At 73.9% G+C, this 56,452-nt stretch carries 53 protein-coding genes and 1 pseudogene (2 of these 54 running past the window's edge); 25 read left to right on the forward strand and 29 right to left on the reverse strand.

Annotation, left to right across the window (positions count from 1 at the left end):
* On the forward strand, positions 1-35 hold the final stretch of the coding sequence (locus ACQEVB_RS31305; protein WP_432979223.1) for a DUF222 domain-containing protein. Its footprint begins 1,192 nt before the window's first position; 35 of the gene's 1,227 nt are visible here — the last part of the coding sequence; its start codon lies beyond the left edge, outside the window; the stop codon is at positions 33-35.
* 167 nt (positions 36-202) lie between these two features.
* On the opposite strand, the gene ACQEVB_RS31310 is transcribed toward ACQEVB_RS31305, so the two are convergent.
* The 5 genes from ACQEVB_RS31310 to ACQEVB_RS31330 are packed head-to-tail and all read right to left on the reverse strand — an operon-like array spanning position 203 to position 4,063.
* Positions 203-811 (reverse strand): histidine phosphatase family protein, encoded by a 609-nt coding sequence (locus tag ACQEVB_RS31310; RefSeq protein WP_432979226.1) that lies wholly within the window; start codon positions 809-811, stop codon positions 203-205.
* Positions 805-1,620, reverse strand: a complete 816-nt coding sequence (locus ACQEVB_RS31315; RefSeq protein WP_432980674.1) for a class I SAM-dependent methyltransferase — start codon at positions 1,618-1,620, stop codon at positions 805-807. The genes ACQEVB_RS31310 and ACQEVB_RS31315 overlap by 7 nt, the downstream gene beginning before the upstream one ends.
* Complete coding sequence (locus tag ACQEVB_RS31320) at positions 1,617-2,669, reverse strand: glycosyltransferase family 4 protein (protein WP_432980677.1); 1,053 nt, start codon at positions 2,667-2,669, stop codon at positions 1,617-1,619. The genes ACQEVB_RS31315 and ACQEVB_RS31320 overlap by 4 nt, the downstream gene beginning before the upstream one ends.
* The gene (locus ACQEVB_RS31325; protein WP_432979229.1) at positions 2,669-3,061 is read right to left on the reverse strand and encodes a 6-pyruvoyl trahydropterin synthase family protein; all 393 of its coding nucleotides are present in this window, start codon (positions 3,059-3,061) and stop codon (positions 2,669-2,671) included. The genes ACQEVB_RS31320 and ACQEVB_RS31325 overlap by 1 nt, the downstream gene beginning before the upstream one ends.
* A gap of 12 nt (positions 3,062-3,073) precedes the next feature.
* Positions 3,074-4,063, reverse strand: a complete 990-nt coding sequence (locus ACQEVB_RS31330; RefSeq protein ID WP_432979232.1) for a zinc-dependent alcohol dehydrogenase — start codon at positions 4,061-4,063, stop codon at positions 3,074-3,076.
* Between the two features lie 45 nt (positions 4,064-4,108).
* Between ACQEVB_RS31330 and ACQEVB_RS31335 the strand changes: the two genes are divergently transcribed.
* The 3 genes from ACQEVB_RS31335 to ACQEVB_RS31345 all read left to right on the forward strand — a co-directional run bounded on the left by ACQEVB_RS31335 (position 4,109) and on the right by ACQEVB_RS31345 (position 7,815).
* On the forward strand, positions 4,109-4,876 hold the full coding sequence (locus tag ACQEVB_RS31335; protein ID WP_432979235.1) for a CDP-alcohol phosphatidyltransferase family protein: 768 nt from the start codon (positions 4,109-4,111) through the stop codon (positions 4,874-4,876).
* The gene (locus ACQEVB_RS31340) at positions 4,873-6,474 is read left to right on the forward strand and encodes a sulfatase (protein WP_432979238.1); all 1,602 of its coding nucleotides are present in this window, start codon (positions 4,873-4,875) and stop codon (positions 6,472-6,474) included. The genes ACQEVB_RS31335 and ACQEVB_RS31340 overlap by 4 nt, the downstream gene beginning before the upstream one ends.
* A gap of 114 nt (positions 6,475-6,588) precedes the next feature.
* Complete coding sequence (locus ACQEVB_RS31345; protein ID WP_432979241.1) at positions 6,589-7,815, forward strand: methyltransferase; 1,227 nt, start codon at positions 6,589-6,591, stop codon at positions 7,813-7,815.
* Here the strand turns inward: ACQEVB_RS31345 and ACQEVB_RS31350 are convergent.
* The 3 genes from ACQEVB_RS31350 to ACQEVB_RS31360 are packed head-to-tail and all read right to left on the reverse strand — an operon-like array spanning position 7,773 to position 10,729.
* Complete coding sequence (locus tag ACQEVB_RS31350) at positions 7,773-8,759, reverse strand: aldo/keto reductase (RefSeq protein ID WP_432979244.1); 987 nt, start codon at positions 8,757-8,759, stop codon at positions 7,773-7,775. The genes ACQEVB_RS31345 and ACQEVB_RS31350 overlap by 43 nt on opposite strands.
* A gap of 9 nt (positions 8,760-8,768) precedes the next feature.
* Complete coding sequence (locus ACQEVB_RS31355) at positions 8,769-10,049, reverse strand: sensor histidine kinase (protein ID WP_432979247.1); 1,281 nt, start codon at positions 10,047-10,049, stop codon at positions 8,769-8,771.
* Positions 10,046-10,729, reverse strand: coding sequence for a response regulator transcription factor (locus ACQEVB_RS31360; RefSeq protein ID WP_432979250.1), 684 nt, complete (start codon positions 10,727-10,729; stop codon positions 10,046-10,048). The genes ACQEVB_RS31355 and ACQEVB_RS31360 overlap by 4 nt, the downstream gene beginning before the upstream one ends.
* A 137-nt stretch (positions 10,730-10,866) precedes the next feature.
* On the opposite strand from ACQEVB_RS31360, the gene ACQEVB_RS31365 reads away from it, so the two are divergent.
* The 3 genes from ACQEVB_RS31365 to ACQEVB_RS31375 all read left to right on the forward strand — a co-directional run bounded on the left by ACQEVB_RS31365 (position 10,867) and on the right by ACQEVB_RS31375 (position 14,108).
* Positions 10,867-12,012, forward strand: a complete 1,146-nt coding sequence (locus ACQEVB_RS31365) for a hypothetical protein (RefSeq protein ID WP_432979253.1) — start codon at positions 10,867-10,869, stop codon at positions 12,010-12,012.
* A 78-nt stretch (positions 12,013-12,090) separates the two neighbouring features.
* Positions 12,091-13,260 (forward strand): hypothetical protein, encoded by a 1,170-nt coding sequence (locus ACQEVB_RS31370; protein ID WP_432979256.1) that lies wholly within the window; start codon positions 12,091-12,093, stop codon positions 13,258-13,260.
* A gap of 77 nt (positions 13,261-13,337) precedes the next feature.
* Positions 13,338-14,108 (forward strand): SGNH/GDSL hydrolase family protein, encoded by a 771-nt coding sequence (locus ACQEVB_RS31375; RefSeq protein WP_432979259.1) that lies wholly within the window; start codon positions 13,338-13,340, stop codon positions 14,106-14,108.
* Positions 14,109-14,118: 10 nt separating this feature from the next.
* Here the strand turns inward: ACQEVB_RS31375 and ACQEVB_RS31380 are convergent, their stop codons facing one another.
* The 3 genes from ACQEVB_RS31380 to ACQEVB_RS31390 are packed head-to-tail and all read right to left on the reverse strand — an operon-like array spanning position 14,119 to position 16,292.
* Positions 14,119-14,871 carry an amino acid ABC transporter ATP-binding protein gene (locus ACQEVB_RS31380; protein WP_432979262.1) on the reverse strand — a complete coding sequence of 251 codons (753 nt, stop codon included), beginning with the start codon at positions 14,869-14,871 and terminating at the stop codon, positions 14,119-14,121.
* A complete protein-coding gene (locus ACQEVB_RS31385; protein ID WP_432979265.1) occupies positions 14,868-15,536 on the reverse strand; it encodes an amino acid ABC transporter permease in 669 nt (222 codons plus the stop codon). Before ACQEVB_RS31385 ends, ACQEVB_RS31380 begins: the two co-directional genes overlap by 4 nt.
* Positions 15,537-16,292 (reverse strand): amino acid ABC transporter substrate-binding protein, encoded by a 756-nt coding sequence (locus ACQEVB_RS31390; protein ID WP_432979268.1) that lies wholly within the window; start codon positions 16,290-16,292, stop codon positions 15,537-15,539. It lies immediately after the preceding gene.
* 317 nt (positions 16,293-16,609) lie between these two features.
* Between ACQEVB_RS31390 and ACQEVB_RS31395 the strand changes: the two genes are divergently transcribed.
* Positions 16,610-17,206, forward strand: coding sequence for a cyclodeaminase/cyclohydrolase family protein (locus ACQEVB_RS31395; RefSeq protein WP_432979271.1), 597 nt, complete (start codon positions 16,610-16,612; stop codon positions 17,204-17,206).
* A gap of 4 nt (positions 17,207-17,210) precedes the next feature.
* On the opposite strand, the gene ACQEVB_RS31400 is transcribed toward ACQEVB_RS31395, so the two are convergent.
* Genes ACQEVB_RS31400 through ACQEVB_RS31420 form a run of 5 tightly spaced genes read right to left on the reverse strand, consistent with a single transcriptional unit; the run spans position 17,211 to position 22,296 of the window.
* On the reverse strand, positions 17,211-18,317 hold the full coding sequence (locus tag ACQEVB_RS31400) for an acyl-CoA dehydrogenase family protein (RefSeq protein WP_432979274.1): 1,107 nt from the start codon (positions 18,315-18,317) through the stop codon (positions 17,211-17,213).
* Positions 18,314-19,507, reverse strand: coding sequence for an acyl-CoA dehydrogenase family protein (locus tag ACQEVB_RS31405; RefSeq protein WP_432979277.1), 1,194 nt, complete (start codon positions 19,505-19,507; stop codon positions 18,314-18,316). Before ACQEVB_RS31405 ends, ACQEVB_RS31400 begins: the two co-directional genes overlap by 4 nt.
* Positions 19,500-20,729, reverse strand: coding sequence for an acyl-CoA dehydrogenase family protein (locus ACQEVB_RS31410; RefSeq protein ID WP_432979280.1), 1,230 nt, complete (start codon positions 20,727-20,729; stop codon positions 19,500-19,502). Before ACQEVB_RS31410 ends, ACQEVB_RS31405 begins: the two co-directional genes overlap by 8 nt.
* A gap of 2 nt (positions 20,730-20,731) precedes the next feature.
* Complete coding sequence (locus ACQEVB_RS31415; RefSeq protein ID WP_432979283.1) at positions 20,732-21,523, reverse strand: SDR family oxidoreductase; 792 nt, start codon at positions 21,521-21,523, stop codon at positions 20,732-20,734.
* Positions 21,523-22,296, reverse strand: coding sequence for an SDR family oxidoreductase (locus tag ACQEVB_RS31420; protein ID WP_432979286.1), 774 nt, complete (start codon positions 22,294-22,296; stop codon positions 21,523-21,525). The genes ACQEVB_RS31415 and ACQEVB_RS31420 overlap by 1 nt, the downstream gene beginning before the upstream one ends.
* A 123-nt stretch (positions 22,297-22,419) precedes the next feature.
* On the opposite strand from ACQEVB_RS31420, the gene ACQEVB_RS31425 reads away from it, so the two are divergent.
* Entirely contained in the window at positions 22,420-23,010 is a 591-nt protein-coding gene (locus ACQEVB_RS31425; RefSeq protein ID WP_432979289.1) for a TetR/AcrR family transcriptional regulator, read from the forward strand.
* On the opposite strand, the gene ACQEVB_RS31430 is transcribed toward ACQEVB_RS31425, so the two are convergent.
* The gene (locus ACQEVB_RS31430; RefSeq protein ID WP_432979292.1) at positions 23,007-23,315 is read right to left on the reverse strand and encodes an ArsR/SmtB family transcription factor; all 309 of its coding nucleotides are present in this window, start codon (positions 23,313-23,315) and stop codon (positions 23,007-23,009) included. The two genes, ACQEVB_RS31425 and ACQEVB_RS31430, sit on opposite strands and share 4 nt — an antisense overlap.
* Positions 23,316-23,394: 79 nt before the next feature.
* Between ACQEVB_RS31430 and ACQEVB_RS31435 the strand changes: the two genes are divergently transcribed.
* Complete coding sequence (locus ACQEVB_RS31435) at positions 23,395-24,537, forward strand: MFS transporter (protein WP_432979295.1); 1,143 nt, start codon at positions 23,395-23,397, stop codon at positions 24,535-24,537.
* On the opposite strand, the gene ACQEVB_RS31440 is transcribed toward ACQEVB_RS31435, so the two are convergent.
* Positions 24,527-25,153, reverse strand: a complete 627-nt coding sequence (locus tag ACQEVB_RS31440; RefSeq protein ID WP_432979298.1) for a TetR family transcriptional regulator — start codon at positions 25,151-25,153, stop codon at positions 24,527-24,529. The two genes, ACQEVB_RS31435 and ACQEVB_RS31440, sit on opposite strands and share 11 nt — an antisense overlap.
* A 95-nt stretch (positions 25,154-25,248) precedes the next feature.
* On the opposite strand from ACQEVB_RS31440, the gene ACQEVB_RS31445 reads away from it, so the two are divergent.
* Complete coding sequence (locus ACQEVB_RS31445; protein WP_432979301.1) at positions 25,249-26,241, forward strand: oxygenase MpaB family protein; 993 nt, start codon at positions 25,249-25,251, stop codon at positions 26,239-26,241.
* Here ACQEVB_RS31445 and ACQEVB_RS31450 read toward each other — a convergent pair.
* Positions 26,152-26,865 carry a DUF1345 domain-containing protein gene (locus ACQEVB_RS31450; protein WP_432979304.1) on the reverse strand — a complete coding sequence of 238 codons (714 nt, stop codon included), beginning with the start codon at positions 26,863-26,865 and terminating at the stop codon, positions 26,152-26,154. The two genes, ACQEVB_RS31445 and ACQEVB_RS31450, sit on opposite strands and share 90 nt — an antisense overlap.
* 90 nt (positions 26,866-26,955) lie before the next feature.
* Here ACQEVB_RS31450 and ACQEVB_RS31455 point away from each other — a divergent pair, with 90 nt between their 5' ends.
* Positions 26,956-27,900 (forward strand): phosphotransferase, encoded by a 945-nt coding sequence (locus ACQEVB_RS31455; RefSeq protein ID WP_432979307.1) that lies wholly within the window; start codon positions 26,956-26,958, stop codon positions 27,898-27,900.
* On the opposite strand, the gene ACQEVB_RS31460 is transcribed toward ACQEVB_RS31455, so the two are convergent.
* Together ACQEVB_RS31460 and ACQEVB_RS31465 are read right to left on the reverse strand one after the other, a co-directional pair.
* Positions 27,895-29,286, reverse strand: coding sequence for an MFS transporter (locus tag ACQEVB_RS31460; protein WP_432979310.1), 1,392 nt, complete (start codon positions 29,284-29,286; stop codon positions 27,895-27,897). The genes ACQEVB_RS31455 and ACQEVB_RS31460 overlap by 6 nt on opposite strands.
* A gap of 52 nt (positions 29,287-29,338) precedes the next feature.
* Positions 29,339-29,608, reverse strand: a complete 270-nt coding sequence (locus tag ACQEVB_RS31465) for a hypothetical protein (RefSeq protein WP_432979313.1) — start codon at positions 29,606-29,608, stop codon at positions 29,339-29,341.
* Between the two features lie 328 nt (positions 29,609-29,936).
* Here ACQEVB_RS31465 and ACQEVB_RS31470 point away from each other — a divergent pair, with 328 nt between their 5' ends.
* The 4 genes from ACQEVB_RS31470 (at position 29,937) to ACQEVB_RS31485 (ending at position 34,595) form a co-directional block, all read left to right on the forward strand.
* On the forward strand, positions 29,937-30,341 hold the full coding sequence (locus ACQEVB_RS31470; protein ID WP_432979316.1) for a VOC family protein: 405 nt from the start codon (positions 29,937-29,939) through the stop codon (positions 30,339-30,341).
* A 17-nt stretch (positions 30,342-30,358) separates the two neighbouring features.
* Positions 30,359-30,685: a DUF1905 domain-containing protein gene (locus ACQEVB_RS31475; RefSeq protein WP_432979319.1), complete on the forward strand. Its 327-nt coding sequence runs from the start codon at positions 30,359-30,361 to the stop codon at positions 30,683-30,685.
* A gap of 56 nt (positions 30,686-30,741) precedes the next feature.
* Positions 30,742-31,713: a LacI family DNA-binding transcriptional regulator gene (locus ACQEVB_RS31480; RefSeq protein WP_432979322.1), complete on the forward strand. Its 972-nt coding sequence runs from the start codon at positions 30,742-30,744 to the stop codon at positions 31,711-31,713.
* Positions 31,714-31,811: 98 nt separating this feature from the next.
* The gene (locus ACQEVB_RS31485; RefSeq protein ID WP_432979325.1) at positions 31,812-34,595 is read left to right on the forward strand and encodes a glycoside hydrolase family 2 TIM barrel-domain containing protein; all 2,784 of its coding nucleotides are present in this window, start codon (positions 31,812-31,814) and stop codon (positions 34,593-34,595) included.
* Positions 34,596-34,821: 226 nt separating this feature from the next.
* On the opposite strand, the gene ACQEVB_RS31490 is transcribed toward ACQEVB_RS31485, so the two are convergent.
* On the reverse strand, positions 34,822-36,021 hold the full coding sequence (locus ACQEVB_RS31490) for a DUF222 domain-containing protein (RefSeq protein ID WP_432979328.1): 1,200 nt from the start codon (positions 36,019-36,021) through the stop codon (positions 34,822-34,824).
* Positions 36,022-36,422: 401 nt separating this feature from the next.
* Here ACQEVB_RS31490 and ACQEVB_RS31495 point away from each other — a divergent pair, with 401 nt between their 5' ends.
* Complete coding sequence (locus tag ACQEVB_RS31495; protein ID WP_432979331.1) at positions 36,423-37,040, forward strand: DUF2625 family protein; 618 nt, start codon at positions 36,423-36,425, stop codon at positions 37,038-37,040.
* 5 nt (positions 37,041-37,045) lie between these two features.
* Here the strand turns inward: ACQEVB_RS31495 and ACQEVB_RS31500 are convergent, their stop codons facing one another.
* On the reverse strand, positions 37,046-38,041 hold the full coding sequence (locus tag ACQEVB_RS31500; RefSeq protein ID WP_432980680.1) for a LacI family DNA-binding transcriptional regulator: 996 nt from the start codon (positions 38,039-38,041) through the stop codon (positions 37,046-37,048).
* Positions 38,042-38,177: 136 nt separating this feature from the next.
* On the opposite strand from ACQEVB_RS31500, the gene ACQEVB_RS31505 reads away from it, so the two are divergent.
* Positions 38,178-40,895 (forward strand): family 78 glycoside hydrolase catalytic domain, encoded by a 2,718-nt coding sequence (locus ACQEVB_RS31505; RefSeq protein ID WP_432979334.1) that lies wholly within the window; start codon positions 38,178-38,180, stop codon positions 40,893-40,895.
* On the opposite strand, the gene ACQEVB_RS31510 is transcribed toward ACQEVB_RS31505, so the two are convergent.
* Positions 40,865-41,107 carry a hypothetical protein gene (locus ACQEVB_RS31510; protein ID WP_432979337.1) on the reverse strand — a complete coding sequence of 81 codons (243 nt, stop codon included), beginning with the start codon at positions 41,105-41,107 and terminating at the stop codon, positions 40,865-40,867. The genes ACQEVB_RS31505 and ACQEVB_RS31510 overlap by 31 nt on opposite strands.
* Positions 41,108-41,153: 46 nt before the next feature.
* On the opposite strand from ACQEVB_RS31510, the gene ACQEVB_RS31515 reads away from it, so the two are divergent.
* Positions 41,154-42,560, forward strand: coding sequence for a PLP-dependent aminotransferase family protein (locus ACQEVB_RS31515; protein WP_432979340.1), 1,407 nt, complete (start codon positions 41,154-41,156; stop codon positions 42,558-42,560).
* On the opposite strand, the gene ACQEVB_RS31520 is transcribed toward ACQEVB_RS31515, so the two are convergent.
* From ACQEVB_RS31520 to ACQEVB_RS31530, 3 genes are read right to left on the reverse strand one after another with little or no spacing between them, the layout of a single operon-like run.
* Positions 42,554-42,994 (reverse strand): GNAT family N-acetyltransferase, encoded by a 441-nt coding sequence (locus ACQEVB_RS31520; protein WP_432979343.1) that lies wholly within the window; start codon positions 42,992-42,994, stop codon positions 42,554-42,556. The genes ACQEVB_RS31515 and ACQEVB_RS31520 overlap by 7 nt on opposite strands.
* A gap of 14 nt (positions 42,995-43,008) precedes the next feature.
* Positions 43,009-46,761 carry a hypothetical protein gene (locus ACQEVB_RS31525; protein ID WP_432979346.1) on the reverse strand — a complete coding sequence of 1,251 codons (3,753 nt, stop codon included), beginning with the start codon at positions 46,759-46,761 and terminating at the stop codon, positions 43,009-43,011.
* Between the two features lie 5 nt (positions 46,762-46,766).
* On the reverse strand, positions 46,767-48,053 hold the full coding sequence (locus tag ACQEVB_RS31530) for an MFS transporter (protein ID WP_432979349.1): 1,287 nt from the start codon (positions 48,051-48,053) through the stop codon (positions 46,767-46,769).
* A 170-nt stretch (positions 48,054-48,223) separates the two neighbouring features.
* On the opposite strand from ACQEVB_RS31530, the gene ACQEVB_RS31535 reads away from it, so the two are divergent.
* From ACQEVB_RS31535 to ACQEVB_RS31555, 5 genes are read left to right on the forward strand one after another with little or no spacing between them, the layout of a single operon-like run.
* Complete coding sequence (locus ACQEVB_RS31535; protein ID WP_432979352.1) at positions 48,224-48,553, forward strand: L-rhamnose mutarotase; 330 nt, start codon at positions 48,224-48,226, stop codon at positions 48,551-48,553.
* On the forward strand, positions 48,550-49,710 hold the full coding sequence (rhaI, locus tag ACQEVB_RS31540; protein WP_432979355.1) for an L-rhamnose isomerase: 1,161 nt from the start codon (positions 48,550-48,552) through the stop codon (positions 49,708-49,710). Before ACQEVB_RS31535 ends, rhaI begins: the two co-directional genes overlap by 4 nt.
* Positions 49,707-51,767 (forward strand): bifunctional aldolase/short-chain dehydrogenase, encoded by a 2,061-nt coding sequence (locus ACQEVB_RS31545; RefSeq protein ID WP_432979358.1) that lies wholly within the window; start codon positions 49,707-49,709, stop codon positions 51,765-51,767. The genes rhaI and ACQEVB_RS31545 overlap by 4 nt, the downstream gene beginning before the upstream one ends.
* A 13-nt stretch (positions 51,768-51,780) precedes the next feature.
* The gene (locus tag ACQEVB_RS31550) at positions 51,781-53,229 is read left to right on the forward strand and encodes an arabinose isomerase (RefSeq protein WP_432979361.1); all 1,449 of its coding nucleotides are present in this window, start codon (positions 51,781-51,783) and stop codon (positions 53,227-53,229) included.
* A gap of 44 nt (positions 53,230-53,273) precedes the next feature.
* Entirely contained in the window at positions 53,274-54,623 is a 1,350-nt protein-coding gene (locus ACQEVB_RS31555) for a rhamnulokinase (protein WP_432980683.1), read from the forward strand.
* 56 nt (positions 54,624-54,679) lie between these two features.
* Here ACQEVB_RS31555 and ACQEVB_RS31560 read toward each other — a convergent pair whose 3' ends face one another.
* Both ACQEVB_RS31560 and ACQEVB_RS31565 read right to left on the reverse strand, forming a co-directional pair.
* Entirely contained in the window at positions 54,680-55,396 is a 717-nt protein-coding gene (locus tag ACQEVB_RS31560) for a RecQ family zinc-binding domain-containing protein (protein WP_432979364.1), read from the reverse strand.
* 64 nt (positions 55,397-55,460) lie between these two features.
* Positions 55,461-56,198: pseudogene (locus ACQEVB_RS31565) on the reverse strand (DEAD/DEAH box helicase); the annotation flags it as partial.
* Positions 56,199-56,354: 156 nt separating this feature from the next.
* On the opposite strand from ACQEVB_RS31565, the gene ACQEVB_RS31570 reads away from it, so the two are divergent.
* Positions 56,355-56,452, forward strand: partial view of a YihY/virulence factor BrkB family protein gene (locus tag ACQEVB_RS31570; protein ID WP_432979367.1) — the 5' portion only. It continues 850 nt past the right edge of the window; the window shows 98 of its 948 coding nt (coding positions 1-98); the start codon lies at positions 56,355-56,357; its stop codon lies beyond the right edge, outside the window.

The following is a 56,452-nucleotide window of genomic DNA, read 5'->3' on the forward strand; positions in this document are numbered from 1 at the left end:
CACCCTGGATGACCGATCTGTGGGCACAACCGTGACCGGGGCAGCACTGTGCCCGCAGGCAGGTGTGAGGCTCCACCGTCGATCGGGCGTGCGCAGCAACGCCGCAGCATCCCGACAGGGCGACCGAGCGACGGCGGAGCCGACCCGCTCGTTCCCGCTCCACCAGAGGAGGGCCGGGGTTCGGGGCGGAGCCCCGAGAACGTCAGCGGTGTGGCGTGGGTGCGGCCGCTACCTGTCCTGCCGCGGTCGTGTCGCTGAAGCCCAGGAGCAGGGGGTGTTTGCCGCTCGTGTCGATGCGGCTGATCGCGGCGTCGCCGAGGAACATGCGCCACGCCACGCAGTCGTCGACGCCCAGGGCCCAGGTGACGGCGGCCTTGATCGGCGAGACGTGGCTGACCACGACGACGTCGCGGTGGGCGGCGTCGGGGGCCAGGTCGGCGCACGCCGACCGCACGCGGCGGCACAGGGAGGCGAGGGATTCGCCGCCCGGGGGCACGAAGTTCGGGTCGGTGCGGAACTCGTGCCAGTCGCTCTCACCCAGCGCGGTCGGTGGTTGGCCGTCCAGGTCGCCGTAGTCCAGCTCCACCCACCGCGGATCGACCTCGACGGCCGTGGCGTCGCCGGCGAGCACCGCCGCGGTCTCCCGTGCCCTGGTCAGCGGGCTGGAGACGACGCGAGCGGGGTGCGGCAGCAGCTCCGCGAGCGCGGCGGCCTGCCGGCGGCCCGTCTCCGTGAGGGGTGGGTCGGCGCGGCCCAGGAGCAGCCCCTCGGCGTTCGCGGCCACCTCCCCGTGCCGGACGAGGATCAGCATGGCGGCCTCCCGGGGGTCGCGAGCACGTCGAGGTGGTCCACGAGCACGTGCAGCCGGCCGGCGGCCAGCTCGTCCAGTCGCCGACCCAGGTACCCGCCGGCGCTGATCCTCAACTCTGGTACCTGCGCGCACGCCGCGCCGATCCAGCCGCGCAACCACTCCTCGACGAGCGCCGCGTCCGCCGGCCCGAGCCGCCACGGACTCGACCGCTGCTCCACGGTCGCGCCCAGCTCCGCGAACGCAGCCGCGACTGCGGCGCCGGCGTCGGGACCCGTCAGCCGGCGGCCGTCGACGGGACGGCGCTGGTGGGCGTCGAACGCCGCCGCGAACACGGCGTCGAGCTCGTCGGCCGGGTCGAACACCACCCGGCCGGCCACGCTCAGCGTGAACAGCGCCAGGCACCCCGCCTCGACGCACGCCGCGGCGACCCCCGCGACCTCCTCCGCCGTGAGCAGGTCGAGGAGCGCGGAGCACGTCACCAGCGAGGTGCCGGCGAGGTCCGCCGCGCCCAGCCCCGTCAGATCCCCGAGCACGGTCTCCACCGGCACCGACCCGGCCCTCGCCGCAGCCACCGCCAGCAGCTCCGGGTCACGGTCGTGCAGGTACCACCGCTGGTCGGCCGGCAGGTGTGGCGCGAGCCAGCGCAGCATCGAGCCGGTGCCGCAACCGAGGTCGCGCACCGTCACCGGTCCTCGACCCAGGCCCGCAGCGGCCGCCGTGGCGAGCTCGGTCGCCCGGGCCGCCGCGTCGGCGGGCTCCCGCAGCGCCAGCCAGTCCGGCGCGCACACCGGCGAGCCGGGCTCGCTCAGGCGGGCGTCCCAGGGCGCGCGCTCGCCATCACCTGTGCCAGGCACCGTGCCGTCACCTCCCACCCGTCCAACGTGGGACGTCGCAGCGCCGCGGCCTGTCGCAGCTCCGCCTGCAGACCGGGCTCGTCCAACCAGCGACGCAGCGCCGCCGCCAGTGCATCCACGTCGCCGGGCGGCACCAGTATCCCCGGAACGTCCTGGTCGCCCAGGATCTCCGGCATCCCACCGACGTCTGCGGCGAGCACCGGGATGCCGCGGGCCAGCGCCTCCGTGACGACCATCCCGTACGCCTCCACGCGCGACGGCTGCACCAGCAGGTCGGCCGCCGCGAACGTCGCCTCCAGCGCGTCGCCGACGAGCGGGCCGGTGATCTCGACCCGGCCGTCGAGGCCATGCGCGGAGATCGCGCCCCGCACCGCGGCGACGTACTCCGGGTCGCGCCCCACTGCACCCACGAGTCCGCAGGTCCACGACCGGTCGGCGACCGCCGCCAGCGCGTCCACCAGCAGGTCCTGCCCCTTCGTCGGGGTCAGCGAACCGAGGCACAGCAGCCCCGCCCCGCCGGAGCCGGGCGCGAGCGGCGCCGGATCGACCCCCGGCGTCGCCACGTGCACCCGCCCCGCGGGTAAGCCGTGCGCGGCGACGAGCCGCCGTGCCGTCCACGGGCTCGTCGCCACCACCGCGTCGACGGCGTGCAGCACTTCTCGCTCGAACGACGCGAGCGTCGCGTCCTCCTCACCCAACGGCAGGTGCACCAGCGCGACCAGCACCAATCGCCCCGCCTCCGGGACGATCACGTCGGGCACCCCGCACGCGACGAGCCCGTCGAGCAGCACGGCGGCACCGTCGGGCAGCGCGGCCAGCGCCCGTGCCAGCGATGCGCGGGCGGGCCGCTCGGGCCGCGGCCACGCGCCCGCCACCGCGACCTCCCGCACCGACACCCCTGCCGCAGCCAACTCGCGGCACACCCGCCGGTCGTAGGCGTTGCCGCCGCTCGGCAGCGTGGGATCGTCGATGTCCGCGGGGACGACGACGTGCAGGTCCCGGATCACAGCTCCCGCTCGTACGCCGCCCACGCCACGTGCGACTCGTGCAGCGTGACGGTGAGACCGGCGAGGCCGCGGGCACCGTCCCCCAGCGCGCCGGAGTGGACGGCGGCGACGAGCCGGTCCGCGATCTCCTTCGCCAGGAACTCCGTCGTCGTGTTGACGCCGGGGAAGACCTCGTCGAGGTTGCGGTAGTTCAGGTCCCCCAGCACGGCCTTCAGCTGCTCGGTGGCCAATCCGATGTCGACGACGATGCCGTCGGCGTCGAGGTCGGTGCGCCGGAACGTGGCGTCGACGACGAACGTGGCGCCGTGCAGGCGCTGCGCCGGCCCGAACACCTCTCCCTGGAAGCTGTGCGCGACCATCACGTGATCGCGGACGGTGATGCTGAACAACGTTCCCCCTTGCTACGGCTCTCCGTACCTCACACGGACGCAGAGCGCGTCCGGTTCACCGGCGGCCAGCCGCGGCAGCACATCGGGGAGCTCCGTGAACGCGCACTCGCCGGTGACCAGCGCATCGAACACCGGATCGGCGAGCAACCGCAGCGCGAGCGCCATCCGGTCGGCGTAGTCGCGACGGGCGCGGCGGGCCCCCGCCACCTGGCCGACCTGGCTCGCGCGGATCGTGAGCCGGCGCGAGTGGAACGCCTCACCGAGCGGGATCCGCACCGGGCGGTCGCCGTACCAGCTCAGTTCGATCACCTCGCCCTCGTTCCCGAGCAGCTCCAGCGAACGGGCCAGCCCGGCCTCGGTGGCGCTGGCGTGCACGACGAGGTCGCAGTCCCCCAGCGCCGCGTCGGGGTGCGCGAAACCCACGCCGAGCGCCGCGGCGATCTCCGCCCGTCCCGGCTCGACGTCGACGAGCTGCACGCGCACCCCCGGGAAGCGCGCCAGCAGCGCGGCCACGCTGCACCCGACCATCCCCGCGCCGACGACGGCGATCCGGTCACCGAGGAGCGGTCCGGCGTCCCACAACGCGTTCACCGCGGTCTCGACGGTGCCGGCCAGCACGGCGCGGGCGGGCGGGACGTCGTCGGGCACGACCGTCACCGCGGTGGCCGGCACCACGTAGCGGGTCTGGTGCGGGTACAGGCAGAACACGGTGCGGCCCCGCAGCTCGTCGGGGCCCTGCTCGACCACGCCCACGTTCAGGTAGCCGTAGAGCACCGGGGCGGGGAATTCCCCGTCCTGGAACGGGGCGCGCATGATGGTGGCTTGGCTCCGCGGCACCCCGCCGCGGAACACGAGGGTCTCGGTGCCGCGGCTCACGCCGGAGAACAGGGTGCGGACGACGACGTCGTCGGGGCCGGGTTCGGGCAGCGGTACGGGGCGGATCTCGCCCTCTCCCGGCTCCTTGAGCCAGAACGCGCGCGCCGTGTGATCGAGACGATCCACCTGAACCCCCTGAGTCCTGGATCCGTGGTGGGAGGTATGACGACGATGGCGAGCCTAGGGTCCTTCCTGCGAAGCGGGGGGCGCGGGCTGCCGGTACGCCCGCACCGTGTCGCCGGGCCGACCCCGGCCACCTGGCAGCTGGCCGTCGCGGCGGCTGGCGCGGTGGTGCTGCTCGTCGCGATCGGGTCGGGCCCGGTGGGCTGGGCCGCCGGCCTCGCCTACCTCGCCGCGCTGCTGGCGGTGCTCGCCTGGGCGGTGCGGCGCGCCGGCGCCACGACGCTCGGCCCCGCGGACCTGGTGACGCTGCTGCGCGCCGTCCTGATCGTCGGCGTCACCGCGCTGGTGGCCGACGGCCTGGCGACCGGCGCGACCCCCGTCGCCGTGCTGGTGACGCTGTCGTCGGTGGCGCTGGTGCTCGACGCCGTCGACGGCAAGGTCGCCCGGCGCACGGAGACGGTGACGCCGCTGGGCGCCCGCTTCGATATGGAGATCGACGCCGTGCTGCTGCTGGTGCTCAGCGTGCACGTGGCCGTGCTGCTCGGCCCGTGGGTGCTCGCGATCGGGCTGATCCGCTACGTGTTCGTCGCGGTCAGCCTCGCGCTGCCGTGGCTGGGTGCGACGCTGACCGCGCGGTACGCCGCGAAGGTGGTGGCCGCGCTGCAGGGGATCGTGCTGGTGGTCGCGGCCTCCGAGCTGTTGCCTACGCTGCTGGCCGTGATCATGGTCGCCGTCGCGCTGGCGCTGCTGGTGTGGTCGTTCGCCGTCGACATCCCGCGGCTGTGGCAGATGGCGCATCCGGGACCGACACCGTGACGGTGCTGCGGCGCGTCGGTGTCGTCGTGCTCGGCGTGATCGTGCTGGCTGCGCTCGTCCTGCCCGCCGACGGACCGCTGACCCCGCTGGCGTTCGTGCGCATCCCGGTCGAGGCGCTGGTCGGGATCGCGTTGCTGCTCGTCCTCCCAACCAGGGCGCGGACGCCGGTCGCCGCAGCCCTCGGTGCGCTGCTCGGGCTGCTGACGCTGCTGGGTGTGCTGCACGTCGGCTTCCGCTCGGTGCTCGGCCGCTCCTTCGACCCGGTCGTGGACGCTCCCCTGTTCGCCGACGGGATGCGGTTCCTCTCAGGCAACATCGGTCGGCCCGCGGCCGTCGCTGTGGCGGTGCTCGCGGGCCTGCTCGCGCTCGCCCTCCCCGTCGGGATGGCGGTGGCGGTGGTGCGCCTGGGGCGCATCGTCGTGCGGCGGCGCACCGGGGCGACCCGGCTCATCGCCGTGCTGACGCCGATCTGGATCGGCTGCGCGCTCATCGGTGCCCAGCTCGTGCCAGGGGTGCCGGTGGCGGCGGCGGGTGCCGCGGCGCTGGCGCGCGACACCGCCGTCGGGATCCCCGCCAGCGTCGCCGCGCAGGAGGACTTCGCCGCGCACCTGGGCGAGGACCCGTTCCGCGCCGTTCCGTCCGCCGACCTGCTGACGGCACTGCGCGGCAAGGACGTCGTGGTCGCGTTCGTGGAGAGCTACGGGCGCAGTGCGGTCGAGAACCCCGAGTTCGCCGCCCCGGTCGGCTCGGTGCTCGACGAGGGCACGGCGCGGCTGGGCGCCGCCGGGTTCGCGACGCGCAGCGCGTACCTCACCTCGCCGGTCGCGGGAGGCAGCAGCTGGCTCGCGCACGCCACGTTCCTGTCCGGGCTCCACGTGAGCGACCAGGGCCGCTACGACTCACTCGTGACCAGCGACCGCCGCACGCTGACCAGCACGTTCGCCGAAGCCGGCTGGCGCACCCTGGCGGTGCAACCAGGCACCACCAGCGCGTGGCCGGAGGCGCGGTACTACGGCTTCTCCGACGTGCTCGACTACGGGCGCCTGGACTACCGCGGGCCGGACCGCGGCTGGGCGAGCGTGCCCGACCAGTACACGCTCTCCGCGTTCCACCGCCTCACCGCCCGCGCCCCGGGCGCGCCACCCGTCATGGCCGAGATCGACCTCGTCTCCAGCCACGCCCCGTGGCGCATGATCCCGCCCGTCATCGGCTGGGACACGGTCGGCGACGGCACCGTCTACGGCCCGCTCGCCGGCACCGGCGATCCCGACGCGATCTGGGGTCAGGGCACCACCGCGGTGCGCGACGCCTACCGCCGGTCGATCGAGTACTCGCTGGGGAGCCTCGTGTCGTACGTGCAGACCTACGGCGACGACAACCTGGTGCTGCTGATCCTCGGCGACCACCAGCCGGCGCCGCTCCTCACCGGTGACGGCGCTTCCCGCGACGTGCCGATCTCGGTGGTGACGCGGGACCGCGGCGTTCTCGACCGCATCGCGCCGTGGGGATGGACCGACGGCCTGCGCCCCGGCGCGGCGGCGCCGGTGTGGCCTATGGAGGCGTTCCGCGACCGGTTCCTCACCGCGTTCCGGCGCTGACCGTCCAGCGCGGGGGCGCTAGGATGATCGACATGGTGGGTGCGGTGGTGTTCCGAGAGCCGTCCTGACGGCTGCGCCTCCGACCGCCCGAGCCGTCCTGCCGACGGCTCCTGCATGCGCCCGTGTTCCGCGCGCGGCCCCTGTGATCGGCCTCGGCCGGGACAGCTCCCCATCCTCCGGGGAACCCCACCGTGCCCGACGACGTCCACCCCCTCCTCCGTCGACAACTTCAACTGGCTGACCGCCGACGACCGGCCCGCGCCGCGCTCGGTCCGGGTCGCCCCCGCCGGGCTGAGCGCCGACCGCGCGCTCGCGTTCGCCACCGCCGGGACCGCGCTGCTGTGGCGCGACGACTACCCGCAGGCCTGCCAGCTCCTCGACGCCATGCGCCGGCGCCTGCCCCCACCGCGCGGCCCGTTGCCGGTGGCCGCGGAGTTCCACCGCCGCCGCCAGCACCGGGCCCGCGTGGCCCGGCTGCTCGGATCGGTGCTGGTGGAGCTGCACCCGGGGGCGCAGCTGCGGCTGCGGCGGGCGCCCGACGTCGCGGACGCCTGCCGGGAGGTCTACGGCCCGCTGTCCGAGCCGCACCTGGTGGCGCTGCGCGAACTGCTGGGGGTGCTCAACGCCCACCGGCAGCGGAAGGACGGGATCGCCGTCGACGTGCTCGGCGGCCTGCGCATCCACCCGCACCACGGCGTGTTCGCGCCCACGCGGCAGGACTACCTGCAGCTTCCCGCGACGGCGCCGCTGCCCGGGCCGCGGCGCACCGCGTTCGACATCGGCACCGGCACCGGCGTGCTCGCCGCGCTGCTGGGCGGGCGCGGGTTCGACCGCGTCGTCGCCACCGACGCCGACCCGCGCGCCGTGGCCTGTGCCCGCGAGAACCTGGCCCGGCTCGGGCTCGCCGGCCGCGTCGACGTCCAGGAGCGCGACCTGTTCCCGCCCGGGCGGGCCGACCTGGTCGTGGCCAACCCGCCGTGGCTGCCGGGCACCCCGGCGAGCCCCGCCGAGGCGGGTGTCTACGACCGGCGCAGCTCCATGACCGACCGGTTCGTCCGCGGCGTCGCCGACCACCTCACCCCGACCGGCGAGGCCTGGTTGATCTGCTCCGACCTCGCCGAGCACCTGCAGCTACGGCCGGCCGGGCACATCCCGGCGCTCGCCGCCGCTGCCGGTCTGACGATCCGCGGGCACGCGGACGTCCGCCCATCAACCCGGCCGAGCCGGGTCGACGGTCGGGACCCGGTCGCGGCCGCCCGCCGTCGCGAACGCATCCACCTGTGGCGGCTGGGGCTCTCTCACCAGCGGTCGTGCACGTGCTCCCGGATCAGCTCGTCGTAGACCGCGGCCACGGCGGCGTGGGTCTGCGCGTCCAGCGGGGCGAGCGCGGCCGCCGCGGCGTTGCCGGAGGCCTGGTCGGCGTTGCGCGCGCCCGGGATGACGACAGTGGTCTGCGGCTGTTCGAGGATCCAGCGCAGCGCGAACTGCGCGGTCGTCACGCCCTCAGGCACCAGCGGGACGAGCCGGGCCACCGCGGCCAGCCCCACGTCGTACGGCACGCCGGAGAACGTCTCGCCGACGTCGAACGCCTCGCCGTGGCGGTTGTAGGTGCGGTGGTCGTCGGCCGCGAAGGTCGTGGTGGCCGTGTAGCGGCCGGACAGCAGGCCGGAGGCCAGCGGGACCCGGGCGATGATCGCGACGCCGGCCTCGGCCGCGGCCGGCAGCACCCGCTCGAGCGGCTTCTGGCGGAACGCGTTGAGGATGATCTGCACGCTCGCGACGCCCGGCCGCGCGATCGCCGCCAGCGCCTCGTCGACGGTCTCGACGCTCACGCCGTACGCCGCGATCCGCTGCTCGGCCACCAGCTCGTCGAGCGCGTCGAACACCTCGTCGCGGTCGTACACCGGGGTGGGCGGGCAGTGCAGCTGGACCAGGTCGAGCGTGTCGACGCCCAGGTTGGCCCGGGAGCGGTCGTTCCACGCGCGGAAGTTCGCGCGCGAGTAGTTCTCCGGGACCTGCTCGACGCGCCGGCCCATCTTCGTCGCGACGGTCAGCCCGTGCTCCGGCCCGCGCTCCCGCAGGAAGCCCCCGATGAGCGTCTCGCTGCGACCGTCGCCGTAGACGTCGGCGGTGTCGAGGAACGTGACGCCGGCGTCGACGGCCGCGTGCAGCACCGCCAGCGCGTCCGCGTCGTCGACCTGGCCCCAGTCGGCCCCGAGCTGCCAGCACCCCAACCCGATCACGCCGACGTCGCGACCGAGCCGCCCCGCTTTCCGCATCTCCACGGGGGCAGCTTACGAACGGCCGCGGCGCGGTCCGGCCGCGGCCTGCCCGGAACGTGGCGACGCCGGCGTCCCCACGCCACGGGCGGGCAGGGCGATGCGCAGCGCCGAGCCCGGGGTGTCGCGGTCGAGCAGCTCCACCCGCCCGCCGTGGGCGGCGGCGATCTCGTTGACCAGCGACAACCCGATCCCGTATCGGCGACGGCCTGACGTGCTGCCGCCGCCGACCGCGAACCGGTCGAACATCCGCGGCACCAGCTCGGGGTCCATGCCCGGCCCGTCGTCGATCACGTCGATGCGGGCGGTGTGCCCCGTCGCCGACACCTCGACCGCGACGCGGCCGTGCGCGTGCCGGACGGCGTTGTCGACCAGGGCGGTCACCGCCCGGCGCAGGGCCACCGGCCACCCCGAGACCGCGACCGGCGCGTCGTCGGACGCCGGGGCGACCAGCGCGACCTGGCGCTGCGCCGCGAACGCCGCCGCCGACTCGACGACGTCGCGGGCGAGCGCCGTCAGCTCGATCGGCACCGGGGCCTGCTCGATCCCCGGGTCGGCCGCGAGCAGCAGCTCGTCGAGGATGTCGGCGAGACGCGCGCTGTCGGCGACGAGCGCGTCGAGGTCGTCGGGCGCGGTGTCCGGGCCGTCGCGGCGCATGCGGCGTCGCAGCAGCTGCGCCCTGGTGTGCAGCAGCGTGACGGGGGTGCGGAGCTCGTGGCTCGCATCGGCGACGAACCGGCGCTGGATCTCCAGCGTCGTCGACAACGGTCCCAGCGCCCGGCCGCCCAGCCACGTGCCGACCAGCGCGATGAGCACGAGCCCGGCGATCCCGCTGATCAGGAGCGCGTCGATCAGCTGGTCGCGGGCAGTGTGGTTCGGGGTCAGGTCGAGCACGGCCTGGACGGTGAGCCCTGTCGGCTGCCGCAGCGTCTCGACCAGGTAGTCGACGCCGCCCAGGTGGACCTCGAACAGCTCCGCCGGCCCACCCGCGGCGACCCGGTCCATCGCCGCACGGTCGGGCAACCCCTTCGGCAGGGACGGGTCCACGCCGGCCCGCCGATCGCCGGACGGGCCCTGGATCGCCAGCGCGGTCCAGGCCGGCGGGTCGTCGATGTCGTCGGCACGGATGGCCGCTACGTGCAGCTCGTCGACGGCGCTCCGGTGCTGGCCCTGCACCACCACCACGACCGCGGCCGCCGACAGCAGCACCACGACGACGGCCCCGAGCAGAGCCGCCTGCAGGCCGAGCCGGCGCGCCGCCCGGCGCACCATGATCGTGGAACCGGCCCGGCTCACGGCTGCGACCCACGCCCGAGGCGGTATCCCCGCCCGCGGACGGTCTCGACGACCGTGCGCCCGAGCTTGCGCCGGAGGTAGTGCACGTACGTGTCGACGACAACGGGCTTCTCCGCCTCCGTGAACACGGAGTACAGCAGTTCGTCGCGGCTGAACACCTGCCCGGGCCGGGCGGCGAGGGTGGCCAGCAGATCGCACTCGCGGGCGGACAGCACCACCGGCTGCCCGTCCGGTCCGGGGGCGAGCTCGCGCGCGTCCAGGTCGAGCAGGGCGTCGCCCACCGGCACGGTCCGGGCCGTGTCGAGGTGCCGGCGGCGCAGCGCCCGCAGGCGGGCCAGCAGCTCGTCCACGTCGAACGGCTTCGTCAGGTAGTCCTCGGCACCTGCGTCCAGGCCGGTGACCCGGTCCGACGCCGTCGCCGCCGCGGACAGCACCAGCACCGGGGTGCCCACACCCCGGCGCCGCAGCCGGACCATCACGTCCAGGCCGTCGAGGGCGGGCAGGCGCCGGTCCAGCACGATCACGTCGTAGTGCCGGGTCAGCCCCAGGTGCAGCGCGCGATGGCCGTCGGGGGCGGCCTCGACCTCGTAGGCCTCGTCGGCGAGCAGCTCGACGAGCATCCCGCGCAGCTCGTCGTCGTCCTCCACGACGAGCACCCGGGGTGGGGCGATCTGGTTCACGCCCCCATCATGACCGCCCCGCCCACGGCTGTGACCAGCGGCTTCGGCTCCAAGAATGTTCCAAGAACGGATCGGGAGGATGAGCTTCCCGGCCGCTCGCTCCCCCGCCCGCGCGCCCCGGTGAGAGCGAGGAACGGATGTCCCTGCCCGCAGCCGTGTTCTGCCACCCCAACGACGGCTGCCTCACCGCTGCCAGGGCGCTGGTGCGGCGCGGCGTCGAGGTGCACCTGCTGGCGACCCCCGACTACCGCTACGTGCTCGCCTCCCGGGGCGTGCGCGGCCGCGTCATGCCCGACATCCGCAGCTCCGCGCAGGAGTGGCTCGACGAGCTCAACGGCATCGGCGACGCCGTCGTGTTCTCCGGCTCCGACGCGGCCACGGAGTGGATCACCTGGCACCGCGACCAGCTGCTGCCGACCCTGCGCACGTTCGAGTCGGCCGACCGCACGCACGTCACGCTCATGGACAAGGACGACCTCTACCGGGTCGCCGCCGAGGCGGGCGTGCGCACCCCGTGGACGGCGCACGTCGCGACGCTCGACGACCTGGAGGCGCAGCTGCCGGTGCTCACGTACCCGTGCGTGGTGAAGCCGACGCTGGGCCACGTCACGAAGCAGCTGCTGGGGATCGGCACGACGGCCGTCGCGTCGCGGGCGGAGCTGTTCGCCGTGGCCAACCCGCTGCTCGACCACGACTTCCCGTTCCTGGTCACGGAGCTGGTGCCCGGCCCGGAGACGGCGCTGGAGGGCGCCGTGGCCGTCCGCGGCCGCGACGGCGAGTACCGGCTGGAGTACGGCCGGCGCAAGGTCCGGCAGTGGCCGCTCGACTACGGCGTCGGCTCGCTGCTGGAGAGCGCCGACGTGCCCGAGGCGCTGAAGATGAACCGGCAGCTGCTCGACCACACCGGGTACGTCGGCATCGCGGCGTGCGAGACGAAGCGGCACGCCGAGAGCGGCGAGCTGTACCTCATCGAGATCAACGTGCGGGTGCCGGCCAGCTTCGGGCTCGCCGAGGCCGCCGGCACCGACGGCGCGTGGCGGTTGTACGCGACGCTCGCCGAGCTGCCGGTGGCCCGGCAGCCCGAACCCGTCCTCGGCCGGAAGGTGGTGCTGCCGCAGAAGGACGCGCAGGCCGCGCTGGCCCGGCTCCGCCGCCGCGAGACGACCGTGCGTGAGGTGCTGCGCAGCTGGCGCGGGGTCCGCGACACCGCCGCCCTGTCCTGGCGCGACCCGGCGCCGGCGTTCGCGCAGGTCAGGTCGATCCTCGCCAGCCGTCGCACGTAAATCGAGAAATTGCCGTCGATTAACCTGGGAATGCGCTGATCCAAGAATGCTCCAAATCGCCGGAGCAACACTCAAGGCATGGTGAGCATTCCCCCGGCCTTCCCCGCGTACCTGCCGCGGGTGGTCCTCGCCCAGCCGAACGACGGCGGGCTGACGGTGGCGCGCAGGCTCGTCCGGCGCGGTGTTGCGGTGCACGCGCTCACCGACGAGCGGTACTCCTACGTGCTCGCCTCCCGCGGAGTCACCGGCCGGGTCATGCCGTCGCTCGCCGAGCGCCCGGACGTCTGGGCGGCGGAGTTCGAGGACCTGGCCCGGACCGGCGGCGGAATCGTGCTCTCGGGATCGGACGCGGCCACCGAATGGCTCGCCCGCAACCGCGCCGAACTCCCGCCGCAGCTGTGGACGTTCGAGTCGAAGGACGGCGTCCACCTCGCCCTCATGAACAAGCACGAGCTCCACCGCGCCGCCCGCGAGGCCGGCATCCGCACGCCCGGCACGTGGCACGTCGGCTCCCGGACCGACCTGGACCGCGTCCACGGCGAGGTCGACTACCCGTGCATCGTCAAGCCAGCGCTCGGCCACCTCGGGAAGGACGCGGTCGGCGTCGGCACCGTCCGCGTCGACGACCCGCGCGCCCTCGACACCGCCGCCCGCGCGCTGCTCGACCGGCACCTGGACCTGATCGTCACCGAGCTCGTGCCGGGCCCGGAGAGCGCGCTCGAAGGCGCCGTCACGATCCGCGACCGCGACCGCGGCTACCTGCTGGAGTACGGGCGGCGCAAGGTCCGGCAGTGGCCGCCCGACTACGGCACCGGCTCCCTGCTGGAGTCCGCCGACGTACCCGAGATGCTCGCCCTGAACCGGCGCCTGCTCGACCACGTCGGGTTCCACGGGCTGTCGAGCTGCGAGGCCAAGCGGCACGCCGGCAACGGCCGGCTCTACCTCATCGAGATCAACGTGCGGATGCCCGCGAACTTCGGGCTCGCGCAGGCCTGCGGCGCCGACGGCGCGTGGCGGCTCTACGCGGCCCTCGCCCGGATGCCGCTCGGCCCCGTCCCGCAGCCGCGCATGGGCCGCAAGGTCGTCATGCACCCCGACCTGCTCGCCGCCTGGCACCAGGTGCGCACCCGGCCGCGGTCTGCACCCGCGGTGCTGAGCAGCTGGCGGGGCGTGCGCGACACCGGGGTCCTGTCGCTGCGCGACCCGGCCCCGGCGTTCTCGCTGGTCCGCTCCGAGCTGCGCCGGTAGCGCAGCCCGACCCGGTCACCGGCCGCGCCCCGAGCAAGGCGCAAGAAAGGGGGCGGCCGGCAGGACGGGGAGGGCGCGTGCGGTACGCGGCGATCGGGGACAGCTTCACCGAAGGCGTCGGGGACGAGCCGGCGGGCGCGGGCCCGCGCGGCTGGGCGGACCTGGTGGCGGCGGGCCTGGCCGTGCACCACGGCGAGCCGATCGAGTACGTGAACCTGGCGGTGCGCGGCCGGCTCCTCACCCCGGTGGTGACCGACCAGCTCGACACCGCGCTCGCCCTCGACCCCCCGCCGACCCTGATCACCCTCAACGGCGGCGGCAACGACCTGCTCCGGCCCGGCGTCGACATCGGCCGGCTCGCGGTCATCACCGAACGCGCGGTGTTGCGGTGCGCCCTGAGCGGGGTGCGGCTCGTGCTGATCAGCGGCGCCGACCCGTCGCACGGGCTGCCGCTGGGCCGGGTCGTGCACGAGCGCGCCGCCGCGTTCACCGCGGCCGTCGCCGACCTCGCGGCCCGCTACGACGTGACGTTCGTCGACGTCTTCAACGACGTCGAGATCCGGCGGCCCGGGTACTGGTCGGCCGACCGGCTGCACCTGGCAGAGGCCGGGCACCGCCGGGTCGCCGACCTGGTGCTGGCGGCGCTGGGCGCCGCGGACGCGACCGGATCCGTGGGGCCCGCCGACTTCGACCGCCCGCCCGGCGCCCAGCTGCGCTACTACCGCGAGCACGTGCTGCCCTGGGTCGGCCGGCGCCTCCGCGGTCGCTCGTCCGGCGACGGGCGCGCGGCCAAGTACCCGACCTGGATCAGCGTCGCGCCGGGGACCGAGCCGCACGCGGTGGTGTAGATCCGCCCGCCTAGATCGGGTCCAGGATCCGCTGCAGGAACTGGCGGGTCCGTGGCTGCTCCGGCTCGCCCAGCACCTGCGCGGGCGGCCCCGACTCCAGCACGACCCCGCCCTCGATGAACAGCACCTGGTCGGCGACCTGCTGGGCGAACCGGATCTCGTGCGTGACGATCACCATCGTCCAGCCCTCGGCGGCCAGGTCCTTGATCACCCGCAGGACGTCGCCGACGAGCTCCGGGTCCAGCGCCGAGGTCGGCTCGTCGAACAGCATCAGCTTGGGCCGCAGGGCCAGCGCCCTGGCGATCCCGACGCGCTGCTGCTGGCCGCCCGACAGCTGGTACGGGTACTGGTCGGCCTTCTCCGCCAGCCCGACCTGCTCCAGCAGCGCCTTCGCGTCGGCGATCGCCTCGTCCTTGGGCCGCTTCTGGACGATCACCGGCCCCTCGATGACGTTCTGCAGCACGGTCCGGTGCGGGAACAGGTTGTGGGCCTGGAACACCATCCCGCTCTGCGCCCGGAACCGGGCGAGCGTGGCGCGGTCGACGGGCTGCGCGAAGTCCACCGACACGTCGCCGATGCCGATCACGCCGGCGTCCGCCCGGTCCAGCGCGTTCAACGTGCGCAGCACCGTCGTCTTGCCGGAGCCCGACGGCCCGATCACCGCCGTGACGGTGCCCGCGGGCACGTCGAAGGAGATGTCGCGCAGCACCTGCAGCTCGCCGAACGCCTTGCGCACGCCCTTCACGGTCAGCAGGTCCGTCATCGCGCCACGTACCTCTCCAGTCGTTCCTCCACCCGGTTCTGCGCGAACGACAGCACCAGGCAGATGACCCAGTAGTAGACGGCGGCCACACCGTAGAGCGCGAAGAAGTCGAACGTGGGCGCCGCCGCGAGCTGGGCGACCCGCAGCAGCTCCGTCACCAGGATCGTCGACGCCAGCGACGTGTCCTTCACCAGCGAGATCAACGTGTTCGACAGCGGTGGCACCGCGGTGCGCGCCGCCTGCGGCAGGATCACCCGCTGCAGCGTGGTGGCGTAGCCCATCCCGATGGTCTGCGACGCCTCCCACTGCCCCTTCGGGATCGACAGGATCGCCGCCCGGACGACCTCCGCCGCGTACCCGCCCACGTTGAGGCTGAACGCGACGACCGCCGCCGGGAACGGGTCGATCACGACGCCGAACTGCGGCAGCGCGTAGAACACGATGAACAGCTGGACCAGCAGCGGCGTGCCGCGGATGACCGAGATGTAGCCGCGGGCGAGCAACGACAGCGGCACGATCGCGGAGATCCGGGCCAGTGCCACGAACAGCGCGATGACCAGGCCGATCGCGAAGCTGATCACCGTCAGCGGGATCGTCTGCGTGACCGTCGCGACCAGCATCGGCCACAGGTTGCGCCAGATCAGCGCCCAGGTGGACGCGTCCACTCAGCTGCCGCTCACGTCGGAGCCGAAGTACTTCTCCGAGATCCGCTTCAGCGTGCCGTCGGCGCGCAGCTCGCCCAGCACCCGGTTCACGTCCCCGATGAGGCCGCTGTCCTTGCGCGCCGCGAACGCCTGCTGGCTGGTGTCGCCGGTCGTGCCGGCCACCTTCACCCCGGCGTCGCTGGTGGTCTTCACGTACTCGCCGACGGCGAGCGTGTCGTTGACCGTCGCGTCCACCCGCCCGTCCTTGAGCAGGCGGACGGCCTGCACGAAGCCCTCGACGGCCTCCACGTTGGCGCCGGCATCGCGGGCGACCTTGGCCCAGTTGCTGGTGGCCGACTGCGCGGTCGTCCTGCCCTTGAGGTCGGCGAGGGTCTTGATGGCGGTGTTGTCCGCCCGCGTGACGATGACGCCCTCCGACACCGTGTACGGCGCGGACAGGTCGTACTTGGCCTTGCGCTCGTCGTTGATCGTCACCTGGTTGGCGACCAGGTCGAACCGCTTCGCCTCGAGCCCCGCGAAGATCGAGTCCCACGGGGTCTGCACGAACTCGACGGTCTTGCCGAGCTTCGCGCCGACGGCCTGCGCGATCTCGACGTCGTAGCCGGTGAGCTTCCCGTCGGGGCCCTGGAAGCTGAACGGGCTGTAGGTGCCCTCCGTCCCGACCCGCAGGGTGGTGGAGTTCGATCCGCCGCCGCAGCCGGCGAGGGTGACCGCGACCAGCAGCGCGGCGAGTGAACCGAGGAGTGTGCGACGCACGGGGTTGCTCCTTCGAGGTGGTGGGCGCCGGCCGCGCGGTTCATCCGGTCAGGGGGCGGCGGGCAAGGGACCGACGCCAGTGCGTCGGGAGCTGTTCGGCAGATCTAGGGACACAGCGCGGCGTGGGTACGGCACAGGTCGACGTGCCGACGCGACCAGGTCGGCAGAGTCATCCCCGCCGACCCGCCCCGTCCAGCCCGCACGTCGACTCCCCCTGATCGCCCGCGAAGATCCCAGACAGTAGGTGCCGCCCCCACCGCGATGTCAAGGCGACATGCGACCCGGTTCATCGACGCAGTGCATCTAAGCTCTGCCGCGTGACGACCGAGCCGGGCGAGGACGTGCGTGCCTGGTCGATCGAAACCTACCTGGAGCGGCTCGCGGCGCCCCGACCGCCGACCCCCGCCGGCGGGGTGATCGCCGCCCTCGCCGTCGCGCAGGCGGCGGCGCTGCTGACGATGGTGGCGCGGATCGCCGGCAGCCCGCCCGACGTGCTCGACCGCGCGGGCGAGCTGCAGGAGCAGGCGGTGGCGCTGGCGGCCGCGGACATGCGCGTCTTCGACGCCGTCACGGCCGCCACCCGGCTGCCGCGCGACACCGACGAGCAGCGCGAACGGCGGTCGGCCGCGGTGGCGGAGGCGCTGCTGGCCGCGGCCGGCCCGCCCGCGGAGGTCGTGCGGCTGGGCGGCGCGGTCGTCGACCTCGCGGAGCAGCTGGTGGCGGTCGCGAGCCGCGCCGTCCTCCCCGACGTCGCCGCGGCAGCCGAGGCAGCCGGGGCGGCCGTCGCGATCAGCCGCACGAACGTCGAGGCGAACCTCCGCGCCTCGGCCTCCCCCGTCGACACGGAGCCGGCCGGGGTCGACGCGACCCTGGCGAGGGTGGCCGCCCTGCGCGCGGCGGTTCGCCGCGGCTGAGTGATCAGGCCGGGGCGGGGAGGTCGACCAGTTCGGCGAGCTGCGCGCGGTGGGCGCCCGGCGTGCCGAGGGCGATCTGGTCGGCCTTGGCCCGCTTGAGGTACAGGTGCGCGGGGTGCTCCCAGGTCATCCCGATGCCACCGTGCAGCTGCACCGCCTCCTCCGCCGCGGTGACGGCCAGGTCGCTGCAGAACGCCTGGGCCACCGCGGTCGCGATCTCGACGTCGACGCCCTCGGCGAGCGCCACCGCGGCGTAGCGGGCGGCCGCCGAGCCGGAGTCGACGGCGATCGCCAGGTCGGCCAGGCGGTGCTTGATCGCCTGGAACCCACCGACCACGCGCCCGAACTGCCGGCGCACCTTCAGGTAGGAGACGGTCTCCTCCAGGCACCACCGGGCCACGCCCAGCTGCTCGGACGCGAGCAGCGCCGCGCCGGCGGCCAGCCCGCGGCGGACCGCGGCCTCCCCGGCCGCCACCGGCTCGGACGGGGCGCCGTCGAACGTGACGTCGGCGAGCCGGCGGGTCATGTCGAGCGACACCACGGGCGTCACGTGCGCCGCACCGGCCGCGACCGCGCGCACCGCGAGACCGTCCGGTCCGGCGACGGGCACCAGCAGCACGTCGGCCTCCACCGCCCCGGCGACGCTGGTGACGCTGCCCGAGACCCGGCCGTCGGCATCGATCGTCAACGCAGGCAGCGCGCTCGCGGGTCCGGTGGACAGCGGGACCGTCAGCGCGGCCACCCGCTCCCCCGCCGCCAATGGGCCCAGCAGCTCCGAACTGCTGTCCAGTAGGACGGTCGTCGCGACGACGGCGCTGGTCAGGAACGGCACCGGCGCCGCCGCGCGGCCCAGCTCCTCCAGCACCACCGCGGCCTCCCGGGCCGAGGCACCCGCCCCGCCCACCGTCTCCGGCACGAGCAGGCCGGCCAGTCCCAGCTCGGCGGCGAGCACCCGCCACAGCGGGGCGACGACCGCGTCGTCGCCGTCGTACAGCGCGGCGACCGCGGCCGGGTCGCACCGGTCGCCGAGGACGTCACGGACGCTCGCCCGCAGGTCGTCCTCCACCTCGGAGTGGAGCAGATCGAGCTCGGTGCTGATCCGGGCGATCACTTCTGGAGCTCCTTCCACGGCGCGTCCTTGTCGACGCGCGGCTCCGGCGGCAGCCCGAGCACCCGCTCCGCCACGATGTTGCGCAGGATCTCCGACGTGCCGCCCTCGATGGAGTTGCCCTTCGCCCGCAGGTAGCGGTAGCCGGCGTCGCGGCCGGTCATGTCCACCTCGGTGGGCCGCACGAGCGTCCAGTCCGAGTAGCGCAGGGCGTCCTCGCCGAGCAGTTCCAGCTCCAGGCCGGACAGCTGCTGGTTGATCCGGGCGAACGTGATCTTCATGGCCGCCCCCTCCGGTCCCGGACGGCCGGTGGCGAGCTTCTGCCGCAGCCGCACCCCGGTCAGGCGGGCCACCTCGGCGTCCACCCACAGGCGCAGCAGCCGGTCGTGCAGGTCGGGGGTGCGGCGATCCGGCCGGTCCCGCCACTCTCGCGCAACCACGCCGATCAGGCCGCTCTCCCGAGCCGCCGCCCGGCCACCGATCGAGACCCGCTCCTGGTTCAGGGTCGCCGTCGCGACGCGCCAGCCCTGACCCTCCGCGCCCAGCCGGTTGGCGTCCGGGATGCGCACGTCGGTCAGGAAGACCTCGTTGAACTCGGCCTCCCCGGTGATCTGCCGCAGCGGCCGCACCTCGACGCCCGGGTCGGACATGTCGCACAGGAAGTACGTGAGACCCGCGTGCTTGACCGCGTCCGGGTCGGTGCGGGCCACCAGGATCGCGAAGTCGGCGATGTGCGCGACCGACGTCCACACCTTCTGCCCGTTGACGACCCACTCGTCGCCGTCGCGGACCGCGCGGGTGCCGAGGTTCGCCAGGTCCGAGCCCGCGCCCGGCTCGCTGAACAGCTGGCACCAGATCTGCTCGCCGGTCCACAGCGGGCGCAGGAACCGCTGCTTCTGCTCCTCCGTGCCGAACGCGAGGATCGTCGGCGCGGCCATGCCGAGGCCGATGCCGTTGCCGCGCGGGTTGTTGTCCGGGGCTCCGGCGGCGTCGAGCCGCGCGTCCACCTCGCCCTGCAGGGCCGCCGGCAGGCCGAGGCCGCCGTGCCCCTCCGGGAAGGAGACCCAGGCCAACCCGGCGTCGTAGCGGGCCCGCAGGAACTCCAGCCGGGGCGTCGTGGCCGGCGGATGCGCGGCCAGGAGGGCGTCGACCCGCTCGCGCAGATCCGCCCGCAGTGACTGGTCGTCAGCCATTCCGCGCACCCGCCTGCCGCCGCAGCTCGGTACGGGCCAGCGCGTTCTTGTGCACCTCGTCGGGGCCATCGGCGAACCGCAGCGTGCGGATGCCGGCGTAGGCGTTGGCCAGCGGGAAGTCCTGCGACAGGCCGCCGGCGCCGTGCACCTGGATCGCCTTGTCAAGGATCCACTGGACGGTGGCCGGGGTGGCGATCTTGATCGCCTGGATCTCTGAGTGCGCTCCCTTGTTGCCGACGGTGTCCATCAGCCACGCGGTCTTGAGCACCAGCAGCCGCAGCTGCTCGATCCGCACCCGCGACTCGGCGATCCAGTCCCGGATCACGCCCTGCTCGGACAGCGCCTTGCCGAACGCGACCCGCTCCTCGGCGCGGGCGCACATCAGCTCGACGGCCCGTTCGGCGATGCCGATCGACCGCATGCAGTGGTGGATCCGGCCGGGACCCAGCCGGGCCTGCGCGATGCCGAACCCGTCGCCCTCGCCGGCGATGAGGTTGGCCGCCGGCACCCGCACGTCGGTGAAGGAGAGCTCGGCGTGCCCGCCGTGCTCGTGGTCGTCGTAGCCCATGACGTGCATCGCCCGCTCGACGTGCACGCCCGGGGTGTCGCGCGGCACGAGGATCATCGACTGCTGCTGGTGGCGCGCGGCGTCGGGATCCGTCTTGCCCATGACGATGAAGATCTTCGCGTTGGGGTTCATCGCGCCGGTGATCCACCACTTGCGCCCGTTGACGACGTACTCGTCACCGTCGCGCTCGATCCGGGTGGCGATGTTGGTCGCGTCGGACGAGGCGACGTCCGGCTCCGTCATCGCGAACGACGAGCGGATCTCGCCGTCGAGCAACGGCTCGAGCCACTCCTTCTGCTGGGCCTCGCTGCCGAACTGGGCCAGCACCTCCATGTTGCCGGTGTCGGGTGCGGCGCAGTTCAGCGCGGGCGGCGCCAGGTGGATGCTGCGCCCGGTGATCTCCGCGAGCGGGGCGTACTGCAGGTTGGTCAGGCCCGCCCCGTGGTCGCCAGGCAGGAAGAGGTTCCACAGGCCGCGCTTGCGGGCCTCCGCCCGCAGCTCGGTCAGCACCGGAGCCGAGTCCCACGCCCAGCGGTCGGGCAGCCCGGCCAGCTGCTCGGCGAACGTCGCCTCCGCCGGGTACACGTGCCCGTCCATGAAGTCGAGCAAGGCGTCCCGCAGCTCGATCGTGCGGGCGTCGAATGCGAAGTCCATCCCTACGTCTCCTTCACCGCGGTCTGCGCCGCGTCGAGTCGCTGCTGCAGCTTGTTCATGCCCCTCAACCAGCGGTCGGTGTCCGCGGCCCGGCCGGCGTAGTAGCCGGCCACCTCCGGGTGCGGCAGGACGAGGAAGCGATCGTCCTGCAACGCGTCCCACATCGCATCGGCGACGTCGTCCGGGGTGAGCGTGGCGTCGTGGGCCATGACGTCGCGCAGCGCGCCCGACGCCTCGTACATGCGGGTGCGCACCCCCTGCGGGCAGATCGCCTGCACGACGACACCGCGATGCCGGTAGGTGGCCGAGAGCCACTCCGCGAACGCGACGGCGGCGTGCTTGCTCACGGAGTACGTCGGGCTGCCCAGCGCGGTGAGCAGCCCGGCAGCGGACGCGGTGACCACGAACCGGCCACCACCGGCCTCGATCCAGCCGGGCACCAGCAGGCGGGCCGCCCGGACGTGCGCGAGCGCGTTGATCTCCAGCGACGCGGCCCAGTCGGCCTCGCTCGTGTCGAGGCCCTCGCCACGGGCGATGCCGGCGTTGGCGAACCAGGCGTCGATCCCGCCGAGCTGCTCGCGGGCCCGCTCCACCAGCGCCGCGACCCCGTCCTGCGAGGCGGCGTCGCCGGGAACGGCGTGCCCGCCGATGGCCGCGGCCACCTCCTGCGCCGCCTCCGCGTCCAGGTCGTTGACGACGACGCGGGCGCCCTCGGCGGCGAGCCGGGTGGCCAGCGCGCGGCCGATCCCGTGGCCGGCGCCGGTGACGACGACCCCCTTGTCCCGTACCGGCATCAGACTCCCCCGGTCAGCGTCACGCCACCGTCGATCACGAGGAGCTGGCCGGTGAGCCACGCCGCGTCGGCGGACAGCAGGAACGCCACGACGCTACCGATGTCCGACGGCACGCCGAGTCGCCCGAGCGGGTAGGTCGCGGCGAGCTCCGCCTCCTTGCCCTCGTAGAGCTTGGTCGCGAACTGCGTCTTCACCACGGCCGGCGCCACCGCGTTGACCCGCACCTTCGGCCCGAGCTCCACGGCCAGCTCCTGCGTGAGGTAGGTCAGCATCGCCTTGCTGGCGCCGTAGAAGCCGATGCCGGGCGCGGGTCGCAGGCCGGCGACGGAGGAGACGTTGACGATCGCGCCGCCGTGCTCGCCCATCCACGCCTTGTGCACGTGCTGCACCCACGAGACGGCGGCGAGGCAGTTGACGTCGACGATCTTGCGGGCCGCGGCCAGGTCGAGGTCGAGCAGCGGCCCGTACACGGGGTTGATGCCGGTGTTGTTGACCAGCAGGTCGGCGCCACCGAACTTCTCGACCGCAGCGGCCACCACCTCGGCCTGGTGGTCGACGTCGGCGGCGTTCCCGGCGATCCCGAGTGCGTGCTCGGGACCGCCCAGGGCGGCCACCGCCTCGTCGAGCGCGGGCTGCTTGCGGGCGGTGATCACGACCCGGGCACCGTCGGCGACCAGCCGCTCGGCGATGGCCAGGCCGATCCCGCGGCTCGCGCCGGTGACGATCGCGGTGCGCCCCGCGAACCGGGCGCGCGCATCCAGGGCGTCGGGCATCGATGACCTCCGAAGTGACTAAGCGCTTGCTTAGACTCGTAGACTCCTACGCTGGAGCACCCGGCAGACCGGGTCAACGCCGCAGCGGATGACCTGCGTCACAACCGCGAACCAGGGAGCACGGTGACCACCACCCCGCGCAGCGACGAGACGCGCACCAAGCTGCTCGAAGCAGCGACGGCGGCGTTCGCGAGCAAGGGCTTCCACGCGACCACGACCCGGGACATCGCCGCCGCCGCCGGCATGAGCCCCGCCGCGGTCTACGTGCACCACCGCTCCAAGGAGGAGCTGCTCCACCTGATCTCCCGCACCGGCCACACCCGCACCCTGGAGCTCCTGCGCGCCGCGATCGCCGCCGAGGCCGACCCGCCCGGCCGGCTGGCCGCCGCGATGCGGGCGTTCGCGGTCCACCACGCGCGCGGCCACACGATGGCCCGGGTCGTGAACTACGAGCTCGCCGCGCTGAACCCGGAGCACTACGCCGAGATCGTCGGGTTGCGCCGGGAGATCGCGCGCGAGGTGCGGGCACTGGTGCGCGCGGGCGTCGAGAGCGGCGACTTCCACGTGGCCGACGCGGGCATGACCGCGAACGCACTCACCTCACTCGGCATCGACGTCGCGCGCTGGTACCGCCCCGACGGCGAGTGGACGCCGGACGGCATCGGCGAGCACTACGCCGAGCTGGCGCTGCGGATGGTCGGCCACACCCGCTAGCCGTTCTTCGCGAGGAACTCGAGCAGGCCCGGGAACCGCTCCTCCAGCTCGGCGCGCCGCAGCTCCACCGAGCGCGTGCGGCCGTGGACGTGCGTGCGGGTCAGCCCGGCCTCGCGCAGCACCCGGTAGTGGTGCGAGAGCGTCGACTTGTGCACGTCGACGCCCCAGAGGTCCGGCGCGCAGGAGCGCGGGTCCTCCCCGTCGAGGAGCAGCGTGACCAGGCGCAGCCGGACCGGGTCGGACAGGGCGTGCAGCACGCTGGCCAGCGACACGTCCGCCATCTCGGGATGGACGAGGGTCGTCATGCGCCTCCTCAATTGTTTGACAGTCATCCAACGGTCTGGATAGTTTGACCGACGTCAAACATACCCGAAGGAGACCCGCGTGCTGCGCATCCTCGTCCTCGCCATGGCGACCTTCGCCGTGGGCACCGACGGCTTCGTGATCAACGGCCTGCTCCCCGCCGTCGCGCGCGACCTCGGCGTACCCGTCGCGGGCGCGGGCCAGCTCGTCGCCGCGTTCGCACTGACCTACGCGGTGCTCTCGCCCGTGCTGGGCGCGCTCACCGCCCGCTTCGCCCGCACGCGGGTGGTCCTGGGCGGCCTCGGCGTCTTCGTGGCGTCGAACGTCCTGACCGCGCTCGCGACCACGTACGAGGTCGCCATGGCGTCGCGGATCCTCGCCGGCGCCGCGGCCGCCGTGATCACGCCGAACGTCGTCGCGGTGGCCGTCGCGCTCGCCGGCGAGCAGCGCCGCGGTCGCGCGCTCGCGCTCGTCATGGGCGGGCTGTCCGTCGCCAGCGCGGTCGGCGTGCCGCTCGGAACGTGGATCGGCGGCACGGACTGGCGGCTGACGCTGTGGCTGGTGGCCGCCGTCGGAGCCGCGGCCTGGATCGGGATCCTCGTCGGCGTGCCGGCGCTGGTGCTGCCGGGGCCGGCGCGGCTGCGCGACCGGCTCGCCCCGCTCGCCGACCGCCGCGTGCTTGCCGCCGCCCTCACCACGACGCTCACCTTCGCCGCCCTCTACACGACGGTCACGTACGTGGCGCCGGTCCTCGCGCCCGCCACCGGCGGCGATGCCGGGCTCCTCGCCGTGCTGCTCGCCATCACCGGGATCGCCGGGGTGGCGGGCAACGCCGTCGCCGGCCACCTCACCGACCGGCGCGGAGCGCGGCCCGTCGTGCTCGGCGGGCTCACCGGCCTGATCGTGCTGCAGGCGCTCCTCCTGCTGCCGGTCTCCATGACCGTCGCCGTCGTGTGGGCGGTCGGCGGCGCCGTCGTGTGGTTGACGGTCGTCGGCCAGCAGCACCGGATGGTCACGCTCGCCCCGCAGAGCTCCACCGCCGCGCTCGGCATCAACGGGTCCGCGCTCTACCTGGGCACGGCGCTCGGCAGCGCGGCCGGGGGCGTCGCGCTCGGCATCGGTGGCACCGGCGCGGTGGTCGGCACGGCGGTCGCGATCGCGGCGATCGCCGCCGTCTTCACCGCGGCGACGTTCCGGCCGAGTCCCGCGAAGGTCACCGTGTGACGCCGGCGAGCAGCAGGCGCGCGACCAGGTCGGTGAGGTGCTCGCGGCTCGCGGTGAACTCCTCCCTGATCCAGGCGGCCACCAGCTCCAGCAGCCCGCTGACCACGGTGAACGCGATCATCTCCGCGTCGACGGGAGCGCCGGCGAGCAGCGTGGACGGCCCGGCCGGCTGATCGGCCGCCACGGCGACCATGGCCCGGGCGATGGCGTGCTGGCTCGCCTGACGAGCCCGCTGCAGGGGCTCGGCGCTGTGCCCCTGCAGCAGCAGCGCCGCGTGTCGCGGGTCGGCGACGACGAAGCCGATCGCGGCGTCGGCCGCGGCGCGCACGCGGGCGTGGACGTCGGGCGGGGCGGCGTGCACGGCAGCGACCACGACGACGATGCCCTGGCCGGTGACCTCGGCGGCGAGGGTCTCCAGCAGGGCGTCGCGGTCGGCGAAGTGCTCGTAGAAGTAGCGGTCGTTGAGCCGGGCGCGCTGGCACACCGCCCGCTTCGTGACCACCCCGGCACCGCCGTCGGCCAGCAGGTCCAGCGCGGCGTCGAGCAGCGCGGAGCGGCGGCGGGCCCGCCGTTCGGCCACCGCCACCCCGCCGTAGGCGCGCGCACCGTCGGTCATGCCTTGCCACCGTCCCCATTCTGGTGCACCCTGACACCAGATCGATCTGGTGCCACTGCGCACCACACTAGGGCGTCGAGCAGAGGAGTACGCGGATGACGTGCCCGGTCAGCGCTCGGCAGGACGACGAGCACCCGCACGCGGCCGTGCTGGAGCGGTTCGAACGGGTGGGCGGCTCGCTCTTCCTCGGGCTGTTCAGCGTCGGGCTGTTCGACCAGCCGATGCTGCCGCCCGTGTCGGCGGCGCTGGAGGCGACGGGCCGCATCCGCGAGCAGCCGTGGGCCCGCGCCATCCGCACCGCGGCCGCCGACCAGCTCATCTACCTCGGCACCGACGAGGAACGGGCCGCCGAGTCCCGGCGGCTCGTCGAGCTGCACCGCGACGTGCGCGGCACCGCTCCGGGCGGGCTGCGCTACTCCGCGCTCACCCCGCAGAACTGGAACTGGATCCTGTACTCGACGTTCTTCGTCCAGCGCGGTGCCTACCTCGCCGTCACCGGCGACGTCCCCTCCCCCGCCGCCGACCAGGCGATCTGGGACCGCTTCCGCGCGCTGGCCGAGGGCCTGCAGCTGCCGGGACGGTCCCGGCTGATCGAGGACTACCAGGAGCTGGTGGCGTACTACGACCGGACGGCCGTCGAGGAGCTGCAGCAGACGGCGACCCTGGCCGCGGCCACCGCCTCGGTCCGCCGCCCGCCGCGGCCCGACTTCTGGCCCGCCGTCGCCGCCCCGGCCTGGCGGCTGGCCTCCCCGATCGCCAGCCGCGTGGTGACCGTGCTCGGCTGCGGGATCATGCACCCGGCCGTGCGCGCCCGGATGCCGGTGCGCTGGAGCCCGCGGCACGACGTGGAGTTCCGGCTGCTCACGCGGATGCTGCAGGTCGCGTTCCGGGTGCTGCCGAGCGTCCTCACCGACACGCCGCTGGCCCGCAACCGCCGGCAGTACCGGAAGCTGGTACGGCGCTACCAGGGCGTCGGCCTGACGTCGTTCGCGCCCGACTCAGCTGGTCAGGACGCTGACCGTCGACGCCACGATCACGGCGTTGTACAGGAACGACAGCACGCCGTGGAAGATCATCTTGGCGCGTAGCTCCGACGAGAGCACGCTCACGTCCGACGTCGCGAACGTGAAGCCGACCGTCACCGCCATGTAGACGAAGTCCGTGAGCGTCGGCTCCCCACTGCCGGGGAACGCGACGTGCTCCACGCCGGCGGCCCGGCCCAGCGCCCACACCCGCGCATAGCGTTCTGCGTAGCTCAGGTGCAGCACGGCCCAGGACAGGATGATCAGCAGGAGCGCCGACGCCGAGTACATCGACACCAGCTCCTCCATGCGCTCCGGGGCGCCGCCCTGCTCGACGAGCTCGGCGACGGCCTTCTCGCCCGCGTCCCCGGTGAACGCCAGCAGCAGGGTCACCGCGTTGACGACCGTCAGCAGCGTCGTGGCGACGACCAGGTAGCCGATGCGGACGTCCTGCAGCCGCCGCGTCCACTGCGTGTCGCCGCGGCGCGCCCGTCGCATCCGCCACAGCCGGATCCCGATGAACGCGCCCGCCAGCACGATCCACAGCAGCGCGGTCACCTGGTAGATCGGGTCGTCGATCTCGACGTTGAACCGCAGGTCGACGAACATCACCGCCGCGACGACGAGCAGCAGCACGTCCAGCGCGCGGGTCGCCCACGACCCGCCCGTCGCGATGTCGACAGTGGTCACAGACGCTCCAAGGTACCGGCCGTTCGGATGGGGAAGATTAGCCCAATCGGCCCCACGCCAGCGCAGGCCGCGACGTGCTGGGGTGAGCCGGTGGACGCCGCGCGGATCGCCGAGCTGTTCGACCTGGGTGCCCGGCCCGTGTTCTCCGCGGAGGCGGTCGCGACGGGCAGGCTGGGGGCCGTCCGGCTGCTGGAGACGGCCGACGGCCGGTGGGCGGTGAAGACCCCGACCGGGCGGTGGGACCTCGACGACGTCGGCCGGACCTCCGCGTTCCAGGAGGCCGCCCAGGCACACGGGGTGGCCGCACCGCGGATCCGCCGCACCGTCGACGGCGCGGTCGTCGCGGTCCTCGACGGCCGGCAGGTGCGCGTCCACGAGTGGCTCGACCTGGCCCCGCCCGATCCCCTGGCCGATCCGGCGCAGGTCGGGACCGTCCTCGGGCGGTTGCACACCGTGCCGGCCGGCGATCCCGGGGACCGGCAGCCCTGGTACGAGCACCCGGTCGGGCCCGCAGGGTGGGACGGGCTCGTCGTCGACCTGCAGGCCGCCGGCGCCCCGTTCGCCGGCGCGCTGGCGGCACTGCGCGACGAGCTCGTCGCGCTGGAGTCGTGGCTCGGGCCGCCGACCACGCTGCGCCTCTGCCACCGCGACCTCTGGGCCGACAACCTGCGCCGCGGCCCGGACGGGCAGCTCCACGTCATCGACTGGGACAACAGCGGCGCCGCCGACCCCGCCGAGGAACTGGCCATGGTGCTGTTCGAGTACGGGCGGACCGACCCGGCCCGGGCACGCGCGCTCGTCGACGCCTACGAGGCCGCCGGCGGACCGGGCCGGATCCGCGGACCGCGCCAGTTCGGCATGCTCGTCGCGATCCTCGGCCACATCATCGAGCTGGCCGGCCGGAACTGGCTCGCGGCCGCACCGGGTTCCCCGGAGCAGGCCGACGCGGAGGCCTGGATCCGCGAGTCGCTCGACGACCCGCACACCCGGGCCCGGCTGCACGAGCTGATCGGCGTCGCCGGGCGACCGTCATGACGGGGCGGGACGCGCCGCGCGCTGCTCCTCCGTGTCGTCGAGGGCGTCCCCGAGCAGGGTGATGTCCCGAGCGCGGGTCTCCGGTGTGACGTGCAGGGTCAGCAGTGTGATCACGGAGAGGACCGCGACGAAGATCGCGAGCGGCACCGGCGAGTTGTCGAACCAGCCCAGGAGCAGCGCGCCGACGAGCGGCCCGAACCCGCCGCCGAGCACGGCGCTGACCTCCCGGGCGGTCGCCACGCCGATGTACCGGTGGCGGGCGCCGAACAGCTCCGGCAGCAGCGGGCACTGCCCGCCGAGCATGACGCTCACGCCGATGCCGTAGCTGACCGTCACGACGGCGACCGTCGCGACCGGGTTGCCGAGCGAGAGCAGCCACCACGCGAACGGCGCGAAGACCAGCTGGAAGATCGCGCCCGCCCGGTAGACCGGCAACCGGCCGTACCGGTCGGAGATCCGGCCCGCGATCGGCACCACGACGAGACCGAGCGCAGCCCCGAACGCTACGGCGAGCGGCCCGATCGAGGACTGCACGCCGAGCGTGGTGACGTACGTGATCGACAGCGTCTGGTAGATGTACGAGCCGCCGACCTCGGCCATCCGCACGCCGATGCCGCGCAGCACCGTCGGCCGCGACTGCCGCATCAGCTCCTGGAACGGCCGCTCCGCGACCTGCTCGTGCTTCTCCAGGTCCGCGAACGCCGGGCTCTCCCGCATCCGCAGCCGGATGTACACCGCGACCGCCAGCAGGATCACCGACGCCAGGAACGGCACCCGCCACGCCCAGCCGAGCAGCGTCTCCTGGTCAAGGGTGCCGAGCACGGCGAACACCGCGGACGCCAGCAGGGCGCCGGCGAAGATGCCGACGAACGGCAGCCCGGAGTAGTAGCCGCGGCGCCGCACCGGCGCGTACTCGGCCATCAACGTCGTGGCGCCCGCCTGCTCGGCTCCCGCCCCGAAGCCCTGCGCGAACCGCAGCACCACCAGCAGCACCGGCGCCCAGAACCCCACCTGCGCACCCGTCGGCAGGACGCCGATCAGCGTGCTGGCGCCGCCCATCAGCGCGATGGTCACCATCAGCACCCACTTGCGGCCCAAGCGGTCGCCGAGCGTCCCGAAGAACAGCCCGCCGACCGGCCGCGCGACGAAGCCGACGGCGAGCGTGGCGAGGCTCGCCACCACCCCGGCGGCCGGGCCGAGCGCGGGGAAGAACACCTTCCCGAAGATCAGCGCGGACGCGAGCGTGTAGAGCGTGAAGTCGTAGTACTCCAGCGTGCTGCCGACCGATGCGGCGAGCGCCGCGCGCCGCAGGTGCCCGGTGTACTGCGGGTCGTCGGCATCGGGGCCGGGTGGGTACTGGTAGGTCGACCGTTCCTGAGGAAACACTGCGCTCCCTTCGACGGGCCCACCTTCTCGCGCTTGCGCCAGGTCCGCCGGATCAACGGGCGGCGGCGGCCACGATCTCGACCCGGTCGGCGTGGTCGCGGTGCAGCGCGACCAGCCGCTCCACCGTCGCCTCGTCCCGCGCCACGTCGGCGGCACCGGCCCACTCCATCTGCTCGAGGAGTGGCGGGCACGAGCCGTGTTCCGGGGCGAACCGGCCGCGGTGGAACACCGCGTCGCCGACGTGCAGCAGCTCGTCGACTCCGCTGAGCGGGCGGACGCCGGGCATCCCGAACCACTCGTCCCCGCCGGTCGGCTCCAGCACCCAGTCCGGGCCGTGCTCCCACTGCTTCGCCGCGTAGCGGGCGGCCAGCTCGGGGGGTCGGTGGCTGCTGCATCGCCGCGTACCCGTCCGCGGAGACGTGCACGGCGGCGTGCGGGAAGTCGCGCAGCCCGCCGGCGTCGTCGCAGTCGAGGTGCGTGAGCACGATGTGCCGGACGTCGGACGGCGCGAAGCCCAGCGCCTCCACCTGCGCGATCGCGGTCTCGGCCAGCAGCAAATCCGGCAGCAGGCTCTGCCGCACCATCGGGTGCAGCGTCTCCTCCGGCCGCGTCACGACGCCGGCGCCGGTTCCAAGAAGTACGGTTCCGGGATGCGGATGCTGCACCTCGGGCTGCGGGTCTCCGACCTGGAGCGATCGCTGGCCTTCTACCGCGCGCTCGGCTACGCCGTGGTGGGCACGGTCCCCGAGACCGGGTTCGGCAGCCTCACCATGCTGCAACTGCCCGACGACCCTTTCGTCAGCCTCGAGCTGGTGCACGACCCGGCCCGCCCGGTCACCGACACCGGCGCGGTCAACCACCTCGTCGTGCAGACCGACGACCTCGACGCCACGCTCGCCGACCTCGCAGCCGCGGGCCTCGACACCGAGCCGCCGGCGGACCCGGGCCCCGGCATCCGCACGTCGTGGCTCACCGATCCCGACGGCTACCGCATCGAGCTCGTCCAGTGGCCGACCGGCCACGCGGCCGGCATGACCGCGGCCGACTTCGCCTGAGCCCTACGGTGGCCCGCATGGATCTGGAGTTCAGCGCCGAGCTGTTCGAGTGGCGCGGGCCCGCCCCCTTCTACTGGCTCGCCCTCCCCGAGGACGGCTGCGAGCTGGTCCGCGCCGAAGCCGCGCAGGCCTCCTACGGGTGGGGCGCCATCCCCGTGCGTGCCCGGATCGGCGCGACCGAGTGGGAAACCTCGCTGCTCCCCAAGGACGGCGGCTACGTGCTGCCCGTCAAGGTGGCCGTGCGGCGGGCCGAGCAGGTCGAGCCGGGCGACACCGTCGGCGTCGGCATGTCCGTCGCGCCCCGCGGCGGCCGGCAGGCGAACGGGCAGGGCCCCACCGTCTGATCGGGTTCACCGCAAGATCCCTGCTAGCCTTGCCGCCCCCGCACGGAGATGGGTCCATGACAGGCAAACGCGTCACCATCCGGGACGTCGCCAGGTCGGCCGGGGTGTCCTACCAGACGGTGTCGCGGGCGCTGAACGACAAGGGCGAGATCGACAGCGGCACCAAGCAGCGCGTCCTCGAGACCGCGCGCGAGCTGGGCTTCCGGCCCAGCCGGTTCGCCCGCGGGCTGGTGCGGCAGGACACCACGTCGATCGGGCTGGTGATCCCCGACCTGCTCAACCCGTTCTTCACCGAGCTCGCCTCCGCCGCGCTGGCCGCCGCCCGGCTGCGCGGCTGGCACGTCCTCGTCTACGACACCGCCGACGACCCCGACCAGGAGCTGGGCACGCTGCGCGTCATCGGCTCGCAGGTCGACGCCATCGTCGGCTACCTCGCCGCGCCCGCGGCCGTCGTGGACCAGCACACGGCCGGGCTGCCGGTGGTCTACGTCGAGCGCGACCACTCGGGACCGTCGTTCGGCGCCATCCGCATCGACGGCGAGGTCGGGCTGCGCGCCGCCGTCGCACACCTGGTGGAGGGCGGGCGCCGGCACATCGCGATGGTCGACCACGACCGCCCGGAGCCCAGCGCGCGCCGGAAGTGGTTCGACGCCGCCATGGCCGAGCACGGCCTGACCGGGCGCGTCGTGGGCGCGCACCAGTCGTTCGACGGCGGCCGTGAGGCCCTCGACGCCCTGCTCGCCGACGGCACGGCGCTGGACGCCGTGATCGGCTACAACGACGTCATCGCCATCGGCGCGCTGCGCAGGGCGCGGGCGCTCGGCCGCTCGGTGCCCGACGACCTGGCCGTCGTCGGGCACGACGGGCTGGCGCTGGGCGAGCTGGTGGAGCCGCCGCTCACCACCGTCCGCATCGACACGCGCCGCCTCGGCGGCACGGCGATCGACCAGGCGGCCCGGCTGCTGGCCGGGGAACAGCCGGAGGTCGTCACGATCCCCGGAGAGCTGCTGCTGCGCGGCTCGGCCTGACCTTGACATCCTCGCGGGGCCGACCGAGACTCGCCGAGAGCGTTCACGTGACCGTTCACGGGGATGCCTGGTCCACGACGTAGTGAAAGGCTGACCACGTGCACTACTTGGAGGACCTGTCCCCCGGCCTCGGCGCGTTGCCCCCGCGGGCCGCGTTCGTCTCGGACGCGCCGCGGATCGACCTCGGCGGCGACTGGACGTTCCACCTCTCCCCCTCCGTCGCGGCCGCGCCGGCCGGGATCGAGGACCCGGACTTCGACGACTCCGGCTGGGACACCCTGCCGGTGCCGTCGAACTGGCAGATGCACGGGCACGGCCGCCCCGCGTACACCAACGTCGTCTACCCGTTCCCGATCGACCCGCCGCACGTGCCCAGCGAGAACCCGACCGGCGACCACCGCCGGACGTTCGACCTGCCGGACAGCTGGCCGGGCGGGCGGACGGTGCTGCGCTTCGACGGCATCGACTCCTGCGGCCGGGTCTGGCTCAACGGCGTCGAGCTGGGCATCACTCGCGGCAGCCGGCTGCCCACCGAGTTCGACGTGAGCGAGGTGCTGCGCCCCGGCCGCAACGTGCTGGTCGTGCGCGTGCACCAGTGGTCGGCGGGCAGCTACCTCGAGGACCAGGACATGTGGTGGCTCTCGGGGATCTTCCGGGCGGTCACCCTCATCGCGCAGCCCGCCGGCGGCATCGTGGACTACTGGCTGCGCGCCGACTACGACCACCGCACCGGCACCGGGACGATCCGCGTCGAGACGGATGCGGACGCCCGCCTGTCCGTGCCGGAGCTGGGCATCGAGGACCGGCCCGTCACCGGGCCGATCGAGGCCGGCTCCGTCACGCCGTGGAGCGCGGAGACCCCGCGGCTCTACGAGGGCACGCTCGCCACCGACAGCGAGCGGGTGTCGGTGCGGATCGGGTTCCGCACCGTTGCGATCGTCGACGGCATCCTCACCGTCAACGGCCGGCGGATCATGATCAAGGGCGTCAACCGGCACGAGTTCCACCCCGACCTCGGCCGCGCCGTCCCGCTGGAGACCGCGCGCACGGATCTGCTCCTCATGAAGCAGCACAACGTGAACGCCGTCCGCACCAGCCACTACCCGCCCGACCCGGCGTTCCTCGAACTGTGCGACGAGCTGGGCTTCTGGGTCATCGACGAGTGCGACCTGGAGACCCACGGCTTCCAGCTGATCGACTGGGCGGGCAACCCGACCGGTGAGCCGCAGTGGCGCGACGCGCTCCTCGACCGGATGCAGCGCATGGTGGAGCGCGACAAGAACCGGCCCAGCGTGATCATGTGGTCGCTCGGCAACGAGGCGCACACCGGCGCCAACCTCGCCGCCATGGCCGACTGGGCCCGTGGCCGCGACGTGAGCCGCCCGATCCACTACGAGGGCGACCACGCCTGCGAGTACGTGGACGTCTACAGCCGGATGTACGCCTCCGTCGACGAGGTCGACGAGATCGGCCGCGAGCAGACCACGCGACCGTTCGTGCTGTGCGAGTACGCGCACGCGATGGGCAACGGGCCCGGCGGGCTGATGGAGTACCGGGAGCTGTTCGAGCGGTACCCGCACTGCCAGGGCGGGTTCATCTGGGAGTGGCTCGACCACGGCATCCGGCAGCGAACGGCGGACGGCCGCGAGTTCTTCGCCTACGGCGGCGACTTCGGCGAGCCCATCCACGACGGGAACTTCGTCGTCGACGGCCTGGTGTTCCCCGACCGCACCCCGTCGCCGGGGCTCGTGGAGTTCGCGAAGGTGATCGAGCCCGTGCGCATCACGGGTTCGCGTGCCGGCCTGACCGTCACGAACATGCAGGACTTCGCCGGGCTGGACGCGTTCACGTTCACGTGGGTGCTGGAGGAGGAGGGCCTCGAGGTCGCCGGCGGCGAGCTGGCGGTGCCGGAGGTGCCGGCCGGCGCGTCCGTCGACCTGCCGCTGCCGGAGCTGCCGCCCACCGACCACGAGACCTGGCTGACCGTGCGGGCCGCGCTGGCGAAGGACGCACCGTGGGCGCCTGCCGGGCACGTCGTGGCGTGGGGCCAGCTGGAGGTGCTGCCCGCGCCGGCCCGGGTGATCGAGCCGCGCCCGATCGACGCGGCCGAGTTCGACCTCGACGGCACGCTCGTCGAGCTGAGCGGGCTCGCCCTGAGCGGCCCGCGGCTGGACCTGTGGCGGGCCCCGACCGACAACGACCAGCCGTCCGACGAGCCGGCGTGGCGCGCGCTGGGGCTGCACCGCCTGCAGCACCGCGTCATCGACGTGACCCGCGGCGCGTCCGAGGTGGTCGTCCGCACCCGGGTGGCGCCGCCCGCGCTGGCGCTCGGCATGGGCGTCACCTACCGGTGGACCGGCACCGCCGACCCCGGCGCGCTGCACCTGCGCGTAGAGATCGTCCCGGACGGCGACTGGTCGACCGTGCTGCCGCGCCTCGGGCTGCGCATGGCGTTGCCCGCCCAGCTCGACCGCGTCGAGTGGTTCGGCCGCGGCCCCGGCGAGGCGTACGCCGACTCCCGCCAGGCCGCCCGCGTCGGCCGGTTCGCCGCGACCGTCGACGAGCTGCAGACCCCGTACGTCCGCCCCCAGGAGAACGGCAACCGCGCCGAGGTGCGCTGGGCCACCATCACCGACGCCGGCGGACACGGCATCCGCATCGACGGCACCCCCACCATCGACCTCACGGCCCGCCGCTGGACCACCGAGGAACTCGACGCGGCCCAGCACACCACCGACCTCGTGCCGGGCCCGTTCGTCCACGTCAACCTCGACCTGGCGCAGAACGGTGTGGGCACCGCGGCCTGCGGCCCGGGGGTGCTGCCGGCGTACCAGCTGCACGCCGCCCCCGCGGTGCTGGAGGTGACACTGCGGCGGATCTGACCGCTCGTTCTCGGGGCTCCGCCCCGAACCCCGACCCTCCTCTGGTGGAGCGGGAACGAGCGGGTCGGCTCCACCGCCGATCGGTCGCCCTGACGGGATGCCACAGCCCCGGCCCGACCGCAAACGATGAAGCGTGTTTGCGGCCGGACCGGCGCTGCGGCGTTGCTGCGCACGCCCGATCGACGGTGGAGCCTCAGACCGTGCGCTGGGCACAGTGGTGCCGTGCTCATGCCTGGGCCCAGAGGTCGGTCATCCACGGTGGCGGGATGAACTCCGGTTTCCCGGACGACATGTCTATTCGCCACTCGGTCGAATGGACTTGATCATGATGTTGGCAACACAACATGACCAAGTTGTCCAAGGCGGTGGCGCCGCCGTGCTGCCACTCGATCACATGATGGACCTCGCACCAGGATGGTGGTCGATCACAGCCGGGGTGGGCGCAGCCGTGGTCGCGCAGGGCGACCGCCCGCCGCAACCAGGTGGGGACCAGCCGGTGGGTGCGGCCGACATCGAGGGGTTGGCTGTCGCCGTCGAGCACGACCGGGACGAGGTGGGCATCGCACAGCAGCCGCCGCAACTGCCCGGGAGTCAACTGTCCCCCGGTGTCCAGCATCGCCGCCCGCGCGCGGTCTTCCAGATCGTCGAGCCGGATCGTGACGATGACCCGGGGCCGTTCTCCCCCGACCTCACCGGAGGCGCCGTGGTCGAGGGCGAACCCACAGATCTCCGCCAACGCCGCCGCATTGCGCTCGGCCGCAGTGGTGCCGCGGTTGTCCGGGGTCGGTCGGGTGCGGGCCTCGATCGCGGTACGGATCGCCGCGAACGCCAGCGGATCCTCGAACTGGCCCCGCAGCCACCCGCTGCCATCAGCGTTGGCGCCCATCTGCAGTTCGTTGCGGCCGGGCCGCTCATCCGGCTCCGGCCCATCCACGTCGGCCGCCGCGAGCAGCTCCAGCCCCGTCACACGCACTTCGTGCGGTGTGAAGCTGCGGGCCGCCTCACCGAGGCTGGCCTCAATCGCGATCCGATCGGCCAGGCTGATCCGGGCGGCGGGGCGGGAGTTCATCAGCGCGGCGATGGCATCGACGTGCCGCAGGGTGGCCGCACCATCGGCGAACGCGGCCGCGGTCGCGGGCAGCACCGGCTCCAACGGGGCACCGTCCAACGCGACCCGGGGCCCAACGTGTTCGGCGACGGTCACGTGCCGGCGGGCGGTGTCGTGATCCCAGCCGAGCAGATCCTTGAGCCCCGCGACGGTGGTGCGGTAGCCCTTCTCCGCCAACACACCATCGCGTTCGACCGCCGCGATCGCGGCGACCTTGGCCCGATCAACCTGCCGCGACACACCTTCCAGAACGAGGAGTGCGGCGAGGTGGTCGGGGCTGCCGGAGATGGCCGTGAACGCCTGCTCGATCAGGCTCACGGCCTGTGCGAGCGGGTTCTCGGTCATGCCCCAATGATACCCGAACACAGGTTCGAACGGAGACCGATTATCGCAGGTCAAGTGCCGTTTGGCGCGTGCAATGAAGGTGCCTGAAAAGGCTCCACCGTCGGTCGGGCGTGCAATGCAAGGCCGCGCCGGTGGTCGGGCGGCAAACACGCGTTTCGTTTGCCACCCGAGCACCGGTGTGGCATCCCGAAGGGCGACCGAGCGACGGTGGAGCCGGCAAGCTCCACCGGAGGGAGGCGCCGGGGCCCGGGGCAGAGCCCCGGAAACCGCAACCCCCGAGAACCCACTACCGCCGCAGACGCAACCGGTCGACAAGACTTCGACCTCCCTCGAACCGTCGTGGCTTGACATGGGCCCTCTGGCACTCTCCGGGCATGCGGAAATCGTCGTGGCCCGAGGTGCAGTCGTTGATCGAAGAAGCGCCGTACCCAGTGACGGTGCTGCCCACCGACGCGGCCCGGGGCGCGGACCAGCTGGCGCGGCTCGGTCTGGGCACGTGGTCGTGGCTCGCGGCGGTCGTGCAGAACTCGGGAGGGCTGCTGGTCGACCACGGTTGGCTGCGGGTGCTGGGGGCGGGCACCGCGGAGCTGCCCGGTGTGGCGGACGTGGCCGAGCCCGGGGGTGGGCGGCTCACCGTCGCCTACGACGTGCTGGGCGGCCGGTTCGACTGGATGGAGAACGACGAGGGGGCGCCCACGATCCGCTACTTCGGCCCGGAGGACCTGATCTGGGACGACCTCGGCGCGGGCTACGGCGACTGGCTGGAGTCGGTGCTGCGTGGCGGGCTGACGACGTTCTACTCCGCGGTGCGGTGGCCGGGGTGGGAGCAGGAGGTGGCTGCCGTACCGCTCGACAAGGGCATCCACACGTGGCCGCCGCCGTGGAGCACCGAAGGCGCGGACCTGTCGGCCGTGTCGCGCCGGGCCATCTCGTTCGCCGAGCTCGTCTCGTTCCACGAGGAGATGGCCCGCCAGCTCGACGGGCAGCGCTGAGCGCGTCAGCCCACCCGACCCGTGGACGCCCGCACCACGAGTTCGGGCGCGAACACCACCTGCCGGTGCAGGTGGCCGGCCGCTCCGCTCGACTCGGCGAGCAGCAGCTCGACGGCCGTGCGTCCGAGCAGGTGCCGGGGCTGGCTCACCGACGTGAGGGGCACGGCGGCGGCCTCGGCGAACTCGATGTCGTCGTAGCCGACGATGGCGAGGTCGTCGGGGACGGCCATGCCCATGCGGACCATCTGCTGCAGCAGGCCGAGCGCGAGCAGGTCGTTGGCGCAGAACGCGGCCGTGGGGCGGCGGGAGGCGGGCAGGCCCACCAGGCGCTCTCCCGCGCGGCGGCCCTCGGCGACGTTGAGCGCTGCCGTCTCGAGCAGTGTCGGCTCGGGCGCGCCGGCGGCGGCGAGCGCGCGCCGGGCGCCGGCCCAGCGGTCGGCGACCTGACCGATGGAGACGGGGCCGCCGACCAGCGCGATCCGTTCGTGGCCGCGTTCGAGCAGGTGCTCGACGGCGAGCTCGCCGCCGGCGACGTCGTCGACGGTGACGGAGCAGCGGTCGGGGCCGCCGGCGCGGTCCACGACGACGACGGGGATGCCGCGCTTCTCCAGCCGGTCGAGGCGCTCCTCGGGCTGGTCGACGGGAGTGATCAGCACGCCCTCCACGCGCTGCTGCTCGAGCAGGTCGAGGTAGGCGTCCTGGCGCTTGGGGTCCTCGCCACTGTTGCAGAGGAACACCGCGCGCCCCGCGGCCTCGGCGACCTCCTCCATCCCGCGGGCGACGTCGGTGAAGAACGGGTTGCCGGCGTCGAGCACGACGAAGGCGAGGGTGCGGCTGCGGCCGGAGCGCAGCTGGCGCGCCGACTCGTTGCGCACGAACCCGAGCGCCTCGATCGCGTCGAGCACCCGTTGCCGGGTGCGCTCCGACACCTGGTCGGGCTTGTTCAGCGCGTTGGAGACGGTGCCGAGCGACACCCCCGCCCGCGCCGCGACGTCCTTCATGCTCGGCGCACTGGCCACGACCGGCCCCCCTCCCACTCCGACGGCGAGGCGGAACCGCCGGCTGTTGACGCCCGTCGTGTCGCCATCGTAGCGTCCCCCGCACCTGAATGAAACGTTCCAACGTCGGAGCCGCCCCGTGCCGTCACCCGTCCGGTTCGATCACCTGATCCCCACGACCGCACCGGTGGTGCTCCCGGAGCCCGCGCCGCGGCTGTCGTGGCAGCTGCCCGACGGCGCGCAGGAGGCCGCCGAGGTCGAGCTGACCGTCGGCGACACGACCACCACCCGGCACCTCGACGGGCCGGACCAGGTCCTCGTCGACTGGCCCTTCGCTCCCCTGGCGCCCCGCACCCACGGAACGGTGCGGGTGCGCGTCCGCAGCGCCGGGGAGTGGTCGGCGTGGTCGGAGCCCGCCGCCTTCGAGACTCCGCTGCAGGACTGGCAGGCCCGGTTCGTCGCTCCCCGCACCGACGCCGGGTCCGCCCCCGTCCTGCACGGGCGGATCGACCTGCCCGCCGCTGCTCGGCGGGCGCGCCTGCACATCACGTCGCTCGGCGTCCACGTCGCGACGATCGGTGGGCAGCGGGTCGGCGACCACCACCTCGACCCCGGCTGGACGACGTACCCGGCCCGCCTGCGCTACCGCACCCACGACGTCACCGCCCTGCTCCACCCCGGTGGGAACGACGTGGAGATCCTGCTCGGCAACGGCTGGTACCGCGGCCGGCTGGGCTGGCAGGGCGGGCGGGCGTTCTACGGCGACCGGCTGGCCGCGCTCGCGCAGCTGGAGGTCGAGTGCGTCGACGGCTCCACGCACGTCCTCGCCACCGGCCCGGACTGGACGCACCGCGCCAGCACCGTGCTCGCCGACGACCTCTACGACGGCCAGGACACCGACCTGCGCGGCCCCTCCGACACCACACCGCGGCCCGTCGACGTCCTGGACGAGGACCTGTCCCGGCTGGTGCCGGCCGCGAGCGCGCCGATCCGGGCCGTCGCCGTCGTGCCGGCGGTGGCGATCACGCGGTCGCCGTCCGGGAAGCAGCTGGTCGACTTCGGCGAGAACGTCGTCGGCTGGACGCGCCTGCGCGTGCGCGGCGCCGCGGGCGAGCGGGTGACCGTGCGGCACGCCGAGGTGCTGGAGGACGGCGAGCTGGGTGTGCGGCCGCTGCGCTCGGCGAAGGCGACCGACACCTACCTGCTCGCGGGCACGGGCGAGGAGGTGTGCGAGCCGTCGCTCACCTTCCACGGCTTCCGCTACGCCGAGGTCGCGGGCGGCGAGCTGGTCTCCGCCGAGGCCGTGGTGCTCTCGTCGGACCTGCCGCAGACCGGCTGGTTCTCCTGCTCGGAGCCGGACGTGGAGACGCTGCACGAGAACGTCCGGCGCGGGATGCGCGGCAACTTCCTCGACGTCCCCACCGACTGCCCGCAGCGCGACGAGCGCCTCGGCTGGACCGGCGACATCCAGGTCTTCTCCCCCACCGCGACGTTCCTGGCCGACTCGGCGGCGTTCCTCACCTCGTGGCTGCGCGATCTCGCCGCCGAGCAACAGCCCGATGGGTCGGTGCCGTTCGTGGTGCCCGACGTCCTGCGCACGCCGTCGCCGTCGGCCGCCGCCTGGGGCGATGCCGCGACGGTCGTGCCGTGGGTCCTGTACGAGCGCTACGGCGACGCACGGGTGCTGGCCGAGCAGTTCCCCAGCATGCGGGCGTGGGTCGACCACCAGCTCGACCTCGCCGGCGACGACCTGCTGTGGGAGGGCGGGTTCCAGTTCGGCGACTGGCTCGATCCCGCGGCGCCGCCCGACGAGCCGTTCGCCGCCCGGGTGGACGCCGACGTGGTCGCGACCGCGCACCTCGTGCGGTCGGCCCGGATCGTCGCCGACGCGGCCGCGGTGCTCGGCCGCGCCGACGACCCCGCGCACTACGGCGGGATCGCCGACCGCGCACGGGCCGCGTTCACGGCCGCCTACGTCACCCCGGACGGCCGGATGACCAGCGACGCCCCGACCGCGTACGCGATGGCGCTCTGCTGGGACCTCGTCACCGACGAGCGGCAGCGCGCCGGAGCGGGGCGGCGGCTGGCCGACCTCGTGCGGTTCGGCGGCTTCCGCATCGCGACCGGGTTCGTCGGCACCCCGCTGATCTGCGACGCGCTCACCCGCGCCGGCCACGTCGACCTCGCGTACCGGCTGCTGCTGGAGCGCGGCTGCCCGTCGTGGCTCTACCCGGTCACGATGGGCGCCACCACGGTCTGGGAACGCTGGGACTCGATGCTGCCCGACGGCTCGATCAACCCCGGCGAGATGACGTCGTTCAACCACTACGCCCTGGGCGCGGTCGCGGACTGGCTGCACCGCACGGTCGCCGGGCTCGGCCCCGCTGCTCCGGGCTACCGCGAGATCCGGGTCGCGCCGCAGCCCGGTGGCGGGCTCACCCACGCCGCGGCCCGGCACGTCACCCCGTACGGGCCCGCCGCCGTGTCGTGGACGCGCGCGGACGGCCGGCTCGCCGTCGAGGTCACGGTGCCGCCGGGCACGGTCGCGCACCTGGAGCTGCCCGGCGCAGCGTCGGAGACGGTCGGTGCCGGCCGGCACCGCCGGGAGGTCGCCGACCCGGTCCGCCCACCCGCCACCATCCGCACGGTGCGGGACGCGCTGGACGACGCGGGGATCTGGTCGGCGTGGGTGACCGCGGCCGCGGCGGACGGGCTCGTCGCCGACGGGGCAGCGCTCGCCCAGCGGCTGGCCCGCCACCTCGACGAGCCCGTCACCGTCCTTCCGGCCCTGCTCGGGTGGGACGGCCGGGACGTCAAGGGGACGGGTCAGCGGCTGGTGGAGCTGGCGACGCGGTAGCAGGTGGCGGCGGCCGGTGCCGCCTGCAGGCCGGGACGCCGCCATCGGGCTGTCCGCCACCACCGCATCAGGCGCTCGCCGCGGGACAGCTCCGTGACGACCGGTGCGTCGGGCCGCGCCGAGTCCAGACCGGCGCGCCGGCCCCACTCCTCGATCTGCACGCGGAACAGCGGGTGGGTGTACTCCGGCAGTGGGTTGCGCGATCGACTCATGCGAGCAACGGTAAGCACGATCGGCCTGGTGATACGGTCCAATCTCGTGGCAGGATCCCAGACCAAGTTGCCCTGGGACGTCCTCCTCGACCTGAAGCCCGACGCCGGCGGACCGCTGCACGAACGCCTCACCGCGGCCCTGCGCAGCGCGATCAACCGGCGGGAGCTCGCCGTCGGGGACCTGCTGCCGCCCAGCCGGACGCTGGCCCGGGAGCTGGGCTGTTCCCGGTGGGCGGTGACGGAGGCCTTCGGCCAGCTGGTCGCCGAGGGCTACCTGGAGGCACGAACCGGGGCCGGGACGCGCGTCCGGTGGGCCGCCGGCGAGTCGGCGCCCGACCACCCAACCGAAGCGACCCGCCGCGAGCCGGCCCCGCGCTTCGACCTCACGCCCGGCCTGCCCGACCTGCGGGCGTTCCCCCGGCGGCACTGGGCCGCTGCGATCGCGACCCAGTCGGAGTCGGTCGCGTTCACCGAGTTCGGCTACCCGGACCCGAACGGGCACCCCCGGCTGCGCGAGCTGCTCGCCACCTACCTGCGGCGGGCCCGTCACGTCGACGCCAAGGCCGACGACGTGACGATCTGCACCAGCGTCACCGACGGCGTCCGACGGCTGTGCCAGGTCCTCCAGGACGACGGCATCACCGCGATCGGGTGCGAGGAACCCGGCTGGACGCGCCTGCGGACGGTCATCCAGCAGACCGGCATGCAGACCGTCCCGATCGCGACCGACACCGACGGGATGCGGACGGACGAGCTGGCCGCGCACCCGGAACTGCGCGCGGTGCTGGTCACCCCTGCCCACCAGTTCCCGCGCGGCACGGTCCTGTCGCCGCAGCGCCGCGCCGCGCTGCTGGGCTGGGCCCGGAGCGTTGACGGGCTCGTCGTCGAGGACGACTACGACGCGGAGTTCCGCTACGACCGCAGGCCCGTGGCGACCCTGCAGGGCATGGATCCGTCACGGGTCGCGCTGGTCAAGTCCGTGAGCAAGACGTTGTCGCCCGCGCTGGGGATCGGCTGGATGGTCACCCCGCACCGCTGGACGACGCGGCTGCGCGCCGCGCCGGGGACGCCCGCCCTCCCACCGCTCCTCGACCAGCTCGCGCTCGCCGACCTGGTGGAGCACGGCATCTACGACCGCCACCTGCGCCAACTCCGGCTGCGCTACCGCGCCCGGCGGGACGTCCTCGTCGACGAGCTGGGCCGCCTGTTTCCCGGCTACGCGGTGTCGGGGATCGCCGCCGGTCTGCACCTCGTGCTCGACCTGCCCGATGCCGTCGACAGCGCGGCGGTCGTCCGGGCCGCCGCAGCGGCGTCGCTGCGGCTGGTGGACCTGCGGGCCTACCACCACGACGCGCGCCACGCGGCGAACGGGCTGGTGCTCGGGTACGGGAACATCACCGACTCCGCAGCCGTCGAGGCGGCGCGGCTCCTGCACGACGTGCTGCGCTACTGAGGCAGGTCGCGCAGGAACCTGGTCGACGTTCCGGTCTGGTCGGCGTAGCCGCGGCGCTTGTAGAAGCTGTGCGCGTCGTGGCGGCGGTCTGCGCTGGTGACCTCCACCCGGATGCACCCGTGGCCGGCGGCGAACTCCTCGGCGGCCTCGACGAGCCGGGCGCCGACGCCCTGCCGGCGGGCCCGGTCCGCCACGACGAGGGCGGTGATGCGGGCCCAGGCGCCGTCGCGTTCGAAGAACGGGCAGATCTGGACCGCGATGACGCCGAGCACGTCGCCGTCGGCGTCGGCAACCAGGACCGCGCGGGTCGGATCGTCGACCCAGCTCCGTATCCGCTCCGCCGTCGTCGACCGGCCGCCGCCGGGATAGCCGAGCTGGACGAGCAGCTCGTTGACGGCGTCGGTGTCGGCGATGCGGGCCGAGCGGATCTCCATCCGCCGAACGTACGTCAGTGGCGGCGCAGGACCACCGGTCCGAAGAGTCCGGTGCGCACCTGGCCCGCGTACACGCCCTGCGTGGGCGAGGCGTCGTCGAGGTAGCCGGCCAGGGTGCCGCGCACGACGACCTCGACGGTGTTGGCGCCGGGCCGCAGCAGCTCCGTCACCTCCGCCCGCCACGGCCCCCACACGCGGGTCTCGGCGAGCGTCCCGTTGACGACGACGTCGGCGGTGCCGCGCACGTCGCCCAGGTCCAGCACGAAGCGGCCGTCGACGCCGTCGACGTGCAGCGACGTGCGGTAGGTGACGCTGCCGCCCAGGTTGCGCAGGCCCAGCTCCGCCCAGCTCGCCAGCGGCACCTCCGCCTCGGCGACCTCCACCTGCACCGGCCCGGAGAGCAGGGCGCCACCGCGGCGGCCGTCGACGGCCTGTACCTCCAGCACCACCTCGGTGCCCGCAGCGGCTGGCGAAGGGAGCCGCAGCACGCCGTCGACGACCTTCACCTCCTCGCCGCCCACCGTCGCGACGACGTCGAGGTCGGTCGGCACGGTGAGTGCAGTGGTGCCGGGCGGGGCGGTGAACCGCAGGAACTCGGTGCGGGGACCGCCGGGCGCGAGATCCGGCACGAGTGGGACGACGACGTCACCGGGATCGGCCGCCGGGTCGAGCCAGCCCGCCGTGGGCAGCGGGTGCGGACGGGCGCGGGCGCAGTGGAACCGCGGGTCGTGGCGGAACGCCGGCTCCAGCTCCGCGCCCCAGCCGGGGCCGCTGACCAGCTCCGGCAGGTCGCAGTCCACGGTCGCGGTGGCGCCGTCACCGAGCCGCAGGGTCAGCACGTTCTCGCCCGCCGGCGGCGCCAGCTCGTAGGCCTGGCCGACGGTGAACCGCTGGTCCGGGTACGGGCTGAAGTCGCCCTGACGGCCGATCTCGACGCCGTTGAGCAGCACCGCGCACGCCCCGTCGGACGCGACGTGCACGACGACGGGCTCGCCGGTGACGGAGAAGGTGCGGGAGAGCTCCCGGCCGCGCAGCTGCTCCGGCCGCCGGAACGCGGCCACATCGGTGATCACGGCGAACCCGGCCCGCAGCACGCCGTCCCGGAGCGGGCGGAACTCGATCTCCAGCAGGACGGTGCCGCTGACGGCGAGCGGGGTGAACGTCTGGTGGCCGGTGCCCTCCGCCGGCTGCTCCACGCCGTCGAGCAGGACGCGCCGCGGCGCGCTCGCCCCGACGGCCAGGGTCAACCCCTCCCGCGCGGGCAGCGTGAGGTGCGTCCGCAGTAGGATGGTCTCGCCGGCCCGGACGGGCCGGACGTCGACGAACTCCTCCGGCACCTGCCCCTTCGGGCCGAGGGTCTCGGTGTGCAGCGGGTCGTCGCGGATGCCGCGGGAGAGCGACCACTCCGCCTGCTCGGCCACCCCGTCCCGGATGATCTCGGCGAACGGCCCGAAGGACGCCGTGACGGGCGCCCACCCGGCGTCGGTCCGGTGCTCGAAGCGCCACACCTCGATCGGCAGGATCCCGGGGCGGTTCGCGGCGGCGAGGTCGCCGCGGGAGTTGTCGAGGGTGGACTCGGCGCGAGCCGTCCAGGGCCCGTCGAGGACCGTCTCGGCGGCGACCGGGCCGAGGGGTTCCGCCGTGGCGTCGGGCAGGTCCGCGCCCAGCACGACCAGCGCGATCGCGCCGTCGTCGAAGGGCACGTCGAACGCCCAGCCGTTCCCGTCGGCGCGGACGGCCAGCTCGGTGCGGGTGCCGCGGCCGGGCGCCCAGCTCTGCGCGCGGGGTGCTGCGATCCCCTCGACGTGCACGTGCGCGACCCGGTCGCGCGGCGGGCGGAACGTGTAGCCGGTGTCGCGCAGCACCTCGTTGTAGCGCTCGAAGCTGAACCAGCCGTCGTCGAGCCAGTACCCGTCGCCGACGTCCGCGGCGCCCATCATCGGGGCGGCGGTGCCGGTCTCGTCGTCGTGCGCGGTGAGGGCGAGCACGTGCGTGTCGCCGTGGCGGCGCAGCAGGAACGGCGCGTCGGCGCGCACCCCCACCGGGCCGGCGAGGATCGCGGCGGGCACGTCCTCCGCCGTCGGCACGACCACGGCCGCGGCGGCGAACCGCTCCGCGAGCCCTGTGGAGTCGCCGGCCGGGAACTCGGTCGGCACCTTCCCGACGCAGATCAGCCGGCCGCCGGCGGCCGCGAGGTCGAGGAGCCGGGCGGCGCAGTCGGCCCGCAGCGCGTCGACGCCCGGGACCACCACGGTGTGGAAGGCGGCAGCCCCCACGCGCAGGGTGGAGCCCTCGATCTCGCCACGTGCGAGGGTGGCCTCGTCCAGCGCGTCGTGGTCGATGCCCGCGCGTTCGAGCGCGCCGCGGCGCTCGGCGAACCACGTGCCGACCCCGTTGAGCGCGAGGAACGCCTCCCCGGCGCGGCGGGCCGCCGGCATCGTGCCCTCGGGCCCGGTGTGCGCCTGCACCTGCGTGGTCGGCGACACCACGGCCACGTCGACGACGTGCGTGCCGGCGGTCAGCACCGAGCAGAGCCGGGCGATGGCGCCGGCGAACACCGGGTATGCGGGCCAGTACGGCTGCCGCCAGCACGTCGACGGCGGCGCCCACTCCCACCAGCCGCCGACCGTCGAGTAGTAGACGGCGTGCGGGTCGTAGAGGTTGGCGCCGCGGCGCAGGAACGGCGCGAGCCAGTCGTAGGTCTCCTCGAGCGTGCCGCCCCAGCCGGACGAGTGGAACGCCTCGATCCACACGCGCTCGTGGCCGTTCGCGTGGGCGAGTGAGCTGTGCACCTTGGCGTCGCCCCAGTGGTCGCTGCCCGGGGCGCCGTAGCCCGTGTGCAGGCCGAGGTAGTCGCCGTAGGTGGCGACGCCGCCGTGCGGCGAGCCCTCGCGCGACGGGCTGGCCTGGTCGAACCCGCAGATCAGGCCGCGGTCGCGGAACCACGCGTCGTGGGCGTCCATGAAGCCGCGGCGGGCGAGGGTGGCGCGGTGCTCCTGGTAGTCGCGGCGCACCCGCGCCCCGGCCGGCCCCTCCTCGAACAGCGCCCACGGCTCGTCGAGCACGCCGTAGCCGTAGGTGGCGCGGAAGGTGTCGGCGAAGTCCGGACCCCACGTCGGCATCGGCGGCAGCTCGTCCTGGAAGAAGCCGTCGATGGACGTGCCGAACCACTGCCCGAGGCCGGCCTCCAGCCGCCCGTGCACCTCGGCGAGCAGGGCCTGGCCGGCGCTCGGGTTGAAGTAGTCGAAGCCTGCCGGCACGGCGTGCACCAGCACGCGCCGGGCCGGCCCGGCCGGCCACCGGGCCTGCCCGTCCACGATCGGAACGGCCACCGGAGCCCCGTCGTCGGGCACCGCGTAGGCGGCGAGCGCGTCGGGGACGTGCTCCTCGGTGCGCCGCAGCGCCCACCCCTCGAAGGACGGCTCGCGGGCGATCAGCCGACCCTGGAAGTTGGCCCCGGAGAAGCCGATCTGGTCGTAGAGCCACAGCGTGAAGCCCAGCTCCGCCGCGTCGGCGCACGCCCCGTCGAACAGCGCGATCCACTCGTCGGAGAGGAACGGCGGGTCGTCGGCGACGGCGCCGAACGTCGGCCCGGTCGGGGCGAGGCAGAGCACCACGGCCTGCCGCACCCCGCCGGCGATCAGCTGCTGCATCTGCTCGCGCAGCCGTTCCCGGGTGACCCGCGCCCCGGACCACCACCAGATCGGCAGCGGTCCGAAGCGCGGCTCGGGGCCGGTGAAGCGGGCGAGCAGATCGGCAGCCGACACGAGCGTCAGGCCGCCCGCTCGCGCTCGATCTGGGCGAGCGACTTGCCGGCCGTGTTCGGCATCCACGCGTAGCCGACGATGCCGCTGACCAGCAGGAACGCCGTGAGCAGCGCGGCGAGCGGGCCGATCGACACCGCGGCCAGGAGCGGCACGAAGAAGCTCCAGAAGCCCAGCACCACGCGCGCCACGCCGAACGTGACGCCCTGGGCGGTGGTGCGCAGGCGGGTCGGGAACAGCTCCTGGCTGACCAGCTTGTAGGTCGGTTCGCCGGCCAGGTTGGCGCCGACGGCGAAGAGCACGATGTTCGCGATCACCACCGGGATCGTGAACGGCAGCACGAGGTACAGCACGAACGCGAGCACCTGCATGGCCGAGCCGACGGCCCACATCAGTCGCCGCGTCTCGTGGCTGGCGTCGGCCAGGCGCATGAAGACGAACACGACGACCACGATGCCGATCACGAATCCGGCGCAGGACAGGGCGATGCTGGCGGCCTGGGTACCTGCACCCAACGTCTCGATGATGTAGGGCATGAAGATGCCACCTGTGCCGGCGGCCAAGCCCCAGAACGTGTAGATCGTGCAGGTCCAGACCATCGCCGCCAGGTTGGGGCCGGAGAACAGCTCGCGTACGGACGCCCGTGCCGTGGCGCCGGTCTCCGCGGCCGCCTTCCAGGTGGCGGACTCGGCGATGCCCTGCCGCAGCGCCCAGGTGACGATCGCGGCGACGAACAGCGACAGGAACACGATCCGTGAGCCCCACAGCCCCAGCGGTGTCAGCACCAGGGCGAGCAGCAGCACGACGACCGGGCCGAGGCTCCACGCCACCTGCGTCAGGCCGATCAGCTTGCCGCGGCGCTTCGACGGGGCCAGCTCGCCGACGAGCGCGAGCGAGGTGGGCACGTCGGCACCGACGGCGACACCGACGATGAACGTGCCGACGAACAGCATCGTCGGTTCGACGGCGAAGGCGATGAGCAGGATGCCGAGCGCGTAGACCAGCAGGTCCCACTTGTAGATCCGCTTGCGCCCGAGCTTGTCGCCGAGGCGGCCGCCGGCGATCGACCCGAGCGCGCAGCCGATCGCGTTGGGGCCGATCGCGGTGAGCACGCCGATGGCGCCGGCACCGAGGCCGAACGCGGCCTGGAAGGCGGTGAGCGCGGCGCCGAGGGCGACGATCGAGCCGGCGTCGAGGTAGGACGCCATCGCACCGAGGATCGAGACCCGCCACTGCTCACGGGTGATCGTGCTCTCCGACGCGTCAGGTGGCGTCTCGGCTTCCTGGGAGGTCACGGTGACTCCTTCGTCGTCGTGGGGTGCCACGGGTCACGAATTGAAACGTATTAGTGGCCGGGACAGTAGCCACGGCGAAGATTGAACACAAGGGTCAGCCGAGACGGTTGACGGCCGACCCCGCCACCCCTACCGTCATGAAAGGTTTCAATCGACGTTGAGGGGGCCGGATGCCGCGGTACTGCTTCCTGCTGCGGGTGCGGCCCGACCGGCTCGAGGAGTACCGCGCCCGGCACGCCGCCGTGTGGCCGGAGATGCTCGCCGCACTGCGCGACACGGGGTGGCGCAACTACTCCCTGCACCTCGCGCCCGACGGCCTGCTCGTCGGGTACGTGGAGGCCGACGACCTGGACGCTGCACGGGCCGCGATGGCCGCGACCGAGGTGGACGCGCGGTGGCAGACATCGATGGCCCCGTACTTCGCAGACGCCCGCATGCAGGTGCTCGACGAGGTCTTCCACCTGGAGGACCAGCTCACAGCTCTGGAGGACCGAAGGTGAACGAAGCCGTGCGCGCGGCCCTGCGCGGGCAGCGGATCGAGACGCCCTCGTGGGCCTACGCCAACTCGGGCACCCGCTTCAAGGTGTTCGCGCAGGCCGGCGTGCCCCGCGACCCGTTCGAGAAGATCGCCGACGCGGCCGTGGTGCACCGGCTGACCGGCGTCGCCCCCACGGTTGCGCTGCACATCCCGTGGGACCGCGTCGACGACTACGCGAAGCTGGCCGAGCACGCGCGTGACGAGGGCGTGGGCATCGGCGCGATCAACGCCAACGTCTTCCAGGACGACGACTACAAGCTCGGCTCGGTCTGCCACCCCGACCCGCGGGTGCGCCGCAAGGCCACCGACCACCTGCTGGAGTGCGTCGACATCATGGACGCCACCGGCAGCCGCGACCTCAAGCTGTGGTTCGCCGACGGCACCAACTACCCCGGCCAGGACTCGATCCGCGCGCGGCAGGACCGCCTGGCCGCGGCGCTGGCCGAGGTCTACGCGCGGCTGGGCGACGACCAGCGGATGCTGCTGGAGTACAAGCTGTTCGAGCCGGCGTTCTACACCACCGACGTGCCGGACTGGGGCACGTCGTACGCGCACTGCATCGAGCTGGGTGAGAAGGCGACGGTGTGCATCGACACCGGCCACCACGCCCCCGGCACCAACATCGAGTTCATCGTGGCGTTCCTGCTGCGGGCCGGGAAGCTGGGCGCGTTCGACTTCAACTCCCGCTTCTACGCCGACGACGACCTGATGGTCGGTGCCGCGGACCCGTTCCAGCTGTTCCGGATCATGTTCGAGATCGTCTCGGCGGACGCGTTGAAGCCGGAGGCGGGGATCGCGTTCATGCTCGACCAGTGCCACAACATCGAGGCGAAGATCCCCGCGATCATCCGCTCGGTGCTCAACGTGCAGGAGGCCACGGCCAAGGCGCTGCTGGTGGACACCGAGGCGCTGACCGCCGCGCAGCAGGCCGGTGACGTGCTGGCCGCCAACGCCGCGCTGATGGACGCGTTCGCCACCGATGTCCGCCCGCTGCTGGCCGAGCTGCGGACGGAGCAGGGGCTCGATCCCGATCCCGTGGCCGCATACCAACGGTCGGGCTACCAGGAGCGCATCGTGGCCGAGCGGGTCGGTGGGACGCAGGCGGGGTGGGGCGCGTGAGCGAGCTTGCGAGCGAACCATCGGTACAGCGTCCGGTCGAAGAGCTGATCGCGCGCAGCAACCGGCTGGGCGCCGACCCGACGACCACGAACTACGCCGGCGGCAACACCTCCGCCAAGGGCACCGACACGGATCCCGTCACGGGTGAGCCGGTCGAGCTGGTGTGGGTGAAGGGCTCCGGCGGCGACCTGGGCACCTTGACCGAGGCCGGGCTCGCCGTGCTGCGCCGCGACCGGCTGCAGGCGCTCACCCGCACCTACCCTGGTGTCGAGCGCGAGGACGAGATGGTCGCCGCGTTCGACTACTGCCTGCACGGCAAGGGCGGCGCGGCCCCGTCGATCGACACGGCCATGCACGGGCTGGTCGACGCCCCGCACGTCGACCACCTGCACCCCGACGCCGGCATCGCGATCGCCTGCGCCGCCGACGGCGAGGCGCTCACCAAGGAGATCTTCGGCGAGAAGGTGCTGTGGGTGCCGTGGCGGCGCCCCGGCTTCCAGCTGGGCCTGGACATCGCGGCCGTGGCCGCGGCGAACCCGCAGGCCATCGGCGTGATCCTGGGCGGGCACGGCATCACCGCGTGGGGCCGCACGTCCGACGAGTGCGAGGCGCGCTCGCTGGAGATCATCCGCACCGCGCAGCGCTACCTCGACGAGCGCGGCGTCGCGGAACCGTTCGGCCCCGTCCGCGAGGGGTACAGGGCACTCCCCGAGGAGCAGCGGCGGGCGCGAGCGGGCGCACTCGCGCCCGTCGTGCGGGGGCTGGCGTCCACCGACCGCCCGCAGGTCGGCCACTTCGACGACGACGCCGAGGTGCTCGACTTCTGCTCGCGGGAGAAGCTCGCGCACCTGGCCGCGCTGGGCACGTCCTGCCCGGACCACTTCCTGCGCACGAAGGTCGCGCCGCTGGTGCTCGACCTGCCCGCCACCGCGTCGCTCGACGAGCAAGTGGCGCGGCTGCGCGAGCTGCACGCGGAGTACCGGGAGTCCTACCGCGCCTACTACGAGCGGCACGCCACCCCCGACTCCCCCGCCATGCGCGGCGCAGACCCGGCGATCGTGCTCGTGCCGGGCGTCGGCATGTTCTCGTTCGGCGCCGACAAGCAGACCGCGCGCGTGGCGGGCGAGTTCTACCGCAACGCGATCCGCGTGATGCGCGGCGCGGAGGCGGTGTCGACCTACGCGCCGATCCCCGAGTCGGAGAAGTTCCGCATCGAGTACTGGGCCCTGGAGGAGGCGAAGCTCGCGCGCCGGCCGAAGCCCAAGCCGCTCGCCACCCGGATCGCGCTGGTCACCGGCGGCGGCTCGGGCATCGGCCGGGCGATCGCGCAGCGCCTCGCCGCCGAGGGCGCGTGTGTGGTCGTCGCCGACCGGGACGGTGAAGCGGCCGCCCGGGTGGCCGCGGAGCTGGGCTCGACCGACGTCGCCGTGCCCGTCACGGTGGACGTGACGGACGCCGACGCCGTCGCCGCAGCCGTGGACGCGGCAGCGCTCGCGTTCGGTGGTGTCGACCTCGTCGTCAACAATGCCGGCCTGTCGATCTCCAAGCCGCTGCTGGAGACCACCGACGACGACTGGGACGTGCAGCACCGCGTGATGGCGCGCGGCTCGTTCCTGGTGGCCCGGGCCGCGGCGAAGGCGATGGTCGCGCAGGGCATGGGCGGCGACATCGTCTACATCGCGTCCAAGAACGGGGTGTTCGCCGGCCCCAACAACGTCGCCTACGGGGCGGCGAAGGCCGACCAGGCCCACCAGGTGCGGCTGCTGGCCGCCGAGCTGGGCGAGCACGGCATCCGCGTCAACGGCGTCAACCCGGACGGGGTGGTGCGCGGCTCGGGCATCTTCGCCGGAGGCTGGGGCGCGCAGCGCGCCGCCGTCTACGGTGTCGCCGAGGAGGACCTGGGCGCGTTCTACGCCCAGCGCACCCTCCTCAAGCGCGAGGTGCTCCCCGAGCACGTGGCGGCCGCGGTGTTCGTGCTGACGGGCGGCGAGCTGTCGCACACCACCGGCCTGCACATCCCGGTCGACGCCGGGGTGGCCGCCGCGTTCCTGCGTTGAGAGGGAGTCATCGATGACCGCTGTCCTCCCCGGTGCCGCGCTCACCCGCGTCGAGACCCGGCGAACCAAGGTCGGCCTGGTGGCCGGCGGGCTCGGCGCCTACTGGCCCCAGTTCCCCGACCTCCTCCCGCAGCTGCAGCGCTCGGCCGCCCGCGTCGCGGAGCGGCTGGGGGCCATCGGCGAGATCGACCTCGTGGACGTCGGGTTCATCTCCGACGCGCAGGAGGGCGCGGCCGCTGCCGAGCGGCTGCGCGCCGCAGGCTGCGACCTGATCATCGGGTTCCTCACCACGTACATGACGTCGTCGATGCTGGTGCCGGTGGCGCAGCGCAGCGACGCGCCGGTGCTGCTGATCAACCTGCAGCCGACCGAGAAGATGGACCACGCCACGTTCGACACGGGCGCGTGGCTCGCCTACTGCGGCGCCTGCCCGCTGCCGGAGATGGCCAACGCGTTCCGCCGGGCCGGGGTGGAGTTCCGCAGCGTCTCCGGCTACCTGGAGGACGAGCGGGCGTGGGCGCGGATCGCGCGGTGGGTGCGCGCCGCCGGGGTGCGGGCGGGCCTGCGGCACGGCCGGCACGGCCTGCTGGGGCACCTCTACCCCGGCATGCTGGACGTCGCCACCGACCTGACCAGCGTGTCGGCGCAGCTCGGGGGGCACGTCGAGGTGCTCGAGATCGACGACCTGCGGGTGCGCGTCGAGCGGGTCACCGACACCGAGGTCGAGCAGCGGATGGCGCTGGCGCGCGAGGTCTTCGAGATCGACGACACCGTCGTCGACGAGGACTTCGCGTGGGGCGCCAAGGTGTCCGTGGGGCTGGATCGGCTCGTCGAGGACTTCGCGCTCGACTCGCTCGCCTACTACCACCGCGGCCTCGACGGCGAGCAGCACGAGCGGCTCGGCGCCGGGTTCATCCTCGGCGCCTCCCTGCTCACCGCCCGCGGCATTCCCGCCGCCGGCGAGTACGAGCTGCGCAACTCGCTGGCCATGCTGGTGATGGACCGGCTCGGTGCGGGCGGCTCCTTCACCGAGCTGCAGGCGCTCAACTTCGACGACGGCGTCGTCGAGATGGGCCACGACGGGCCCGCGCACCTCGCGATCTCCGCGCGCCGACCGCTGCTGCGCGGGCTGGGGGTCTACCACGGCAAGCGCGGCTGGGGCGTGTCCGTCGAGTTCGACGTGCAGCCCGGGCCGGTGACGCTGCTCGGCCTCGGCCAGGAGCCGGACGGGCGGTTCGTCATGGTCGCGTCCGAGGGCACGGTGGTGCCGGGGCCGCTGCTGCGGATCGGCAACACCACGTCACGCGTCGACTTCGGGTGCGACCCCGGCGAGTGGACCGACGCGTGGAGCGCGTCCGGGGTCAACCACCACTGGGCGCTCGGCACCGGGCACCGCGCCGCTGAACTGCGGTGCGTCGCGGAGCTGGTGGGGTGCGAGTTCCGCGAGGTCAGAGTTCCGTGACCACCGTTGCCGCGGTCGACCTCGGCGCGTCCAGCGGACGGGTGATGCGCGGCGTCGTGAGTGACGGGCGCGTCGAGCTGGAGGAGGTGCGCCGGTTCGGCAACGGACCGGTGCGCGTCCGCGACACCCTGCACTGGGACGTGCTCGGCCTCTACCGCGAGGTGACGGAGGGGCTGCGCGCCGCCGGCGAGGTGGCGTCGATCGGGATCGACACGTGGGCCGTCGACTACGGGCTGCTCGACCGCACCGGTGCGCTGATCGGTAACCCGGTGCACTACCGCGACTCCCGCACCGACGGCATCGCGGAGACGCTGCCGGATCTCTACGCCACCAACGGCCTGCAGGTCCTGCCGTTCAACACGATCTACCAGCTCGTCGCCGCTGCGGGCACGCCGGCGCTGGAGGCGGCCACCGACCTGCTGCTGATCCCCGACCTGCTCGGCTACTGGCTCACCGGGGTCCGCGCCGCCGAGGTCACCAACGCCTCCACGACGGGCCTGCTCGACCCCGTGGCGCGGCGCTGGGACAGCGGGTTGATGGCGAAGGCCGGCATCGATCCGGGCCTGTTCGCGCCGCTCTGCGAACCGGGCACGGTGCTCGGCGCAGCGGACGGCGCCCCGGTCATCGCCGTCGGATCGCACGACACCGCGTCGGCCGTCGTCGCGGTGCCGGCGGAGACCGAGCGGTTCGCCTACATCTCCTGCGGCACGTGGTCGCTCGTCGGGGTGGAACTGGACGCGCCCGTGCTCACCGAGGCGAGCCGGGCGGCGAACTTCTCCAACGAGCTCGGCGTCGACGGCACGGTGCGCTACCTGCGCAACGTGATGGGGCTGTGGCTGCTGCAGGAGTGCGTGCGGGAGTGGGGTTCGCCGGACCTCGCCGCCCTGCTCGTGGAGGCTTCCGGCGAACCACCACTGGCCGCGGTCGTCGACGCGGGCGACGCGGCGTTCATCCCGCCCGGCGACATGCCCGCGCGCATCGCCGCGGCCTGCACCCGCCTCGGGCAGCCGGCACCGGCCACCCGCGCCGCCACCGTGCGGGTGGTGCTGGACAGCCTCGCGCTGGCCCACCGGCGAGCGGTGCGCGAGGCGGCCGCGCTGTCCGGCCGCGAGGTCGACGTCGTGCACATCGTCGGCGGCGGCTCCCGCAACGAGCTGCTGTGCCGGCTCACCGCCGACGCGTGCGGACTCCCCGTCGTCGCCGGACCCGTCGAGGCGACGGCGCTCGGGAACGTGCTGGTGCAGGCCAGAGCGCTCGGCGCGGTGACGGGCGGCCTGCCCGATCTGCGCCGGGTGGTCGCGGCCTCGACCGCGCCGCACCGGTACGAGCCCGACCCGGCCGCAGCCCGCGCATGGGACGAGGCCGAGTCGCGCCTCGGCTCACGCACACGCTGAGGTGCCCGCGCACACGTTCCACCATGTGCGCGGCCACACCACGGTGTGCGCGGGCGTCAGTGGAGTCGGTCGCGCGCCGACAGCGCGATCGTCTTGTAGCCGTGCTCGGCGAACAGCACCGTCACGCGGTCGCTCTCCACGCTCATGACGGTGCCGGCGCCGAACTCGTCGTGCTCGACGTCGCTGCCCCCGGCGAACCCGACGTCCGGCGGCGGCTCCTCCGGCGCCGCGCCGGGGGCGTCGCAGGCGTCGCAGTTGCCGCACGGCTCGGTGCGCTCCTCGCCGAAGTAGCCGAGCAGCGCGATCCGGCGGCAGCCCGGCGCGTCGGCGTAGGAGCGCATCATCTCGATCCGCGAGCGGACGGTCTCGCGCCGCCGCTCCGCGACCGCTACGGCGTCCTCGATCGCCTGCTCGAGCGGCACCTCGGTGCGGGTCACCCCGTCCGCGCCGATGCGGACGGCGCCGGCCTGCTCCAGCAGGTTGAGCACGGCCGTGCGCCGGGCGCGCGACAACCCGGCGGCCTCGCCGACCCCGGCAGCGGTGCGGGTCTCCCCCGTTGGCAGCGCGTCGAGCACAGCGCGCAGGGCCGCCGGCTGCGGACGCCGGGCGGTGAGGAAGCGCTGCAGGTGGAAGTCCCGGTCGTGGTGGTGCAGCTCGACGACGGCCGGCTCCCCGTCGCGGCCGGCGCGCCCGATCTCCTGGTAGTAGGCATCGAGGGACGCGGGCGCGGCGGCGTGCAGCACGAACCGGACGTCGGGCTTGTCGACGCCCATCCCGAACGGCGGAGGTCGCCACGACGATCTCCGCGTCGCCGGACATGAACGCCTCCTGATCGGCCGCGCGGTCCGCGCGACGCCGCCCGGCGTGGTAGGGCCGGGCCCGGCGCCCGCGCTCGACCAGCGCGGCCGCCAGCTGCTCGGCGCCCTTGCGGGTGGCCACGTAGACCAGGCCCTGGCCCGGCAGCTCGACGGCCCGCTCGACGATCTCCGCATCACGCACCTCGGCGTCGGCGTGGCGGTGCGCGGCCAGGTGCAGCTCCGGCCGGTCGAAGCCGGCCAGCACCTCGTGGTGCTCGCGCAGCCCCAGCCGCTCGACGATGTCGGCGCGCACCGGCGGCGCGGCGGTAGCCGTCAGCGCGACCACGCGCGGGTGCCCCAGCCGCTCGATGGAATCGGACAGCCGCAGGTAGTCGGGGCGGAAGTCGTGGCCCCACTCCGAGACGCAGTGCGCCTCGTCGATGGCCAGGAGTGCGACCCCGGCTGCCCCCAGCCGGTCCACGACCTCGGCGGACGCGAGCTGCTCCGGGGCGAGGAACAGGTAGCGGGCCGTCCCGTCGGCCACCGCCTCCCACGCGGCGGTGGTCTCCCGCACCCGCTGCGCCGAGTTGACGACGACCGCGTCCGGCGCGTCGGTGCCCTCCAGTCCCGCACGCTGGTCGCGCTGCAAGGCGATCAGCGGCGACACGACGACGCACAACCCGTCGAGCAGCACGGTGGGGACCTGGTAGATCGCGGACTTCCCGGCGCCGGTGGGGAGCACCGCGAGCACGTCGCGGCCGGCCATGAGGGCCTGCATGGCGTCGAGCTGATGGTCGGAGAGTTCGGCCCAGCCGAACCGTTCGCGAGCGGCACGGCGCAGTCGTTCCTCGTGGGGCACGAGCGAGCAGGTCCCCGACCGCAACGCCGGCCAAACCGGAGGGTTGAGGGCGCGGAGCGGTGGTAGGCCCGCGCCATGGCCTCTCCCCCCGCCGGCGTCCAGGCCGAGCGACCCACCCAGATCCCCCCGCGCGGCTGGTGGCAGGTCACTCGCCGCGCGTTCCGCGAGAGCAG

The sequence above is a fragment of the Pseudonocardia sp. CA-107938 genome (genome assembly GCF_050936315.1).
GTDB lineage: Bacteria > Actinomycetota > Actinomycetes > Mycobacteriales > Pseudonocardiaceae > Pseudonocardia.

Coding starts and splice junctions, on each gene's coding strand:
- ACQEVB_RS31415 (WP_432979283.1), bottom strand. CDS start 21,523: ATGCCGGTACGGGACAAGGGGGTCGTCGTCACCGGCGCCGGCCACGGG.
- ACQEVB_RS31335 (WP_432979235.1), top strand. CDS start 4,109: ATGGCGAGCCTAGGGTCCTTCCTGCGAAGCGGGGGGCGCGGGCTGCCG.
- ACQEVB_RS31550 (WP_432979361.1), top strand. CDS start 51,781: ATGACCGCTGTCCTCCCCGGTGCCGCGCTCACCCGCGTCGAGACCCGG.
- ACQEVB_RS31535 (WP_432979352.1), top strand. CDS start 48,224: ATGCCGCGGTACTGCTTCCTGCTGCGGGTGCGGCCCGACCGGCTCGAG.
- ACQEVB_RS31560 (WP_432979364.1), bottom strand. CDS start 55,396: ATGGGCGTCGACAAGCCCGACGTCCGGTTCGTGCTGCACGCCGCCGCG.
- ACQEVB_RS31410 (WP_432979280.1), bottom strand. CDS start 20,729: ATGGACTTCGCATTCGACGCCCGCACGATCGAGCTGCGGGACGCCTTG.
- ACQEVB_RS31510 (WP_432979337.1), bottom strand. CDS start 41,107: ATGAGTCGATCGCGCAACCCACTGCCGGAGTACACCCACCCGCTGTTC.
- ACQEVB_RS31470 (WP_432979316.1), top strand. CDS start 29,937: ATGCGGATGCTGCACCTCGGGCTGCGGGTCTCCGACCTGGAGCGATCG.
- ACQEVB_RS31475 (WP_432979319.1), top strand. CDS start 30,359: ATGGATCTGGAGTTCAGCGCCGAGCTGTTCGAGTGGCGCGGGCCCGCC.
- ACQEVB_RS31445 (WP_432979301.1), top strand. CDS start 25,249: ATGACGTGCCCGGTCAGCGCTCGGCAGGACGACGAGCACCCGCACGCG.
- ACQEVB_RS31310 (WP_432979226.1), bottom strand. CDS start 811: ATGCTGATCCTCGTCCGGCACGGGGAGGTGGCCGCGAACGCCGAGGGG.
- ACQEVB_RS31420 (WP_432979286.1), bottom strand. CDS start 22,296: ATGCCCGACGCCCTGGATGCGCGCGCCCGGTTCGCGGGGCGCACCGCG.
- ACQEVB_RS31405 (WP_432979277.1), bottom strand. CDS start 19,507: ATGGCTGACGACCAGTCACTGCGGGCGGATCTGCGCGAGCGGGTCGAC.
- ACQEVB_RS31345 (WP_432979241.1), top strand. CDS start 6,589: ATGCGCCCGTGTTCCGCGCGCGGCCCCTGTGATCGGCCTCGGCCGGGA.
- ACQEVB_RS31430 (WP_432979292.1), bottom strand. CDS start 23,315: ATGACGACCCTCGTCCATCCCGAGATGGCGGACGTGTCGCTGGCCAGC.
- ACQEVB_RS31495 (WP_432979331.1), top strand. CDS start 36,423: ATGCGGAAATCGTCGTGGCCCGAGGTGCAGTCGTTGATCGAAGAAGCG.
- ACQEVB_RS31365 (WP_432979253.1), top strand. CDS start 10,867: ATGTCCCTGCCCGCAGCCGTGTTCTGCCACCCCAACGACGGCTGCCTC.
- ACQEVB_RS31500 (WP_432980680.1), bottom strand. CDS start 38,041: ATGAAGGACGTCGCGGCGCGGGCGGGGGTGTCGCTCGGCACCGTCTCC.
- ACQEVB_RS31440 (WP_432979298.1), bottom strand. CDS start 25,153: ATGACCGACGGTGCGCGCGCCTACGGCGGGGTGGCGGTGGCCGAACGG.
- ACQEVB_RS31370 (WP_432979256.1), top strand. CDS start 12,091: ATGGTGAGCATTCCCCCGGCCTTCCCCGCGTACCTGCCGCGGGTGGTC.
- ACQEVB_RS31555 (WP_432980683.1), top strand. CDS start 53,274: ATGCGCGGCGTCGTGAGTGACGGGCGCGTCGAGCTGGAGGAGGTGCGC.
- ACQEVB_RS31520 (WP_432979343.1), bottom strand. CDS start 42,994: ATGGAGATCCGCTCGGCCCGCATCGCCGACACCGACGCCGTCAACGAG.
- ACQEVB_RS31380 (WP_432979262.1), bottom strand. CDS start 14,871: ATGACGGACCTGCTGACCGTGAAGGGCGTGCGCAAGGCGTTCGGCGAG.
- ACQEVB_RS31480 (WP_432979322.1), top strand. CDS start 30,742: ATGACAGGCAAACGCGTCACCATCCGGGACGTCGCCAGGTCGGCCGGG.